The sequence below is a fragment of the Flavobacterium sp. GW821-FHT12A05 genome (assembly GCF_058807735.1).
In genome coordinates, this window is record NZ_JBXAQY010000004.1 from 1 (window position 1) to 57671 (window position 57671).

52 protein-coding genes are annotated in these 57671 nt (G+C 32.8%); 26 read left to right on the forward strand and 26 right to left on the reverse strand.

The genetic code is table 11. The features are described from left to right. Positions 1 to 235: 235 nt before the first annotated feature. Together AC1RRQ_RS09640 and AC1RRQ_RS09645 are read left to right on the forward strand one after the other, a co-directional pair. Positions 236 to 688 carry a DUF1569 domain-containing protein gene (locus AC1RRQ_RS09640; protein WP_493022811.1) on the forward strand — a complete coding sequence of 151 codons (453 nt, stop codon included), beginning with the start codon at positions 236 to 238 and terminating at the stop codon, positions 686 to 688. Positions 689 to 700: 12 nt separating this feature from the next. After that, on the forward strand, positions 701 to 1135 hold the full coding sequence (locus tag AC1RRQ_RS09645; protein ID WP_493022812.1) for a nuclear transport factor 2 family protein: 435 nt from the start codon (positions 701 to 703) through the stop codon (positions 1133 to 1135). A gap of 1 nt (position 1136) precedes the next feature. Here AC1RRQ_RS09645 and AC1RRQ_RS09650 read toward each other — a convergent pair whose 3' ends face one another. Together AC1RRQ_RS09650 and AC1RRQ_RS09655 are read right to left on the reverse strand one after the other, a co-directional pair. Next, positions 1137 to 1787, reverse strand: coding sequence for an endonuclease III domain-containing protein (locus AC1RRQ_RS09650; RefSeq protein ID WP_493022813.1), 651 nt, complete (start codon positions 1785 to 1787; stop codon positions 1137 to 1139). 47 nt (positions 1788 to 1834) lie between these two features. Continuing rightward, entirely contained in the window at positions 1835 to 2701 is an 867-nt protein-coding gene (locus tag AC1RRQ_RS09655; protein ID WP_493022814.1) for an alpha/beta hydrolase, read from the reverse strand. A gap of 115 nt (positions 2702 to 2816) precedes the next feature. Between AC1RRQ_RS09655 and AC1RRQ_RS09660 the strand changes: the two genes are divergently transcribed. From AC1RRQ_RS09660 to AC1RRQ_RS09685, 6 genes are all read left to right on the forward strand, one after another. Next, positions 2817 to 4244, forward strand: a complete 1428-nt coding sequence (locus tag AC1RRQ_RS09660; protein WP_493022815.1) for a glycogen synthase — start codon at positions 2817 to 2819, stop codon at positions 4242 to 4244. After that, positions 4234 to 5514 (forward strand): glucose-1-phosphate adenylyltransferase, encoded by a 1281-nt coding sequence (locus AC1RRQ_RS09665; protein ID WP_493022816.1) that lies wholly within the window; start codon positions 4234 to 4236, stop codon positions 5512 to 5514. The genes AC1RRQ_RS09660 and AC1RRQ_RS09665 overlap by 11 nt, the downstream gene beginning before the upstream one ends. Positions 5515 to 5560: 46 nt before the next feature. Next, positions 5561 to 7465 (forward strand): 1,4-alpha-glucan branching protein GlgB, encoded by a 1905-nt coding sequence (glgB, locus tag AC1RRQ_RS09670; protein WP_493022817.1) that lies wholly within the window; start codon positions 5561 to 5563, stop codon positions 7463 to 7465. A 206-nt stretch (positions 7466 to 7671) separates the two neighbouring features. Continuing rightward, the gene (locus AC1RRQ_RS09675) at positions 7672 to 10071 is read left to right on the forward strand and encodes a glycoside hydrolase family 31 protein (RefSeq protein ID WP_493022818.1); all 2400 of its coding nucleotides are present in this window, start codon (positions 7672 to 7674) and stop codon (positions 10069 to 10071) included. An 83-nt stretch (positions 10072 to 10154) separates the two neighbouring features. Continuing rightward, the gene (locus tag AC1RRQ_RS09680; RefSeq protein WP_493022819.1) at positions 10155 to 10964 is read left to right on the forward strand and encodes a M48 family metallopeptidase; all 810 of its coding nucleotides are present in this window, start codon (positions 10155 to 10157) and stop codon (positions 10962 to 10964) included. A gap of 496 nt (positions 10965 to 11460) precedes the next feature. After that, positions 11461 to 12786: an MFS transporter gene (locus AC1RRQ_RS09685; protein ID WP_493022820.1), complete on the forward strand. Its 1326-nt coding sequence runs from the start codon at positions 11461 to 11463 to the stop codon at positions 12784 to 12786. Positions 12787 to 12876: 90 nt separating this feature from the next. Here AC1RRQ_RS09685 and AC1RRQ_RS09690 read toward each other — a convergent pair whose 3' ends face one another. From AC1RRQ_RS09690 to AC1RRQ_RS09705, 4 genes are read right to left on the reverse strand one after another with little or no spacing between them, the layout of a single operon-like run. Continuing rightward, positions 12877 to 13602, reverse strand: coding sequence for a head GIN domain-containing protein (locus AC1RRQ_RS09690; protein ID WP_493022821.1), 726 nt, complete (start codon positions 13600 to 13602; stop codon positions 12877 to 12879). A 22-nt stretch (positions 13603 to 13624) separates the two neighbouring features. After that, positions 13625 to 14683, reverse strand: a complete 1059-nt coding sequence (locus tag AC1RRQ_RS09695; RefSeq protein WP_493022822.1) for a DUF4097 family beta strand repeat-containing protein — start codon at positions 14681 to 14683, stop codon at positions 13625 to 13627. Continuing rightward, the gene (locus AC1RRQ_RS09700) at positions 14667 to 15206 is read right to left on the reverse strand and encodes an anti-sigma factor (RefSeq protein WP_493022823.1); all 540 of its coding nucleotides are present in this window, start codon (positions 15204 to 15206) and stop codon (positions 14667 to 14669) included. The genes AC1RRQ_RS09695 and AC1RRQ_RS09700 overlap by 17 nt, the downstream gene beginning before the upstream one ends. Next, on the reverse strand, positions 15203 to 15757 hold the full coding sequence (locus AC1RRQ_RS09705) for an RNA polymerase sigma factor (RefSeq protein WP_493022824.1): 555 nt from the start codon (positions 15755 to 15757) through the stop codon (positions 15203 to 15205). The genes AC1RRQ_RS09700 and AC1RRQ_RS09705 overlap by 4 nt, the downstream gene beginning before the upstream one ends. Positions 15758 to 15918: 161 nt before the next feature. Here AC1RRQ_RS09705 and AC1RRQ_RS09710 point away from each other — a divergent pair, with 161 nt between their 5' ends. From AC1RRQ_RS09710 to AC1RRQ_RS09740, 7 genes are all read left to right on the forward strand, one after another. After that, the gene (locus AC1RRQ_RS09710; RefSeq protein ID WP_493022825.1) at positions 15919 to 16611 is read left to right on the forward strand and encodes a hypothetical protein; all 693 of its coding nucleotides are present in this window, start codon (positions 15919 to 15921) and stop codon (positions 16609 to 16611) included. 239 nt (positions 16612 to 16850) lie between these two features. Next, entirely contained in the window at positions 16851 to 19304 is a 2454-nt protein-coding gene (gene lon / locus AC1RRQ_RS09715; RefSeq protein WP_493022826.1) for an endopeptidase La, read from the forward strand. Between the two features lie 176 nt (positions 19305 to 19480). Further along, complete coding sequence (gene porQ, locus AC1RRQ_RS09720; protein ID WP_493022827.1) at positions 19481 to 20500, forward strand: type IX secretion system protein PorQ; 1020 nt, start codon at positions 19481 to 19483, stop codon at positions 20498 to 20500. A gap of 5 nt (positions 20501 to 20505) precedes the next feature. Continuing rightward, entirely contained in the window at positions 20506 to 21105 is a 600-nt protein-coding gene (locus AC1RRQ_RS09725; RefSeq protein WP_493022828.1) for a murein L,D-transpeptidase catalytic domain-containing protein, read from the forward strand. Between the two features lie 106 nt (positions 21106 to 21211). Continuing rightward, positions 21212 to 21811, forward strand: coding sequence for a murein L,D-transpeptidase catalytic domain-containing protein (locus tag AC1RRQ_RS09730; protein ID WP_493022829.1), 600 nt, complete (start codon positions 21212 to 21214; stop codon positions 21809 to 21811). Positions 21812 to 21843: 32 nt separating this feature from the next. Beyond that, positions 21844 to 22536 carry a (d)CMP kinase gene (gene cmk, locus AC1RRQ_RS09735; protein ID WP_493022830.1) on the forward strand — a complete coding sequence of 231 codons (693 nt, stop codon included), beginning with the start codon at positions 21844 to 21846 and terminating at the stop codon, positions 22534 to 22536. Positions 22537 to 22605: 69 nt separating this feature from the next. Continuing rightward, a complete protein-coding gene (locus AC1RRQ_RS09740; RefSeq protein ID WP_493022831.1) occupies positions 22606 to 23982 on the forward strand; it encodes a nucleoside permease in 1377 nt (458 codons plus the stop codon). A 62-nt stretch (positions 23983 to 24044) separates the two neighbouring features. On the opposite strand, the gene AC1RRQ_RS09745 is transcribed toward AC1RRQ_RS09740, so the two are convergent. Then, positions 24045 to 24566, reverse strand: a complete 522-nt coding sequence (locus AC1RRQ_RS09745; RefSeq protein WP_493022832.1) for a hypothetical protein — start codon at positions 24564 to 24566, stop codon at positions 24045 to 24047. A 119-nt stretch (positions 24567 to 24685) separates the two neighbouring features. Between AC1RRQ_RS09745 and AC1RRQ_RS09750 the strand changes: the two genes are divergently transcribed. The 3 genes from AC1RRQ_RS09750 (at position 24686) to AC1RRQ_RS09760 (ending at position 31227) form a co-directional block, all read left to right on the forward strand. Then, on the forward strand, positions 24686 to 25228 hold the full coding sequence (locus tag AC1RRQ_RS09750; protein ID WP_493022833.1) for a hypothetical protein: 543 nt from the start codon (positions 24686 to 24688) through the stop codon (positions 25226 to 25228). 382 nt (positions 25229 to 25610) lie between these two features. After that, complete coding sequence (gene rpsA / locus AC1RRQ_RS09755) at positions 25611 to 27389, forward strand: 30S ribosomal protein S1 (RefSeq protein WP_068840655.1); 1779 nt, start codon at positions 25611 to 25613, stop codon at positions 27387 to 27389. Between the two features lie 145 nt (positions 27390 to 27534). Continuing rightward, complete coding sequence (locus AC1RRQ_RS09760) at positions 27535 to 31227, forward strand: DUF7619 domain-containing protein (RefSeq protein WP_493022834.1); 3693 nt, start codon at positions 27535 to 27537, stop codon at positions 31225 to 31227. 180 nt (positions 31228 to 31407) lie between these two features. Here AC1RRQ_RS09760 and AC1RRQ_RS09765 read toward each other — a convergent pair whose 3' ends face one another. Next, positions 31408 to 31947, reverse strand: a complete 540-nt coding sequence (locus AC1RRQ_RS09765) for an ExbD/TolR family protein (RefSeq protein ID WP_493022835.1) — start codon at positions 31945 to 31947, stop codon at positions 31408 to 31410. Positions 31948 to 32188: 241 nt separating this feature from the next. Here AC1RRQ_RS09765 and AC1RRQ_RS09770 point away from each other — a divergent pair, with 241 nt between their 5' ends. Beyond that, positions 32189 to 32743 (forward strand): fasciclin domain-containing protein, encoded by a 555-nt coding sequence (locus AC1RRQ_RS09770; protein WP_493022836.1) that lies wholly within the window; start codon positions 32189 to 32191, stop codon positions 32741 to 32743. A 63-nt stretch (positions 32744 to 32806) separates the two neighbouring features. On the opposite strand, the gene AC1RRQ_RS09775 is transcribed toward AC1RRQ_RS09770, so the two are convergent. The 7 genes from AC1RRQ_RS09775 to AC1RRQ_RS09805 form a co-directional block, all read right to left on the reverse strand. Next, the gene (locus AC1RRQ_RS09775; RefSeq protein ID WP_493022837.1) at positions 32807 to 33652 is read right to left on the reverse strand and encodes an EamA family transporter; all 846 of its coding nucleotides are present in this window, start codon (positions 33650 to 33652) and stop codon (positions 32807 to 32809) included. 66 nt (positions 33653 to 33718) lie between these two features. After that, on the reverse strand, positions 33719 to 33859 hold the full coding sequence (locus AC1RRQ_RS09780; RefSeq protein WP_056209078.1) for a hypothetical protein: 141 nt from the start codon (positions 33857 to 33859) through the stop codon (positions 33719 to 33721). A 104-nt stretch (positions 33860 to 33963) separates the two neighbouring features. Beyond that, positions 33964 to 35787, reverse strand: coding sequence for a M56 family metallopeptidase (locus AC1RRQ_RS09785; RefSeq protein WP_493022838.1), 1824 nt, complete (start codon positions 35785 to 35787; stop codon positions 33964 to 33966). A 5-nt stretch (positions 35788 to 35792) separates the two neighbouring features. Then, positions 35793 to 36161, reverse strand: coding sequence for a BlaI/MecI/CopY family transcriptional regulator (locus AC1RRQ_RS09790; RefSeq protein WP_493022839.1), 369 nt, complete (start codon positions 36159 to 36161; stop codon positions 35793 to 35795). A gap of 33 nt (positions 36162 to 36194) precedes the next feature. Next, the gene (locus AC1RRQ_RS09795) at positions 36195 to 37781 is read right to left on the reverse strand and encodes a M56 family metallopeptidase (RefSeq protein ID WP_493022840.1); all 1587 of its coding nucleotides are present in this window, start codon (positions 37779 to 37781) and stop codon (positions 36195 to 36197) included. 5 nt (positions 37782 to 37786) lie between these two features. Further along, the gene (locus AC1RRQ_RS09800; protein WP_493022841.1) at positions 37787 to 38155 is read right to left on the reverse strand and encodes a BlaI/MecI/CopY family transcriptional regulator; all 369 of its coding nucleotides are present in this window, start codon (positions 38153 to 38155) and stop codon (positions 37787 to 37789) included. Between the two features lie 167 nt (positions 38156 to 38322). Further along, positions 38323 to 39540 (reverse strand): MDR family MFS transporter, encoded by a 1218-nt coding sequence (locus AC1RRQ_RS09805; RefSeq protein WP_493023339.1) that lies wholly within the window; start codon positions 39538 to 39540, stop codon positions 38323 to 38325. A 97-nt stretch (positions 39541 to 39637) separates the two neighbouring features. Between AC1RRQ_RS09805 and AC1RRQ_RS09810 the strand changes: the two genes are divergently transcribed. From AC1RRQ_RS09810 to AC1RRQ_RS09840, 7 genes are all read left to right on the forward strand, one after another. Continuing rightward, the gene (locus tag AC1RRQ_RS09810) at positions 39638 to 40237 is read left to right on the forward strand and encodes a DUF1684 domain-containing protein (protein ID WP_493022842.1); all 600 of its coding nucleotides are present in this window, start codon (positions 39638 to 39640) and stop codon (positions 40235 to 40237) included. Next, positions 40237 to 40890: a TatD family hydrolase gene (locus tag AC1RRQ_RS09815; protein ID WP_493022843.1), complete on the forward strand. Its 654-nt coding sequence runs from the start codon at positions 40237 to 40239 to the stop codon at positions 40888 to 40890. Before AC1RRQ_RS09810 ends, AC1RRQ_RS09815 begins: the two co-directional genes overlap by 1 nt. Before the next feature lie 231 nt (positions 40891 to 41121). Further along, on the forward strand, positions 41122 to 41841 hold the full coding sequence (locus tag AC1RRQ_RS09820) for a tRNA threonylcarbamoyladenosine dehydratase (protein ID WP_493022844.1): 720 nt from the start codon (positions 41122 to 41124) through the stop codon (positions 41839 to 41841). Positions 41842 to 42066: 225 nt separating this feature from the next. Next, positions 42067 to 42729: an HAD family hydrolase gene (locus AC1RRQ_RS09825; RefSeq protein WP_493022845.1), complete on the forward strand. Its 663-nt coding sequence runs from the start codon at positions 42067 to 42069 to the stop codon at positions 42727 to 42729. Between the two features lie 70 nt (positions 42730 to 42799). After that, the gene (locus AC1RRQ_RS09830) at positions 42800 to 43642 is read left to right on the forward strand and encodes a DUF2911 domain-containing protein (RefSeq protein WP_493022846.1); all 843 of its coding nucleotides are present in this window, start codon (positions 42800 to 42802) and stop codon (positions 43640 to 43642) included. A 135-nt stretch (positions 43643 to 43777) separates the two neighbouring features. Then, complete coding sequence (locus AC1RRQ_RS09835) at positions 43778 to 44305, forward strand: TetR/AcrR family transcriptional regulator (RefSeq protein WP_493022847.1); 528 nt, start codon at positions 43778 to 43780, stop codon at positions 44303 to 44305. Then, positions 44305 to 44718: a DUF1348 family protein gene (locus AC1RRQ_RS09840; RefSeq protein ID WP_493022848.1), complete on the forward strand. Its 414-nt coding sequence runs from the start codon at positions 44305 to 44307 to the stop codon at positions 44716 to 44718. Before AC1RRQ_RS09835 ends, AC1RRQ_RS09840 begins: the two co-directional genes overlap by 1 nt. An 8-nt stretch (positions 44719 to 44726) precedes the next feature. Here the strand turns inward: AC1RRQ_RS09840 and AC1RRQ_RS09845 are convergent, their stop codons facing one another. The 11 genes from AC1RRQ_RS09845 to AC1RRQ_RS09895 form a co-directional block, all read right to left on the reverse strand. Next, positions 44727 to 45356: an MCP four helix bundle domain-containing protein gene (locus AC1RRQ_RS09845; RefSeq protein ID WP_493022849.1), complete on the reverse strand. Its 630-nt coding sequence runs from the start codon at positions 45354 to 45356 to the stop codon at positions 44727 to 44729. 319 nt (positions 45357 to 45675) lie between these two features. Further along, complete coding sequence (locus tag AC1RRQ_RS09850; protein ID WP_493022851.1) at positions 45676 to 47403, reverse strand: sodium:solute symporter family protein; 1728 nt, start codon at positions 47401 to 47403, stop codon at positions 45676 to 45678. 121 nt (positions 47404 to 47524) lie between these two features. Beyond that, entirely contained in the window at positions 47525 to 50056 is a 2532-nt protein-coding gene (locus tag AC1RRQ_RS09855; protein ID WP_493022852.1) for a PIG-L family deacetylase, read from the reverse strand. 159 nt (positions 50057 to 50215) lie between these two features. Further along, entirely contained in the window at positions 50216 to 50731 is a 516-nt protein-coding gene (locus AC1RRQ_RS09860) for a hypothetical protein (protein WP_493022853.1), read from the reverse strand. A 195-nt stretch (positions 50732 to 50926) separates the two neighbouring features. Then, positions 50927 to 52756 carry a hypothetical protein gene (locus AC1RRQ_RS09865; RefSeq protein WP_493022854.1) on the reverse strand — a complete coding sequence of 610 codons (1830 nt, stop codon included), beginning with the start codon at positions 52754 to 52756 and terminating at the stop codon, positions 50927 to 50929. Between the two features lie 88 nt (positions 52757 to 52844). Next, positions 52845 to 53945, reverse strand: a complete 1101-nt coding sequence (locus tag AC1RRQ_RS09870; protein WP_493022855.1) for an AI-2E family transporter — start codon at positions 53943 to 53945, stop codon at positions 52845 to 52847. Between the two features lie 110 nt (positions 53946 to 54055). After that, positions 54056 to 54586: a mechanosensitive ion channel domain-containing protein gene (locus AC1RRQ_RS09875; protein WP_493022856.1), complete on the reverse strand. Its 531-nt coding sequence runs from the start codon at positions 54584 to 54586 to the stop codon at positions 54056 to 54058. Positions 54587 to 54597: 11 nt separating this feature from the next. Next, positions 54598 to 55182 (reverse strand): Maf-like protein, encoded by a 585-nt coding sequence (locus tag AC1RRQ_RS09880; RefSeq protein WP_493022857.1) that lies wholly within the window; start codon positions 55180 to 55182, stop codon positions 54598 to 54600. Continuing rightward, on the reverse strand, positions 55175 to 56101 hold the full coding sequence (locus AC1RRQ_RS09885) for a geranylgeranylglycerol-phosphate geranylgeranyltransferase (RefSeq protein ID WP_493022858.1): 927 nt from the start codon (positions 56099 to 56101) through the stop codon (positions 55175 to 55177). Before AC1RRQ_RS09885 ends, AC1RRQ_RS09880 begins: the two co-directional genes overlap by 8 nt. 128 nt (positions 56102 to 56229) lie before the next feature. Continuing rightward, positions 56230 to 56757, reverse strand: a complete 528-nt coding sequence (locus tag AC1RRQ_RS09890) for a KdsC family phosphatase (protein WP_493022859.1) — start codon at positions 56755 to 56757, stop codon at positions 56230 to 56232. Next, positions 56741 to 57502: a Rossmann-like and DUF2520 domain-containing protein gene (locus AC1RRQ_RS09895; RefSeq protein ID WP_493022860.1), complete on the reverse strand. Its 762-nt coding sequence runs from the start codon at positions 57500 to 57502 to the stop codon at positions 56741 to 56743. The genes AC1RRQ_RS09890 and AC1RRQ_RS09895 overlap by 17 nt, the downstream gene beginning before the upstream one ends. Positions 57503 to 57671: the final 169 nt, after the last annotated feature.

The following is a 57671-nucleotide window of genomic DNA, read 5'->3' on the forward strand; positions in this document are numbered from 1 at the left end:
ATTGGTAGACACGCTGGACTTAAAATCCAGTGAACAGCAATGTTCGTGCGGGTTCAAGTCCCGCTCTGAGTACTAAAAACTTCAATTGGCTTTGCTAATTGAAGTTTTTTTTTGATCTAAACTGAAATTGTTTATCTCTTTATCAATATGCTAAAATATTAGACTTCAAAAGCTCTTTTAATCAGAAATTTTATATTTTTACTCCTCTATTTAATCTTAAATATCATTTTTGGCTATGCAAAACGTTTTTCTTAAAGAAGATTGTGATCAATTTATTACTAGAATTAATGAGCTTAAAACAGATACGCAGCCACTTTGGGGTAAAATGTCTGTTGATCAAATGCTGGCTCACTGCAATGTTACGTATGAAATGGTTTATGATAATATTCACTCCAAACCAAATGCTTTCGTGAAACTTCTGTTGAAGTTATTGGCTAAAAATAAAGTTGTAAGCGAAACACCTTATCCAAGAAATCTTAGTACAGCCCCACAATTTATTATTAAAGGTGATTGTAATTTTGAACTGGAAAAAAGCAGACTGATTTCTTATATTCAAAAAACACAAGAATTAGGAGAAAATGAGTTTGAAGGCAAAGAATCTCTTTCTTTTGGAAAACTAACTTCTAAAGAATGGAATAATATGTTTGCAAAACATTTAGATCATCATTTTAGACAATTTGGCGTTTAATTAAACATTGGTATGAAAATTTATTTTATTCTGTTTTTTCTGTGTTTAGGATTAACTTCTAATGCACAAAAGCGAGAAGTTCAAAAGACTATCGAAATTTTCTTTGAAGGTTTTCATCAAAGAGATTCGGTAAAAATAAAATCAGTTTGCGCAGATAAAATGATTTTACAGTCAATAAGTGAAAGCGCATTAAAAGGAAATAAACTAAATAATGAGAGTGCAAATGCATTCTACAAATCTATTACATCAATTCCTTCAAATATGAAGTTTGAAGAAAAAATATTGAGTTGTAATATTCAGGTTGATGGTGTAATGGCTCACGTTTGGGCTTCTTATGAGTTTTATATCAATGAGAAATTAAGTCATACTGGAGTAAATACTTTTACTTTGTTTAAAGAAAAAGATTCCTGGAAAATTATTTATTTAATCGATACCAGAAGAAAATAGTTTAATTTCTTTGAATTTCAGTATTGTAATACAGACAAATATCAGTCAAAAGGCATTCTTCACATTTTGGTTTAGGTCTGCATGTTTCTCTTCCTAAAAATGAAATAGCCATTCCTATTTCTGACCAGATATTTTTTGGTAAAGCCTGCATTAAATCTTTTTCGACTTTTGTACCGTCTTTACTTTCTTTTATAATTCCAATTCTCGGAGCTACTCTTATAACGTGTAAATCGGCAATAATTCCTTCTGCTGGTTTATTTGTTTCTCTTAATATGACGTTGGCAGATTTTCTTCCAATACCTTTTAAAGCAGTTAAACCGGACATTGTTAAAGGAATATCATTATCGTTTTGAATGGTTTGTGCAATTTCTAAGAGCCATTGCGCTTTAGTAGGATAGTTACGTACTTTACTTATATAAGGAATAAAGGTTTCAATATCTGTTTTAGAAAGACTTTTTAAAGTTGGATATTTTTCAAATAAAGCTGGAGCAATCTTATTAATATTGGCATCAGAATCTTGTGCAGAGAGCACAACCATAACCAATAACTGATAGGTATTTTGATAATCCAGAGGATGCCTTTTGCCTTTGTATTTTTTTAAAATGGGTTTTAGTTTAGTTTCCCAATCTGATGTTTCTCCAAATAAATCCATTTTTAGTTTCTTTGATATTGATATTTAAATAGTTAACTATTATAAAGTTAATCGTTTTTAATGAATTCTAAAGTTTTTTTGATCACATTTTGATTTCCCAGAATTTTTCTGTGTCCAAGTCCTTCGGTTAAAAATAAACTGCCATTTTTTAAATTCTCATGAATATGAATTCCAGCTTTAACCAAAACTTCAGGATCGTCTTGATCGTGTATGACTAAAACTGGAATTTCAATTTTTTGTGCTGCACGATAAGCCGAAAAATCGTCCATTTTGACCTGATACTTATCTTCAAAAAAATCTCTTAGATGATTGCTGATCTCTTTCTTCAATCCTAATTTAAAAATAAATTCATCTAAAATATCCTGTACAATATCTCCGCTTCCAATTATTACAGCCTTATTTACTTTTAGTCCGTCTTTGATTGCATTTAAAACAGACATTCCGCCTAAAGAATGTCCAATTGCAAATTCAAAAGGTCCAAATTGTTTTTCAATTTCCAGAATTGAGGCAATAAATTCAGACATTATAGTTGTTTTTTCTTCAGATTTTCCGTGTGCGGGTGCATCAAAACTAATCGTAGAATAACCGTTTAACAAAAGTTCATCGGCTATTTTAAATAGTTGTGTTCCTCGGCCAGACCATCCGTGAACTAATAATATTTTACGATTGCTGGTGCCATATTCGTAGGTTACAACACTTTTATCAATTTCAGGAACGTACACATTTTTTTGTATGCTTTTACGGTCCATTTCAAATTCGCGTTTTGGAACTTTATGTTTTATAGGGCTTGTAAATAATCTTGCAGCAAATTTTGTAACCAGCTTTGTGGAGATAAAAGCGCAAATTTTGGCAGATATAATAATTATCTGTGGTATTTTTAATGATTTAGTAGGATTAATTGCCTTTTTTGCCATTTCAATAAAACTTATTTTGAAGCAGAACTTTGCTTATTTTTTGCTAAATTTAAAAAACATAAAAATAGCATATTAATGATTGTTTCTTAGAAAATAATCACAAATAAATTTCTGAATGGAAATATTTCATATTAGTGCAGAATGTTATCCAATGGCAAAAGTTGGCGGTCTGGCCGATGTAGTTGGCGCTTTGCCAAAATACCAAAATAATGTAGGACATAAAGTTAGAGTGGTAGTTCCGGCTTATGATACAAAATTTAAAAAAGAGAATAATTTTGATTGTGTTCATTGGGGTACGGTGAAGTTGGGCAATTTCAATTTTCCTTTTAGTGTTTTAAAAGAAAGTACAGATAAGTTAGGTTACGAATTGTATCTTATAGAAATAAATGAATTATTTAATCGCCCGAATATATATGGCTATGAAGATGATATTGAGCGATTTTTATCTTTTCAGATTGCAGCTTTAGATTGGATTATGGCCAGAACTGAAGTTCCGGATATAATTAACTGTCACGATCATCATACCGGATTAATTCCGTTTCTAACGCAGTTTGCTTATAAATACCAAATTTTAAAGGATTTAAAAACCGTCATAACCATTCATAATGGCTTGTATCAGGGCTGGTTTGGATTTGATAAATTATATTATCTGCCAGAATTTGATTTAAAACATGTAGGATTTTTAGAGTGGAATAATTCAATTAATTCTTTGGCTGTTGGTATAAAATGCGCTCAGGCGGTTACTACAGTTTCTCCAAGTTATTTAAACGAAATTAATTATAATGCGAACGGATTAGAATCTCTATTTAATTCTGTTCGGAATAAATCGAAAGGAATTTTAAACGGAATCGACATTGAAGTTTGGAATCCGTTGAAAGATCAAATGATTGCAGAGAATTATTCGATAGAGAACTTTGAAATTGGAAAACAGAGAAATAAAGAAAAATTGTGCGAACAGTTTGAACTTGATCCTTCAAAACCTTTGTTTAGTTTTATTGGACGCTTGTTTGAAGAAAAAGGAGGGGATTTACTGCCTCAGGCTTCTGCTTTAGCATTATCAGAGCATTTTGAAGATATTAATATTTTGATTCTAGGTTCGGGAAATTCAGAAATTGAATCGCAGTTAACTCAATTGCGTAATGATTATAAAGGAAATTACAATGTATTTATTGGTTATAATGAAGAATTAGCGCATTTGATTTATGCAGGATCAGATTATATTTTAATGCCGTCACGAGTAGAACCCTGCGGTTTAAATCAAATGTATGCCATGCGTTATGGAACAATTCCAATTGTTAGGAGAACTGGAGGCTTGCGAGATACTGTAATTGATTTTGGTGATGAAGGAAACGGAATCTGCCACGATCAGGCTTCGGTTGGAGATATCTGTTATTCAATAAATCGTGCGGTTAAGCTGTACGCCGATAAAATAAATTTCAATAAAGTTTTAAAAAGAGGAATGGAAGCTGACCATTCCTGGGAAAGTGTTTGCCAAGAATATATCGAGATATACAACCTAATAATTGAGAAAAATGAAATTTAAGAAGAAAAACGTAGTTGCTATTATTTTAGGAGGAGGACAAGGATCACGTTTGTTTCCGTTAACAGAGACGAGATCAAAACCAGCTGTTCCAATTGGAGGAAAATATCGTTTGGTCGATATTCCAATTTCTAATTGTATCAATTCTGATATTTTTAAAATATTTGTTTTGACACAGTTTAACTCCGCATCCTTAAATGCACATATCAAAAACACTTTTAACTTTAGTATATTCAGTCAGTCTTTTGTTGATATTTTGGCTGCAGAACAAACTCCGGATAACCCAACATGGTTTCAGGGAACGGCAGATGCTGTTAGACAATGTATGTCGCACTTTTTAAAACACGATTTCGATCATGCTTTAATTCTTTCGGGCGATCAATTGTATCAGATGGATTTTAACGAAATGCTGGAAGCGCATATTGCCGCTGACGCCGAAATTTCGATTGCCACTTTACCTGTGAATGCCAAAGATGCACCAGAGTTTGGAATTCTTAAAACGGATCATGAAAATAATATTCACGCTTTTATAGAAAAACCTGATGCTTCATTACTGCCTGAATGGGAATCTGAAGTAAGTGAACAAATGCAGGAAAAGGGGAAAAAATACCTGGCTTCAATGGGAATCTATATTTTCAATAAATCATTATTGGAAGAATTAATGGCCAATCAGGAAACAAAAGATTTCGGAAAAGAAATCATTCCGCAAGCCGTTGGAAAACATAAAATTTTAAGTTACCAATACGAAGGATATTGGACAGATATTGGAAATATTGAATCGTTTTTTGAAGCTAATATTGGTTTAACTGCAGATATTCCGGAATTTAATTTGTTTGATGACGAGAATAAGATTTTTACAAGACCAAGATTACTGCCTCCATCCAAATTTAGAAATTCAGTTATCAATCAATCCTTGATTTCCGAAGGCTGTATTATTAATGCCAAAGAAATAAAAAGCTCAGTAATTGGTATTCGCTCCAGAATTGGCGTAGGTACAGTTTTAGAGAACTGTTATGTTATGGGTAACGATTTTTATCAGGATTTGGATGAACTAAATTACGAAAGCAGCATTAATAAAATTCATGTTGGTATTGGCGAAAATTGCTTCATACAAAATGCATTAGTAGATAAAAATGTTCGAATAGGAAACAATGTTCATATTAGCGGCGGTAAACACCTGGATAATTTTACCAATGAATTATACAGCATAAAAGACGGAATTGTGGTTATTAAAAAAGGAGTTACATTATCAGATAACTTTAGAATTGAATAAAATTTAAAAATTCCAAAAAATATAAATTCCAATTATAAAACCAAATATGACAAAAGTAATTACACATTCTCTATTTACTGATTTTGATATAGATTTATTCAAAGCCGGAAAACACTTCAAATTGTATGAAAAATTAGGAGCACATTTAATTGAAGTTGATGGAGTTAAAGGTGTTTATTTTGCCGTTTGGGCACCTACAGCACATTCTGTTTCGGTTGTGGGCGATTTTAATTATTGGACACAGGGAGAACATCTTTTGAATGTCCGCTGGGATTCTTCAGGAATTTGGGAAGGCTTTATTCCTGATATTTCAAGAGGTGAACTTTATAAATATAAAATTCAATCGAATATTGATGGTATTATAACCGAAAAAGCAGATCCTTTTGCTTTATATTGCGAAAAACCGCCTCATACAGCATCTGTAGTCTGGGATTTAGATTATAAATGGAAAGATGAAAACTGGATGCAGAACCGCCATCAGTTTAATGGCTTAGATAAGCCTTATTCTGTTTACGAAGTACATTTGGGTTCCTGGAAACGAGCTGAACATAACCGATTTCTAAGCTATTTAGAACTGGCCGATGATTTGGTTCAATACGTTAAAGAAACAGGTTTTACGCACGTAGAATTTATGCCGGTTATGGAATATCCTTATGATCCTTCGTGGGGATATCAGCTTACGGGATATTTTGCGCCGACATCACGTTTTGGGAAACCTCAGGATTTTATGGTTTTGGTCGACAGATTACATCAGGAAGGAATTGGCGTCATTTTAGACTGGGTTCCGTCACATTTTCCTGATGATGCACACGGTTTGGGGTATTTTGACGGCTCGCATTTATACGAACATCCGGATAGAAGAAAAGGCTACCATCCGGATTGGAAAAGTTTGGTTTTTAATTATGGAAGAAATGAAGTTCGTGCTTTTTTAATCAGTAATGCTGTTTTTTGGCTGCAACATTATCATATCGACGGATTACGAGTTGATGCAGTAGCTTCGATGTTATATCTTGATTATTCAAGAAAAGAAGGCGAGTGGGAAGCTAATATTTTTGGTGGAAGAGAAAATCTAGACAGTATAAGTTTTCTTAAAGAATTTAATGAAGTAATCTATGCTAATTTTGATGGAGTTCAAACTATTGCAGAAGAAAGCACTTCATTCCCTATGGTTTCAAGACCTACTTTTACAGGCGGTTTAGGTTTCGGAATGAAATGGATGATGGGCTGGATGCACGATACTTTAAAATACTTTCAAAAAGAAACGGTTTATAGAAAATACCATCAAAACGATTTGACTTTTTCGATGACGTATGCTTTTACCGAAAATTTCATGCTTCCGTTTTCTCATGATGAAGTAGTGTATGGCAAAAAATCTCTTATTTATAAAATGCCGGGCGATGAATGGCAGCGATTTGCTAATTTAAGATTGCTTTACGGATATATGTTTACGCATCCCGGAACAAAACTATTGTTTATGGGGGCTGAATTTGGTCAAACGAATGAATGGAATTTCGAACAAAGTTTAGACTGGCATTTACTACAATACGATTTTCATTCAGGCATAAAGAGATTAATTACAGATTTAAATCAGCTTTATAAAACACGTCCCGCCTTATATGAAAAGCAATTTACGGGAGATGGTTTTGAATGGATAAATTATTCCGATCATCAAAATGCGGTTTTATCTTATATCCGAAAAGGAAATAATGAAGATGAAAATCTAATTGTAGTTTGCAATTTTACACAAGTTGTGAGAGAAAAATATAGAATTGGGATTCCGAAAAAAGGAAAACTAGAAGAAATATTTAATAGCGATGCTGCGATTTACGGCGGAGGCGGAGTTGGAAACGGAAAATCAGTAAAGGTTGAAGCGGTACCTTATGACGGTCGCGATTTTTCGGTTGAATTAATTTTACCGCCTTTAAGTGTAACCGTATATTCTTTTAGTTAGAAAAAATCCTATACGCCATTTTTAAAGTGCTGTTTTGTCATTTTAAAGGTATTAAATTATTGATTTCTTGTTTTTTTGAGCTGTAATTAAAAACTCGTTCAGAAAAAACGTTTTCGTGAATAAACCTTTTATTCATAGGGCTTTACTAACTTTTTTCGTATGTTTGAAATAGAGATTAGCGTTATATAATTAATTCATTTAGCGATATGATTACAAACACATCATTAGAATACAAGGGCGATTTATATCCATCAAAAATTGTCTCTTATGAGCATGAAGGCGATTCGATTTTTTTTAATACAGATAACAAAGTAATCTTAAAAGTCACTATACTTCGAGACAGTTTAATTCGATTTCGTTTTACTACGAAGGGATATTTCAGCAATGATTTTTCGTATGCAATTGATAAAACCCAGCTTCACGGATATAATTTTTTGGAACTTACTGAAGAAGAAACTTTTTTCCAGATCAGAACCAGTAAAGTAAAATGTAAAATTCAGAAAGCCGATCTTCGTCTGGCCATTTACGATTTAAACGATTTTTTGATTCTCGAAGATGAACTTGGTTTTCATTGGGAGGAAAGCTACGAATATGGCGGGAACATCGTAAAAATGAGTAAATTTTCTAAAGATGGCGAATGTTATTACGGTCTTGGAGATAAAGCGACTCAAATGAACCTTAAAGGCAAGAGAGTCGAAAATTTTGCTACAGATCAATATGCTTATCAAAAAGAACAAGATCCTCTTTATAAAGTAGTTCCGTTTTACATTGGTTTACATAACAAACAATCTTATGGAATTTTCTTTGATAATACCTTTAGGACTTTTTTTGATTTTTGTCAGGAAAGACGAAATGTAACAAGTTTTTGGGCAGAAGGAGGAGAAATGAATTATTATTTCATTTACGGTCCGCAAATGCAGGATGTTGTCACTACTTATACTGATTTAACGGGAAAACCAGAATTACCGCCGCTTTGGGTTTTAGGATATCATCAATGTAAATGGAGTTATTATCCCGAAAGTAAGGTCAAAGAAATTACTTCAAAATTTAGAGAACTTAAAATTCCGTGTGATGCCATTTATCTGGATATTGATTATATGGAAGGATTTCGATGTTTTACATGGAATAAAAACTATTTTCCAGATCCAAAAAGAATGGTGGCTGAATTAGCGGAAGACGGTTTCAAAACTGTTGTAATCATCGATCCGGGAATTAAAATTGATAAAGATTACTGGGTTTATAAAGAAGCCTTAGAAAAAGATTATTTCTGCAAAAGAGCCGATGGGCCTTATATGAAGGGTAAAGTCTGGCCGGGAGAATGTAATTTTCCAGATTATACAAACCCTGCAGTTAGAGAATGGTGGGCTGGATTATTTAAAGAATTAGTTTCAGAAATAGGCGTAAAAGGAGTTTGGAATGATATGAACGAACCTGCCGTTATGGAGGTGCCCAATAAAACATTCCCAATGGATGTTCGTCACTTTTACGACGGAAATCCTTGCAGCCATAGAAAGGCGCATAATATTTACGGAACGCAAATGGCAAGGGCAACCTATCATGGGGTAAAAAGATTTGTTTACCCAAAACGTCCCTTTGTCATTACAAGATCTGCTTATTCAGGAGCACAGCGTTACACATCGTCGTGGACAGGCGATAACGTAGCAACTTGGGAACATTTATGGATTGCGAATATTCAGGTGCAAAGAATGTCGATTTCAGGAATGGGATTCACAGGTTCTGATATTGGCGGATTTGCTGAGCAGCCAACAGGCGAATTATATGCACGTTGGATTCAGCTGGGTGTTTTTCATCCGTTTTGCAGAACGCATTCTTCAGGAGATCATGGAAATCAGGAACCTTGGGCTTTTGACGAAGAAGTAATCAATATTACCAGAAAATTTGTCAGCCTTCGTTATCAGTTATTACCTTATTTATATACCATGTTCTGGCAGTATATTGAAGAAGGACTTCCTATGTTAAAACCTTTGGTTTATTACGATCAGGATGATACGCAAACGCATTATCGCAATGACGAATTTATCTTTGGAAATCAAATTTTAGTATGCCCAATCCTTGAACCTAATGCTGTAGGTAGACGTATGTATATTCCAAGAGGTGAGTGGTATAACTACTGGACAAATGATTTATTTGTTGGTGGCAGGGAAATTTGGGTTGACACTAAATTTGATGAAATTCCGGTTTTTGTAAAAGCAGGTGCTATTATACCAAAATATCCCGTGCAGCAATATGTTGGCGAATTAGAATTTGATGAATTAATGCTTGATGTTTACTTTAAAAACGGAAAAGAAAAATCTGTTGTTTATGAAGATGCTCAGGATGGTTACGATTATAAAAAAGGACGTTACAGCTTTTTATCTTTCAGAACAATTGGTAAAGAAAAAGAACTTATTATTCAGCTTCATAAAGAAGGGAAATACGATACACCATATAGCAAATACAAAATTAATTTAATTGGATTACCGTTTAAAGTAACTGAAATTGAAATCGACAATGAAAAAATCGAATTTGATAAGACGGCCTTCGAATTGAATAATTTCTTAATCGTTGATAAAGAGTTTAATGAACTTCATATTGTTGGGGAATAAGTATAATTCTGATATTTTTTTGACGTATTGTGTAAAATATTAATTTTTAATAATTGTATTTTTGTTTGAAAATAGCGTGAATTATGAAAAAATATTTGTTTTTAGGAATTTTTGGTGCACTTGTAGTGGCTTGTGCGACAAATCCAATTACTGGGAAACAAAGTTTAAATTTTGTTTCTAACAGTGAATTATTTCCATCTTCTTTCCAGCAGTATAGTCAGTTTTTGTCTGAAAATAAAGTGATTACAGGAACAGCAGATGCAAAACGTGTAGAAACTGTTGGATTAAAAATAAAAGCTGCAGCCGAAAAATATTTAACTTATTTAGGACAGTCACAATATCTAAAAGATTATCGCTGGGAATATAAATTAGTTGATAATAAAGAGGTTAATGCGTGGTGTATGCCAGGAGGAAAAATTGTAGTGTATTCTGGAATTTTGCCTATAACGCAGGATGAAGCAGGTTTAGCGACTGTGATGGGGCACGAAGTTTCGCACGCATTGGCCAATCATGGTGCACAAAGAATGTCGGCGGCACAATTACAGCAAATTGGAGGTGCGGCTTTAGGAGCGGCAACAAGCGGAAAATCTGAAGCAACACAGCAAATTTTTGCACAAGCTTACGGAATAGGCTCAGAAGTAGGAGTAATGCTGCCATTTAGCCGAAGCAACGAAAGCGAAGCAGATAAAATAGGTTTGACTTTAATGGCTATTGCAGGATATAATCCGGATGATGCCATTGCATTCTGGACTAGAATGTCGGCTAAATCAGGAGGAGCATCTCAACCAGAGTTTATGAGTACGCACCCGTCCGACGCTACGAGAATTGCAAATATTCGATCTTTAATTCCGTCAGCAAAAGCAACAGCATTAAAAGTTGGTGTTATTAAATAAGAAATCATTTTTAAAATATTAAAAAAGCTATTCGGATTACGATTAGCTTTTTTTTTGCGAATAAAATTCAACAGGTAAAAGTTCGCAGGAACAATATATATTGCAGCAGCATCCTGAGGCTTCGGGATTAATCCGTTGGGAAATTATACGTTATATCCTCGAGTTCCGTAGGAACATTACATATTGTAGCAACGGATTTTAATCCGTTGAAAAATTATGCGATATATATTAGAGTTTCGTAGGAACGATTCATATACCAATTGATTTTGGTGTTGGAAGATTGTGCTTTTTATAACTTTGTAAAATGAGCCGAACCTACGGTTCTTTTTTTTCTTTTGCCTGAACTGGATTGAAATCCAGTCCTACAATACAGATCGAGCCTGACGGCTCTTTTTTTTTCAAACCTTTATAATTTAATAATATATGAATTAGTAAAATTCTATTTGATTATCATAAAAATTGAATAAATTCGTACCGCATTAACAAAATCATTTCAATGAAAAACCTACAAAAAGGAGATAAAAAACTATTAAACGCCTGGGCATTTTACGATTGGGCAAATTCAGTTTATACTCTTACCATAGCCTCTGCCGTATTTCCAATTTTTTACGAAGCATTATTCTCAGACCGTGATCATTACATTGATGTATTTGGGCTTCACTTAAAAAACTCTGCTTTAATAAGTTTTATTACTGCTGCGGCTTTCTTGGTGGTTTCTTTTATTTCACCTTTTTTATCCGGGATTGCAGATTATGTTGGGAATAAAAAGGCTTTTATGAAATTTTTCTGCTATTTGGGAGCTTTATCCTGTATGGGATTATACTGGTTTGATCTGGATAATATTTATGTTGGATTATTGTTTTATTTCTTGGGATTATTAGGATATTGGGGAAGTTTGGTTTTCTACAACTCTTATCTTCCGGATATTGCTTTTGAGGAACAGCAGGATAAAATAAGTGCAAAAGGATATTCTTTAGGATATATTGGAAGTGTTATTCTGCTTATTATCAATCTGGCGATGATCATGAAACCAAAACTTTTTGGAATTACAGGAACAGATGGCGAAGCGGCGATGAAAGCGATGCGTTACTCTTTTATAATGGTGGGAGTTTGGTGGATATTATTCAGCCAGTACACTTATTATTACCTGCCAAAAGGGAGTAAGGAAAAAGGAGAGAAACTAACACGATCAGTCGTTTTTAATGGTTTTAAAGAATTGAAGAAGGTTTGGGCTTTATTGAAAGATAATGTTCCATTGCGACGGTATTTAGGTGGATTTTTTGTTTCAAGTATGGCAGTGCAAACCGTAATGCTTGTTGCTACTTATTTTGGAGCACAGGAAATTCAATGGTCATCTAAAGAAGAAAGTACGATTGGTCTAATAATCTGTATTTTAATTATACAATTAGTTGCTGTTGTTGGAGCGGTTTTAACTTCAAGAGCTTCTGCTAAATGGGGAAATGTTCCAACTTTAATCTTCATTAACGGTATCTGGGCTGTTTTTTGTGCTTTGGCTTATTTTATAACATTGCCAATGCATTTTTACGTGATGGCAACCGTTGCAGGATTTGTAATGGGAGGAATCCAGGCACTTTCGCGCTCTACATACTCAAAATTATTACCAGAAACTGAAGATACAGCTTCATTTTTCAGCTTTTATGATGTGGCAGAAAAAGTAGGGATTGTAATAGGAATGTGTGTTTATGGTATTATAGATCAGATTACAGGAAGTCCGCGTGCGGCAATTGTAATTTTAGCTGTTTTCTTTGTTACTTCTATTTTCCTTTTAAGAAGAGTACATAAAAAAGACGTTTCAAATTAATGAAACGTCTCTCTTAATAGTATCACGAATTGCAGGTTATTGTTTTGATTGATGATAATTTTGAAATTCGTGATATTTCTTTTTATAATATTATGCTTTTGTAATATTTCCTGATCCAGAAACTTTTACATCTCGTTTTTCAGGATTTCCTCCGTATTTAATATTTCCTGAACCTGCCACTCTTGCCGTTAAACTTCCGTTACAGTTTACTTTACTGTTTCCGGAACCCGAAACATTTGCCGTAACATTTTTAGATTTCAAATTAGTGGCATCAATATCTCCAGAACCTGCTAATTTTACTGTAAAATTATCTGCTGTTCCTTTCAAATGTGCATTTCCAGAACCACTTAAACTAAGTTCAAAATCGTTTGAATCAACAGCTAGGTTAAAGTTTCCAGAACCTGATAAATTGGCTGAAAATTTATCACTTTTAATGGCATCTTTAGTTTCAACAGATCCTGAACCAGCCAGACTTACTTCAGAAATTTTTTCAAAAGGAACTGTAATTTGGATACCTTTTCCTGCACTCGGGCGAATATTCGTGTTTCTTTCTACATAAATTTTCAGTGTATTTTCTTCAACTTCAACTTTAATTACAGCCAAAAGGTTTTCTTCTCCTTTGATAGTAATTTTTCCTTCTTTTCCTGCAACTAAGTCAACATCAAAAGAACCTCCAATTTTAATACCGTCATAGTCTCCAGTTGTACGGGTTTGAGTGACAACATTTCCATTTCCATTTATTTTATTCGATTGGGCGCTGCTGGTAAAACTTGCTAAAAAAACGGTGCAGACTAACAATAAGATTGATTTTTTCATTTTTTATGGTTTTTTAAGATTATTAATTTTTTAATAGCGATACGTTTCCGTAATTAGTGTTAATATTTACTTTGTTTTGCCCTTTTTTCTTGTAAAAGCCGCTTATTCTTTTTGTGTTGCTTTTACTTTCTGAAACTGAAATGTCTAATGCATTGTCATGTTTGATATTGGCATATCTGGCTGAGATATCAAAATCAAAGGCATAATTTGTTTCATATCCAATAGAAATATCTGTATATCCAGAGTTTATGCTTATGTTTCCGGCTTTTTCATTCATAGATCCAATGCTTATTTTGCTGTAGTTTGTATCTACGCTAAAGCTGCCTGAGACTTCTGCAATTGAAACCGTTAAATAATTACCAGATCCGGTTAAGGAGTTTATTTTATTAAATTTTAAATTCCCATAATTAGAGTCGTATTTAATATTTTGTCCGTCATTAAGCGTTACATCTGTATAACTGGCATCAAGATTTAAGTTTCCTGAATCATTGATTTTTAAACCAGAATAGCGTGCTTCAATGTTTGCGTTTTTGATATACTCAATAGTTGAGTTTTGGCAGTAGGCAATATCAACTTTATTGCTTGAACCGTTTAATTTGCCCAGATTCACTTTTCCGTATCGGCAGCTTATATCTGTTGTCGATTCCAGATTAAGCGTTGAAATATTTCCATATTTGTTGACCAGTTTTACCGAACCGTTTTTAGGAATTTTAATAACATAATTAATTTCGAAACTGTTATTGCTTCCTCTGCTTTTAAAAGACGAATTTCCAATTGAAGTTACAGCGGTAACTAAGCTTTTAAGTGCCGTAATTTGCACATCAATACTATTTAATCTCTCATTTACCCAATTTTCGTTGGCACCGTTTACTTTAATGGTAATATCGAGATCAATTTTATCTTCATCCCAGGTAGATACAGTGATGTTTCCGTATTTATTATCAATGTCAATTCCGGCGTTAGAATTTACGATGTATGTTTTTTTAATTGTTTTTTGTTTAGTGATGTAAGTATCATCGTTTGAAAATCCCAATAAAGGAATCAAAAGAAATAAGATTAGTATGTTATAATGTTTTTTCATGAGTTGTTGTGTTGTTTAGTTTTTCGTTTTCTTCAATTCGCTTTAAAACCGTCTGCAAAAAAGAAATTCTAGTTTGCAGATTGCTTATCATCGCGTAAATAATTTGCTTGTTTTCGCCGTTTTTCTGAACCTCTTTAATGATTTTTTCATAATCGGCATCAAAGACTTTCATTTGCTTTAGTGCATCATTTATAATCTGTTCGTTTTCCGGAGTACTTTTTTCTTTTAATTTAACTAGCTCATTCTCAATCAAAATATTAAAGATAGAATCCGTACGTTTGGTTTCCTGCGAAGCAAATTTGAATTCATTAGGTTTCTCGGTATTATTATAAAATACAGATATTCCTAAAAGCACCGCTATAGATGCAGCAATGGCCCAGCCGGCATAATTTTTCTTTTTAGGTGTTTTTTTATTTAATTTATTTAGAAAATCAACCTGATGATCCGGATCCATTTCATGAATATCCCATTGATTTTCAAACTTGTTAAATAACTGATCTAATTCGTCATTTTCCTTTTTCATATATCCTCTAATTTTTTACGTAAACTTTCTTTAGCTCTGCTCAGCGTTGTTCTGCAATTGGCATAGCTGATGTTTAATATTTCGCAGATTTCTTCCTGATCATAACCTTCAATGTAAAACAGTGTTAAAACCATTCTGTAATTATCTTTTAAGCCCGAAATGGTATCTAAAACCTGTTTCACTTTAAGTGAATTCAAATCGATGCTGTCAGATAAAATAGAATCATTTTCTTCCATTTTATAAAGCGTTTTATTTAGGTCTTCCATCTGGAAAGCATTGTTTTTCTTATAGAAATCGATGCTGTAATTAATAACGATTCGTTTAAGCCAGGCACCAAACGCGACTTCCTGCTTGTAATCGTTGATCTTTGTAAAAGCTTTCAAAAAACCTTCCTGCATGACGTCTTGTGCAAAATGCTCGTCTTTTACAATTCTGTAAGCCACGTTGTACATAGCTTTACAATAGCGATTGTAAACTTCGAATTGTGCCTTTTGATTATTGTTTTTACAAAGCGCGATTAATTCTTCGATATTTTGATTTGTTATACTCAAGTAATGGTTGCTAGTTTTATATAATGACTTTGTCTTTTTTAATATGTTACAGTTTTTATATTTTTTTTCTCTTTTACGTAAAGTCGTAAGGAAAAATAAAATGGTCGGTTTATTTTTGGTCAGAAATTTACCTAAAATATACCATTAAAAAATCTAAAACTATGAAAAAACTAAAGAGCCTGGCGCTAATGACATTATTTGTGTCAGCATCATTATTTACATCATGTTCAAGCGATTCTGGAAACGATGATCAATCCTCTGGAGATTTACAAGGAGATTATTGGCCTACAGCAGTTGGAAATCAGTGGGTTTTGAACCAAGGCGGTGCTGAAACTACCATGAAAATTTTAAGTGCAGAAAATATAAAAGGGGAAACTTATTTTAAATTTGATAAGTTTCTTATATCATCTTCCAGCCCTGTTGCAGGTTCAGCTTCGGCATATATTAAAAAAGTAAAAGGAGATTATTTTATTAAACTGGATGATATTAACATTACTGCTAATGGTTTCGGTGGAAAAATCAGTGGTTATGAGTTTGTTTTCTTTAAAGATTATTTAGATGCAAATAAAACCTGGACAGGAACTTATGTACAAGAAACTACCTATACAGGTTTAGGATCTATTAAAACAACTACAAAATATACAGGAACTATTGTAGAAAAAGGCTTAACTGTTACTGTAAAAGGGGTAAGTCATAAAGATGTAATCCGATTTAAATTAAAACTGGAAACTTCGCTTGAAGGCCAATCTGCTGGTTCAACAGAGGCAGAGTACTGGATTGCTAAAGGTGTAGGTATTATTAAGTTTGGATTTGAAGGCACATCTTCTGAATTGGTTTCTTATAAACTGAATTAAAATAGTTATTAGATAAAATTTAAAAGCCGAAATTAGTTTCGGCTTTTTTTATGCACTGTAATTTTTAAAAAGAAATTAAAAATCTAAATTTCAAAGCTGACTATTTTGTATTTGGCATAATGATTGTCTATTTTTATGGCCTGTCTTGTAAACTAAACACTTATTAGAAACTATAGCTTTTAAGGAACGATTTGCAGATAGTATAAAACTTTTAATGACAAAACGACTTATATATTATTATGTCAAATCATAAAATACTCACTATTGACAATCTGTCACTTCAAGAATTTGATTCGGAAGCAGAATTAATTCCATTATTAACTCCGGAGGACGAAGAGGAAATGAACAATGAAGAACTTCCTATTTCTCTGCCAATTTTGCCTTTAAGAAATACGGTTTTATTTCCGGGAGTTGTAATTCCAATTTCTGCGGGAAGAGATAAATCAATCAAATTAATTAATGATGCCAATGCCGGCGGAAAAATTATTGGTGTAGTTTCTCAAATTAATGAAGAAGATGAAGATCCGTCAAAAGATGACATTCATAAAATAGGTACTGTAGCACGTATTTTGCGTGTTTTAAAGATGCCTGACGGAAATGTAACCGTTATTTTACAAGGAAAAAAACGTTTTGAAATAGACGAAGTAGTTTCAGAAGACCCTTATATGACAGCCACTATCAAAGAGGTATCAGAAGAGCGTCCAGATGAAAACGATACTGAATTTACGGCTATTTTAGATTCTGTTAAAGAATTGGCTATTCAAATCATTAAAGAAAGTCCAAACATTCCATCTGAAGCAACTTTTGCTATTAAAAACATTGAAAGTCAATCGTTTTTAATCAATTTTGTTTCTTCAAACATGAATTTATCTGTAAAAGAAAAACAAGGACTTTTATCGATAAATGGTTTAAAAGACCGCGCTTTAGAAACGTTACGTTATATGAATGTTGAACTTCAAAAATTAGAATTGAAGAATGACATTCAGTCAAAAGTACGTTTTGATTTAGATCAGCAGCAAAGAGAATATTTTCTTCACCAGCAAATGAAAACCATTCAGGAAGAATTGGGAGGCGTTTCGCAGGAAGAAGAAATGGACGAAATGGGATTGAAAGCGAAAACTAAAAAATGGGACGAAAAAACGCAGAAACATTTCGAGAAAGAATTATCTAAAATGCGTCGTATGAATCCGCAGTCACCAGATTTTGGAATTCAGCGTAACTATTTAGAGTTATTTTTAGAATTGCCTTGGGGCGAATATTCTAAGGATAAATTCGATTTAAAACATGCTCAAAAAATATTAGATAAAGATCATTTTGGTCTTGATGAAGTAAAGAAAAGAATGATTGAACATTTGGCAGTTTTAAAATTGCGAAATGACATGAAATCTCCTATTATATGTTTAACAGGACCTCCGGGAGTTGGTAAAACTTCAATTGGTCGTTCTGTTGCCGAGGCTTTGGGGCGCGAATATGTGCGTATTTCATTAGGTGGTTTGCGTGATGAAGCAGAAATTCGCGGACACAGAAAAACGTATATTGGAGCTATGCCGGGAAGAATCATTCAAAGTTTAAAGAAAGCAGGAACCTCAAATCCGGTTTTTATTTTAGATGAGATTGATAAATTGTCAAACGGAAACAGCGGCGATCCTTCTTCTGCTTTGTTAGAGGTTTTAGATCCGGAGCAAAACAATGCTTTTTATGATAACTTCCTTGAAATGGGGTACGATTTATCTAAAGTAATGTTTATTGCGACTTCAAATAATATGGCAGCAATTCAGCCTGCTTTACGTGACAGAATGGAAGTAATCAAGATGTCAGGTTATACTATTGAAGAAAAAGTAGAAATTGCAAAAAGACATTTGTTTCCAAAACAATTAGAAGCACACGGATTAACATCTAAAGACCTGACAATTGGTAAAAAACAATTAGAAAAAATTGTTGAAGGATATACAAGAGAATCCGGAGTTCGTAATTTAGAAACTAAAATAGCTCAGGTTATTCGTAATGCTGCAAAAGCCGTTGCGATGGAAGAGGAGTACAATAAAAAAGTAACTGACGAAGATATCGTAAAAGTTCTGGGAGTTCCGAGATTAGAGCGTGATAAATACGAAAATAACGATGTAGCCGGAGTTGTAACAGGTTTAGCCTGGACAAGTGTTGGCGGCGATATTTTATTTATCGAATCGTTAATTTCTGAAGGAAAAGGAGCGTTGACGATTACCGGAAACCTTGGAAATGTAATGAAAGAATCGGCTACGATTGCTCTTGAGTACATTAAAGCCAATGCTAAGAAACTAGGATTAGGTATCGAATTGTTTCAAAAATACAACATTCACCTGCACGTACCGGAAGGAGCTACTCCAAAAGACGGACCAAGTGCCGGTATTGCAATGCTTACTTCTTTAGTTTCTTTATTGACACAAAAGAAAGTAAAGAAAAGTCTTGCTATGACAGGAGAGATTACTTTACGTGGGAAAGTTTTACCTGTTGGCGGGATTAAGGAAAAAATTCTGGCTGCAAAAAGAGCAGGAATAAAAGAAATCATTTTATGTCACGAAAACAAAAGTGATATTGATGAAATTAAACCTGAATACTTAGAAGGACTTTCTTTTCATTATGTAAAAGAAATGAGTGAAGTTTTAGCTCTGGCTTTGACGGATCAAAATGTAAAAAATGCTAAAACATTGAAATAAACTTAAGGTTTAAATTCCAATTTTTTAAAATCCAAATTCCAAGTTTCAAACTTTTATAAAGGTTTGGGATTTGGAATTTTTTATTGGAATTTATTTAAAATTTAATTTTATTTTTGGTGTTATATAATTTTATCTTTGTATTTGCGTTATTCCCATATAGGATTCGCCCCAAAAGCATGTTGAAACGATTCGTTTTACTTTTAATGATACTAATTTGTTCGGTTTCCTTCGGGCAAGTTGGCGGGCGCTACACCTATCAATTTCTAAATTTAACAACATCTCCGCGTCAGGCAGCATTGGGCGGAAAAACGATTACGATTTATGATGAAGATGTTAACCAGGCCATGTCTAACCCAGCAGCTTTAAACGGAGATATGGATAACCATTTAGCCTTGAATTATGGAAATTATTACGGAGAAGCTTCTTACGGAACGGCTTCGTACGCTTATACTTACGATCGTCACGTACAAACTTTTTATGCCGGAGTTAATTATGTAAACTACGGATCTTTTGAAGGTTACGATGAGAACGGTCAGAAAACATCAGATTTTACAGGGAGTGAAGGCGCATTATCATTGGGATATGCATACAATGTTCCTTTTACAGATTTACATATTGGGGCAAATGCCAAGCTAATAACTTCGACTTTAGAAAGTTATAATTCAATTGGCGGTGCAATTGATGTGGGAATTATGTATCAAATTGAAAAAAATAATGTAAATTTGGCTCTGGTATTTCGAAATATTGGTACGCAGTTTACTACGTATTCAGGAATAAAAGAAAATTTGCCCTTTGAAATCACTGCTGGAGCTTCGCAAGAACTGGAACATATTCCGCTTCGCTGGCATCTTACTTTAGAGAATTTGCAGCAATGGAATATTTCTTTTTCGAACCCCGTTCGCGGAGAAACCAATATTGATGGATCAACAAGTAGTGAAAAAGTTTCGTTTGTTAATAACGCTTTGAGACATGTTATATTTGGCGTGGAGCTTTTCCCGCAAAGAGCATTCAATCTGCATTTAGGATATAATTTTAGGAGAGGGGAAGAGTTACGAGTTGAAGAAAAACGTAATTTTTCAGGAATTTCATTAGGATTTGGATTAAAGATGAATAAATTAAAATTTAACTATTCTTATTCCAGATACACATTGGCAGCAAATACAAGTCTTTTTGGTCTAATTTTAAATTTACAGTAATTTATATGAAATTAATCAGCTTATTTTTGGTTATGACTGTAGGGTTTTTTACGGGTTCAAAACACTACTTCGAAGAAGAAACCATTACCACTGTAGAGATGGAAAGAATCAACAGCAGGTTGGGCGACATTAGAAACATGATTAATATCGATCACAAATACAATCAAAAGATTGCATTTTTAGTTGATATGAAAGTACCTTCAGGTAAAAATCGTTTTTTTGTTTACGATTTAGAAAAAAATGAAATTATAGATCAAGGTCTTGTGGCGCACGGATCCGGTTCTGAAACCGGAATTAAAGGAATGCTTAAATTTAGCAATGAGCCTAATTCTAAATGTACTTCTCTTGGCAGATATGTAATAGGCAAAACCTACAAAGGAATTTTTGGAAAAGCATACAGATTAGCTGGTTTAGAAGAAACCAATAACAATGCTTTAAAAAGAGCTATTGTGCTGCACTGTTATTCTGCAGTCCCTGCCGAAGAACAGGATTACTATATTAGCCACAGTCAAGGCTGTCCAATGGTAAGCGAACAATTTTTTAAAAGAATAGAGAAGATAATTGATAGTTCTAAGTCGAACATCATCTTAGATATATATTATTAATATTTCATTCGGAACAATTCGGGAATATTAAAAATTTCAAACCTTTTATGGTCAAAAAGCAATCTTGTTTTTAGATTATAAAAGGTTTTTTTCTGCCAAAAATTTTATGAAAAAAACAGCCTTTATTTTACTTTTTATTCTAATAGCTTTTATTGCCTATAAAGCCATTTGGAGAACAGAAAGTGTCAATCATGAAACTATTTCCCGAATCGATTCTCAAGCTGATAAGGTAAAAAAGGTAATTAAAAACGATTCCAGGTTCAATAAGGATATTGCTTTTTTGGTAGATATGAAAATTCCTTCCGGAAAAAACAGGTTCTTTATTTATGATTTAAAGAATAATAAAATTATTGATAAAGGGATAGTTGCACATGGTTCAGGATCAGAAACAGGTGTTAAAGGAAAACTTAAATTCAGTAATGTACCAAACTCGCTAAGTACTTCGTTAGGTAATTATTACATTGGTAATTCGTATTATGGGAAATTCGGAAAAGCCTATAGAATGTATGGTTTAGATGAAACAAACAGTAATGCGTTTAAACGAGATATTGTCTTTCATTACTATTATGATGTTCCATATGAGGAGAAAGATGGTTACATTTGCAACAGCTTTGGCTGCCCAATGGTCAGCAAAAGGTATTTTGAAAAAATAGCTAAAATAATAGACAATTCGAAATCGAATATTTTGTTGAGCATTTATTATTAAGGTTTGAAGAATAAAAATTAAAAAATAAGAAATTGAAAAAAATTACTATTGCTATCGACGGATTTTCATCAACAGGAAAAAGCACTTTGGCAAAACAACTGGCAAAAGAACTGGAATATGTATATGTTGATACTGGCGCAATGTATCGTGCAGTAACTTATTTTGCTATGCAGCATGACTTTATAGGAGCTGACTTTTTTAATAAAGAAGTTTTGATTGAAGCTTTGCCTAAAATTCAATTAGAATTTAAATTTAATGCTGATTTGGGTTTTGCCGAGATGTACTTAAATAATGAAAATGTCGAAAAACAAATTAGAACAATTGAGGTTTCTAACTTTGTGAGTAAAGTAGCCGAAGTTTCTGAAGTGCGTGCAAAATTAGTGGAACAGCAGCAGGAAATGGGAAAGAATAAAGCAATAGTGATGGATGGGCGAGACATTGGAACCGTAGTTTTCCCCAATGCCGAACTTAAAATATTCATGACAGCCAGTCCGGAAACCCGTGCACAAAGACGTTTTGACGAATTACAGCAAAAAGGGGATAATGTTTCTTATGAAGATGTTTTAAAAAATGTTGTCGAAAGAGATTATATCGACACACACCGCGAAGATTCTCCTTTGGTAATTGCAGATGATGCTGTCGAGATCGATAATTCGTACTTAAATAGAGAGGAACAATTTGCTGCTGTTTTAGAATTGGTAAATGATGTTGTTAAAATAGATTAATTTTTTGTAGATATTATTTTTAATGGTAGTTTTACCGCTTCATTTTTACTAAAAAGACAATTTCATTATATGGGAATTAAAAACAGGTTAATCGTGATGAGCTTTCTTCAGTTTTTTGTTTGGGGAGCTTGGCTTATTACAATTGGAAATTATTGGTTTGGAACCAAAAATTGGGAAGGAACACAATTTGGTTTAGTATTTGGAACCATGGGAATTGCTTCTTTATTTATGCCTACATTAACCGGAATTATTGCCGATAGATGGGTAAACGCTGAAAAGCTTTATGGAATTTTGCATATTCTTTATGCGGCCGTTTTATTTGGAATTGCGCATGTTACTACTCCGGATAATTTTATTTATGTTATGCTTTTGGCAATGTGCTGTTATATGCCAACAATTGCTTTAAGTAATTCGATATCCTATACTTCGTTAAAATTAAACAATAAAAATATCGTTAAGGATTTCCCGCCAATTCGTGTTTGGGGGACAATTGGTTTTATTGTTGCGATGTGGATTACCAATTTAACCGGAAGTAAAGCAACAGAATATCAGTTTTATATTGCTGGAGCCGGCGCTTTAATTTTAGGTATTTATGCCTTTACATTACCAAAATGTGAACCGCAGCGTTTAATTAAAGAAAAAGCTTCGTGGGTAGAAACTTTTGGTTTAGAAGCTTTTAAATTATTTGGTAATTACAAAATGGCTTTGTTTTTTGTTTTCTCTATGTTTTTGGGAGGAGCGCTTCAGTTAACAAATGCTTATGGTGATGTTTTCTTAGATGAATTCAAACATTTTCCAAAATATGCTGATTCTTTTGTAATTCAGTATTCTACTATTATTATGTCAATTTCTCAGGTTTCTGAAACTTTGTTTATTTTGGCAATTCCGTTTTTCTTAAGACGTTTTGGTATCAAACAAGTAATGCTTATTAGTATGCTGGCTTGGGTATTGCGTTTTGGATTATTTGCTTTTGGAGATCCTGTAAATGGTCTTTGGATGATTATTATGTCTTGTATTGTTTACGGAATGGCATTTGACTTCTTTAATATTTCAGGTTCATTATTCGTAGAAAGTAATACCGATTCTAAGATACGTTCATCAGCACAAGGATTATTTATGATGATGACAAACGGAGTAGGAGCAGTTTTAGGAAGTTTAACTTCTGGATGGGCAATTGATCGTTTCTTTACTAAATCTTTTAATTCTACTACAGAATTGGCAAGTTTTTTGCAAACTGATGCTTCTAATGAAAAAATGGCCGAGTTTGTAAAAAGCCAGGGGAATTCAATTTCTGCTGATGGTGTTTTTACAAATCCTATTTTAATGAAAGACTGGCATACCATCTGGCTTTCGTTTGCAATTTATGCTTTGGTTATTGCAATTGCGTTTGCTGTGTTGTTTAAACATAAACATGATCCTAAGGATTTAGAAGGCTTGAATCATTAAGATATAAAAGTTTTACATAACACAAACCCGACAGTTTTTAAAAACCTGTCGGGTTTGTTGTTTTAAAGTTTACCTAATAAAGCAATTAAATCTTCAACTTGTTTTTTTTGCTGTGCATATTTTTGCTGCAGTTCAGATCCTTCGCCCATTCGGTTGTAATATTCTAAACCTTTATTAGCAAAGAATTTTTTGTGAAAATTAGAAATTTCAGGAACTTGCGGAAAAAGTTTGTTGAAGTTCATTTCGTAATAGGCTTGCCATTCGCGTTCGTTTTTGTCTATAACATACGGCTTTACTGTTTTCTGATTCACGTGAACCATTTCGTGTACAATAAGAATAAGCATCAATTCAAGCGGAAATTCGAATGTGTTTTCGGGAATACGGATAATTTGCGGTTCGCCAAAGTCGCCCTCGGTAGTCATTAATATAAAGTCGGGTTTGGCTTTTTCTCTAAATTCAAATCCTTTTAAGTTTTTGTTTTTGAGATTGTACTTTTTTAAAAGCCAATAAACGGCATTAATAACCTGTCCGTTTTTGTGAAACGTTTCTATTTTTTGTTTTATATCTTCGAATGCTATGGTCATAATGTAAAAATAGGGAATTAAAACTTTTTCTATTATTGCTTTGATTTTTAATTGAAACTTATGTTATAAATTCGCTTTGTTAGTTTGAGGAATGTAGAAATATAAATATTAAAATATTTATGAGAGATTTGAAGTTGTTTTTTCTGATTTTTTCGTTGCTTACTTTTGGTAGTATTTATGCTCACAAAGATAGAGGTGAGTACCCAAAAAGCATTAAATTTATTTTTGTCGATAAAGAGGTTCTGGTCTTAAGTTATGATGATTATAAATTAAAAAATATATGTGATGAAATAATTTCTGGGAAAAGGAAATTGACTGAAGTATATGTGACTTACAAAACGGGCGAAGTAATAAACGCTAAATTTAATGATGAAAATTGGACTTCAATTAGTATACTATATAAAAATAAAAGAGTATTTGTTGAAAAAAGCATCTTGAAGAAAATTAAAGAAATTCACTTTTCAACACTTACTTTATCTTGGTCATCAGATTATGATAGAGCTTTCTCTTCATCTTATTTTACAATAAGTTTTGATATGGGATCTGAACGTTTTTATGATAAGTTTCCTAATGTACAATTGTTTTTTAAAAAGCAAGTATTTTCAAATGCTGAAGTTTGGAAACAAATTAGTAAGGATGGTAAACAAGGGAGTAAATTATAATATTTTTATTGAGAAGATATTAAATAGCAAACCCGACAGGTTTTAAAAATGTGTCGGGTTTGCCGTAAAACGTTTTAAAAAACTTAAAAAGTTCTAATCTAGCCCCGATAGAGCGGTTATCCTTTTATGCTGGTGTTCGGCATAAAAGATAAGAGCGAAAGCGGGAGGGAAGGTCTTATAAAACAAGAATAGTTCTGCTTCTGAATAATGGATTGATAATCATTTGAAAATATTTTGTAAGTACAAATATTTGTAGTAATTTTGCAGACCTTTTGGCAAAGAAGAGTTTCCTTTAGGTATCAACCATTTATGTAAAACAACTTCTGTATTTTCTACTGCTTTATGAAACTCGAGAAAAACAGAATACAAATTTTTTATCAGCATGTCTGAACAATTAAAATCACAAGAAGAGTTTTTAGCAAATTTTAACTGGCATAACTTCCAAGAAGGAATTGATGCAGTTGATGAGAAAAACTTACAAGAGTTTGAAGAACTAGTATCAAAAACTTTCATCGCTACAGATCAAGAAGAAGTAGTTGAAGGAGTTGTTGTTAGAATTACAGATAGAGACGTTATCGTTGATATCAATGCTAAATCTGAAGGTGTTATTTCTTTAAACGAATTCCGTTACAACCCAAACTTAAAAGTAGGTGACAAAGTAGAAGTATTAATCGACATCCGTGAGGACAAAACAGGTCAATTAGTATTATCTCACAGAAAAGCACGTACTATCAAATCTTGGGATAGAGTTATTGCAGCTAATGAAACTGGAGAAATCGTTAACGGTTTTGTTAAATGTAGAACTAAAGGAGGTATGATCGTTGACGTATTCGGTATCGAGGCGTTCTTACCAGGATCTCAAATTGACGTTAAGCCAATTAGAGACTACGATGTATATGTAAACAAAATGATGGAATTCAAAGTGGTAAAAATTAACCACGAATTCAAAAACGTTGTTGTATCTCACAAAGCTCTTATCGAGGCTGATATTGAAGTACAGAAAAAAGAAATCATCGGTCAATTACAAAAAGGACAAGTATTAGAAGGTGTTGTTAAAAACATTACTTCTTATGGTGTGTTCATTGACTTAGGTGGTGTTGACGGATTAATTCACATTACTGACCTTTCTTGGAGCAGAATCAATCACCCAAGTGAAGTTCTTGAATTAGACCAAAAATTAAACGTTGTAATCCTTGATTTCGATGATGAGAAAACAAGAATTCAATTAGGATTGAAACAATTAAATGCTCACCCATGGGATGCTTTAGATGCTAATTTAACAATTGGTGATAAAGTTAAAGGTAAAGTAGTTGTAATCGCTGATTACGGTGCATTTATCGAAGTTGCAGAAGGTGTTGAAGGTTTAATCCACGTTTCTGAAATGTCATGGTCAACTCATTTACGTTCTGCACAAGATTTCGTAAAAGTTGGAGATGTTGTTGAAGCTGTTATCTTAACTTTAGATAGAGATGACCGTAAGATGTCATTAGGTATCAAACAATTAACTCAAGATCCATGGACTGATATTACTTCTAAATACCCAGTAGGTTCTAAACATACAGGTATCGTTAGAAACTTTACAAACTTTGGTATTTTCGTAGAATTAGAAGAAGGAATTGATGGATTAATCTACATTTCTGACCTTTCTTGGACTAAGAAAATCAAACACCCATCTGAATTTGTAAATGTTGGTGAAAAACTTGATGTAGTTGTATTAGAATTAGATGTTGAAGGACGTAAATTATCTTTAGGTCACAAACAAACTACTGCTAATCCTTGGGATCAATACGAAGATTCTTTCGCTGTAGGAACTATCCACAATGGTGAAATTTCTGAAATCGTTGACAAAGGAGCTACTGTAGAATTCGGAGATGATATCGTTGCTTTCATTCCTACTCGTCACCTTGAAAAAGAAGACGGAAAGAAATTGAAAAAAGGTGATACTGCTGATTTCAAAGTAATCGAATTTAACAAAGAATTCAAAAGAGTAGTTGCTTCTCACACTGCTATCTTCCGTGAAGAAGAAGAGAAAAACGTGAAAGCTGCAACTGAAAATACTTCATCTAACTCTACTACTAATGCACCAGCTGCAACTTTAGGAGATAACAATGATGTATTAGCTGCATTAAAAGCTAAAATGGAAAAAACTGAGAAAAAATAATTCTTAGTAGAGACGCACAGCAGTGCGTCTTTACATCCATATAAAGGTCCCACAGCAATGTGGGACTTTTTTTTGCTTTACACTTTTTGTTTTAAGATATTTTAACAAATAAAGTTGTGTTATTCTGTTAAAAAGTTATTTTTGTATGAAAATATCACATATGAAGAAACTTTACTTTTTAGTTACAGCTTTATGCTTTTTTAACGGTTTGAGTGCGCAGGTTATTAATTTTCCTGATGCAGTTTTAAAAAATATTTTGATTTCTACAAATTGTGTCGACAAAGATAATGATGGTATAGCCGATAGCGATGCTGATACAAATAATGATAATGAGATTGATTATAATGAAGCTAGTGTAATTAACAATCTATATTTGGATGGAAATATTAGCTCTTTAGAAGGTTTTGATTCTAATATTTTTTCAGGATTGAAAAACTTGAGTATTAAAAATACTTCTTTAAATAAAATAAGCCTTTCCTATTTTGGTTCATTAAAGATTTTAAAAATAAATAATAATTCACAATTAAAATCTCTGCTTTTAACTTATCTGACTTCTTTGTCAACTCTTGATTGCTCTAATAATCAATTGAATTATATTAAAAGAGATTATACCAATAATATCGCTAACGTTAATTGTAGTTATAATAATTTGACTACACTATATTTTTCAGACACAAACGCATTAACTAATTTAAACTGTTCAAATAATAACATTTCAACTTTATTTTTAAATCGTCTATATAACGTTTTTAGTTCTCTAGAGTTTAATAATAATTTAAATTTAAACTCTATTTGTGCATATCAAAGTGATATTTCATTAATTCAAAATAAATTAGCAGAATATGGAATTTCTAATGTTACAGTAGTAAATTCTTGCGCTTTACCTCCATGTGCAGCAGGAACCATCTGTTTTGATGATGAAAATTTTAAAAATTCTATTTTAAATAATACAACTATTGATTTAAACTTTGATGGTGAAATTCAATTTTCTGAAGCATTACAAGTAACTAAAATGAACATAACTTCAAATGTGAAGTCAATTAATACAATTAAGTATTTTACCAACTTAAAAAGTTTAACTATTGTTAGCACTCAAATTGGAGGAACAGTAGATTTAACTAGTTTGGTTAATTTAGAAGATTTGACTGTACAATGGAACAGTATTTTTTCGACATTAAAAATTGACAATTTAGCTAACTTACAGACTTTAAATATTAATAATAATGATAATTTGTCCAGTTTGTATGCAAATGGACTTACAAATCTTAGCAGTGTTAAATGTAATATTAATCGATACTTATCTGTTTTTCAAATGAAAAACGCCTCTAGTTTAGTAAATATAGATTGTTCAAATAATGCTATTACATCTTTAGATTTATCAAACGGTACAAACATAAAATCCATTAAATGCAGTAATAATAATATAACTTATTTAAACACTGGATCTACAACAAATTTAATTGATTTAAATTTTTCCGGAAATAAAATTACCTCTTTTACTTTTTTACCATTTGTAAATTTGCAAACGCTTAATTTTTCTGCAAATCCAATATCAATTTTTGATTTAACAGGGCTAAATAATTTGCAAAAACTTGAATGCCAAAGTGCAAAGCTTTCAAAATTAGATGTTTCTTATTTACCTAATTTAAAAGAATTAAATTGTGGATATAATAATATTTTAACTGATATTTTTATTAAAAATAATAATCCTAATCAGGATTTGATAAAATTAGACATAAGTGGAAATTTAAATCTTAAACATATTTGTGCAGATATTATAGATTTTAATGTTATTCAAAAAAGTATAGATTTAAGTGGTTTAAATAATGTTTTATTAGATTCTAGTTGTAGCTGTGTAGGTGCTTGCAGTGATGCAATTATTAATTTCCCAGATCCAATTTTTAAAGCAAAATTATTATCTGCAACTAATCAAAATTATGTGGCAAGGAATTTATCTGGTTCTTATTTTAAAATTGATGCAAATAATGATAAAGAAATACAAATAAGCGAAGCGTTTAATGTTTATTCTTTGACTTTAAATGAAAGCAACATTTCTTCTTTGCTTGGAATTGAGTATTTTGTAAATGTGGGAGTATTAGATTGTTATCTTAATAAGATTAAATCGCTTAATGTTAGTAATTTATCCAAATTAGCTTATTTTCAATGCCACCTCAATGGTTTAACTTCATTAAATATAAGTGGTTTAACAAAAATTCAAGAGCTTAGTTGTTCTTCAAATAATTTAACATCTTTGGATCTTAGCAATTTAACCGAACTAACGCATCTTAACTGCTCAGCAAACCAATTGTCATCATTAATAATAAAAAATGGAATAAATGAAGATAGACTTTATCTCACTCCCAATCCTAATTTAAAATATATTTGTGCTGACGAATCTCAAATTCCAGCTATACAGGCACAACTTTTAGCAGCAAATATTAAAGATTGTAATGTCAATTCGTATTGTACATTTAAACCAGGAGGTAAGTTTTATGCAATTAAAGGGAATAATAGATTAGATTTAAATAATAATGGATGCGACAATGGAGATATTAAATTTCAAAATATGAAAGTTAATATTGTAAATCAAACTATAACAAACAGTTCTGCATCTGATGAAAATGGTGATTACAATTATTATGTTAAATCGGGATCTTATGATGTTACCCCAATACTAGAAAACCCAGCGTATTTTAATGTTTATCCAACAACAGTTAAAGTTACTTTTCCAACAGAATCCAGTCCATTTACTCAAGATTTTTGTATTACTGCAAACGGTGTTCATCCAGATTTAGAAGTTGTTTTATTACCATTAGAACCTGCGAGACCGGGTTTTAATGCTACATATAAAATTATTTACAAAAATAAAGGAAATACTACGCAATCTGGTTCAGTAAATTTAAGTTTTGATGATGCTGTCTTAGATTTCGTTACAGCAAAACCTATACCGGTGACTAATTCCTTTAATAATTTATCTTGGAATTTTGTTAATTTATTGCCATATGAAACTCGCGAAATTAAATTTACTGTAAATGCAAATTCTCCAATAGAAAAACCAGCATTAAATATTGGGGATATATTAAAATTTAAAACAACAATAGCAGGCGCTGTAACAGACGAAACTCCACTTGATAATACATTTGTTTTAAACCAAACTGTTGTTGGTTCTTATGATCCAAACGATAAAACCTGCTTAGAAGGAACAGTTGTTACACCAAGTTTAATTGGTGAATATGTACATTACATGATCCGCTTTGAGAATACAGGAACCTATGCTGCACAAAACATCGTTGTAAAAGACATGATTGATTTATCTAAATTTGATATTTCAAGTTTAATTCCAACCAGTTCAAGCCATTCCTTTGTAATTAAAATATCAGAAACTAACAAAGTAGAGTTTATTTTTGAGGGCATCAATCTTCCTTTTGATGATGCAAATAATGATGGTTATATTGCTTTTAAAATCAAAACAAAATCTACGTTGCAAGTTGGAGATACATTTACTAATGAAGCCAATATTTACTTCGATTACAATTTTCCAATCTTAACCAATAAAGCAGCTTCAACATTTACAACACTGGGAACCAAAGATTTTGAGTTTTCTAATTATGTTACTTTATATCCAAATCCGGCGAATAATGTATTGAATATCAATTCTAGGGAAAGTATAGAAATACAGTCAATAGCAATTTATGATATTTTAGGACAATTGGTTATTGCGGTTCCAAATGCAAAAGCCGTTTCAAATATCGATGTTTCGAAATTGAATCCGGGTAATTACTTTATAAAAGTAAAATCAGATAAAGGAAGTTCAAGTATGAAGTTTCTCAAAAATTAAAATACTTTTTTAAAGCAAAAAGCCCCGCAATTATTGCGGGGCTTTTGTTTGACTGAAGTAGAAGACTTTTTAAATTTAAGGAGCTATTCCTGCTCTCCGCTGTATCTTTTCCTGGCTAAAGAAGCCAGAAAAAGGATGCCGCTTCGATCAGGGCTAGGGCCATCGTTTTTAAAAGATCTTTTATTTCATTGCTAATAAATTTGATTCTTCTGGAGTATATTGTGGTACAATTGCATAAGTTTCAATTCCTATAATTGCCATTTCATCTAAAATATCAACTAGATTTTTAAAATTCGATTTTTTGCTTGGTTTTATGATTACAATTGGGCCATATTTGGTTTTCCCAATTGACGCTGCATATTCCAGAATTTTTTTCCTTTGATTAAAAAGTTCCTGGCGAATTCCATTTTTACCATAATCTAATTTCTTAGGTTTTTCTGTTGGAGCAAACAAAAGACCAGAATAAGTAATTATCTTGTCATTTTCATCTAATAAAACAGTAATTGTACGATTATCTGCCCCTAAACCACATTGTATAACGTGTCCCCATTTCTCATCACAATATCTCTCAGGCAGACTCAAATCTATAACTTTAGGCTTTGATAACTCTCCAACAAGCATAAAAAATATAATCAGCAAAAACGAAACGCTGACCATTGCGGTTAAATCAACTCGTGAATTTAACTTTTTACTTCTGATTTTTTTAGGCAGATTTTCCATAGAAGATGATTTTTTTTACTAAAGTTAACAATAAAATTAACATATCAACAAAGTCAAATTTAAAAATAATTAAAAATAATTAAAAATAATTAAAAATAATTAAAAATAATTTTAAGTATTAAGTCCTTGTTTTACAGTCTTATTTGAAGATTTTTTAATGTTTATTAACCTTTTTTGAAAATTTAATAAAACCAAAACAAATATATCCCCGTAAATGAGCTTATAACTTAAAACATTTATTATGAAAACTAGAAATTTTTTAGCAACAGCAATTTTAGCTTTGACATTCGGATTTACTTCTTACGCTCAGAAATCAGTTATGGTTGGTGGAGCAGCCATGTATCCAAATAAAAATATTATTGAAAATGCCGTAAATTCAAAAGATCACACAACACTTGTTGCAGCTGTAAAAGCGGCGGGATTAGTTGAAACGTTGCAAGGTCCTGGACCATTTACAGTTTTTGCCCCAACAAATGCTGCTTTTGATAAATTACCAAAAGGTACTGTTGAGTCATTACTAAAACCTGAAAACAAAAAAATGCTTCAAACGATCTTAACCTATCATGTGGTTGCAGGTAAAATGAATGCGTCTGACATTGCAAAAGCAATAAAAGCAGGAAAAGGGAAAGCTACTCTAAAAACAGTTAGCGGCGGCACTCTTACAGCTTGGATGAAAGGAAAAGATTTATACATTACTGATGAAAATGGTAATAAATCTAAGGTAACGATCGCAGATGTTAACCAGTCAAATGGTGTGATTCATGTTGTGGATGCTGTTTTGTTACCAAAAAAATAATTAAGATCTCCAAAAACAGAATGCCTACAATGAAGAAGCCTTGCTGAAGATGCGAGGCTTTTTTTATTTCTTAGCGGTTAAAGTACTTCCAGCCGAAGCGATTACAACACATATTACAGCCAAAACTTCATATAAACTAAGATTCTCTTGCAGAAATATAAAAGCACAAACAGAAGCTGCTGCAGGCTCTAAACTCATTAAAATGCTAAAGGTGCGAGGAGGAAGCTGACCCAGCGCTTTCATTTCTAACGTAAACGGAATCGCACTTGATAAAAGCGCCAACGCAACACCCATTCCGAATAGTTTTGGAGTTAAATTAGTAAGTCCGTTTTCGAAAAACCCGAATGGAAGGATCAAGATTGCAGCAAATAACATTCCGGTTGATACGGCCTGACCTCCGTTCATTATTTTGGATATTTTGCCACCCAAAACAATATAAGCAGCCCATAAAGCACCAGCCAAAAGAGCAAATATAACTCCCAGAATATCCAAGCGGTCATTTGTCCACGGCGCGATTAAAATAATTCCCAATGCTGCAAGTAAAACCCAGCAATAATCAATTAAACGCTTTGATCCAATAATGGCAACCAGTAGCGGGCCTATAAATTCTAAAGTAACGGCTAAACCAATATGAATTCTTTCGATAGCCAGATAAAAAATTAAATTCATTGCTCCTAAAGCCATTCCGTATGGAATTACAATTTTCCATTGGTCTGCTGTGATAGCTCTTAAATTGGGTCTGTAGGCTAATAATAAAATGAGTGCCGAAACACCAATACGCATTGATGCTGTTCCTGCTGCTCCAATTGCAGGGAAAAGTGTTTTAGCTATTGCAGCACCGCATTGTACACTTATTATAGCTAATAATACTGCTGGAACAGGAGGGAGGTTGATTTCTTTGTTTTTCATAAAAATAATATTGCAGAAAATAAAAGAATATCTTCTGCTGTATCAAACAAAATGTACTTTAATTGATTATCCTAAAGCGCGTTTAGTAACATAAGCACGATAACCAATGATTGCCATTTGCCATTTTTTTGCTTTCGAAATGTCTAAGCCTTGTTTCGTAAAACTTGGCAGAAGAATTTTATTTAGTTTGGCTAAAATTTTATACATGGCAGATTTGTTTTTTCAAAGATATAAAAAAAGACTTTGCGAGTGGCAAAGTCTTTTCTGATGTCGATTGTGTAGTAATAAAGAAAACTATTTGGTGTTTTTATCTAAGATTTCCTAGATTCTTTTTCCATTCTCTTCATGTCTTTTTCATGTTCTTTTATGTCTTTGGCATGTTGTTTCATGTCTTTGGCATGCTGCTTCATATCTATTTCATGCTGTCTCATGTCGATTTCATGTTGTTTCATGTCATTTTCATATTCCTTCATGCTGTTTTCATATTCTTTTGAATCTTTGCCAAATTTAAGTTCAATATTTTGACCGAATTTTTCCATATCAATATTGAATTTTTGCATTGCAACCTGATACTTTTCCATTTCTTTTTCAAAAATGGCTTCTCTTTGAGACATAATAGCATCAACTTGTTTTCCGTAAGCTTCAAATTCCGGTTCCATAGCTTTCATTTTCTTTTCAAACTCAGCCATATCTTTTTCGAATTTGCCCCACGCCGCTTTATCGTTTATGTCTTTTGGAGCCTTAGGCGCTTTTGGCATTTTAGCCATAGCGGGTGCCGGAGGTAATGGTCCTGCTGGAAAAGGAGGAGCAACCGGTGGTGCAGGAGGAGCAGGAACAACATCATCGTTATCGTCATCATCTGAGCCATTATAGTTTTTTATTGCAACATCTCTTTTAATTACAATAGGGTGTTCAACTTGGTCAGCAGCAACTAATGTAACGCTTTTAGAACCATTATCATCTATATTAATTACAACAGAACAGTCTTTTAAAGCTTCAGTGCTGTTCATATCAATAATTTGTACTTTACCGTTTTCTTTTACAACCTTGATTGTAATGCTTGTAAGTTCGTTATTCTTGTTTCTTTTAACATTCGAAATTTCAAGATCAATATTATGCTCCGCTTTCAGTTTTGCAGTTAATTCTTTAAGTTCTTGATCTGTAGTCGATTTTGTGATTTTTAAAACCTCTGTTCCTTGAGTTTTAGAAATAAAAGCGGTTTTCCCTTTATGGATTTTCTTTTCTTGCGAAATGGTTTTAATCTGAAATGACAATACAAATAATGCAAGAGCTGGCAGCACGGCATAGTATTTCCAGTAATTCCATTTTTTTGATTGATTTTTGTTTAACATGACAATTCGTTTTTTGATTAATGATTGATAAAAATGATTGGTGATTGCAACACAAGTTTCATGTGTTGTGATTTTTAAAAGCGTGTATTGATACACTTTTTTGTCTGATATTTTTTTAGCAGCTTCACTATCGGCGATGAACTCCAGATTTTGAAGAATTGCTTTTTTATACAGCCAGATTAACGGATTGAACCAGAATAAAATACAGAAGATCCTTGAAACAATTACATCAATAGTATGATATTGATCACTGTGCACTTTTTCGTGTTCTAAAATGCTTTCTAACTCTTTCTCGCTGAACATTGATGAGTTGTACACGATATAATCGAAATAAGAAAATGGCGCAATGTTTTCGTTTACATCTACAAATTTGAAATCAGCCTGCTGTTCTACTTTTTTTCCTTTTAAAACAGAATTTAAACTGTAAAAATCGATTCCGAATTTTATCATAAAAGCAGCAAAACCAATAGCATAAACACCAAGAGAAACCAAGTACCAGTTTATTTCAAAAGATTCTTCGGGCGCTGTAACATGCTGACTGTAATTTGGCACATAATGATAATTTGCGACAGGACTATAATCAACTGGAGCGGGTATAGGATCAATCCAGACTACCTTGGTATAAACAACCAAAGGCAGTATAATTGAGGTCGCCAGACCCGCCAGTAAAAACCATCTGCTGCTATTGAAGAACGTTTCTTTTCGCAGTAAAAAAAAGTAAGCAAAATAAAACAAAGCAATTAAGCTGCTTGATTTAACAATAAAAATGAAAAGTGCTTCCATAACCATTATTTCTCTTCTTTTGGATTTTCGATCATAGCCAGGATTTCGCGTAATTCGGCCGCAGAGATTTTTTCCTCTTTGGCAAAAAACGAAACCATGTTTTTATAAGAGCTGTTGAAATAATTATCAATTGCCGTATGCATATACTTTTTGCTGTAAGCTTCCTGCGTTACAGCCGGATAGTATTGATGTGTGTTTCCAAAAGCGTTATGCGAGACAAAACCTTTTTCTTCCAAATTTCTAACAATTGTAGAAAGTGTGTTATAATGCGGCTGGTCTTCAGTGATTTCTGCCTGAATTTCTTTTACGAATGCTTTTTTAAGCCTCCATAAAATGTGCATTATCTCTTCTTCTTTATTGGTTAGTTTTTGCATTTTTTTGGTTTTTTGAGTTAAATGTGAAGTCGTTTACTTGCGAGTTTCGATTTCAATAACACCTTTTTCTCCACGTTCACCATATTTAGTAAGTGCATCAGCTCCTTTATAAATATTTACACTTTTAATGTCTTTAGGATCAATATCTTCAACATCAAATGAACTTGGCATTTCAGTACCATCAACAATTATAAGCTGAGATCCTGCTTTTACTTTAGTTTTACTTGATTTTAAGATTGTAACGCCATTTTTAGTAACTGTTTTATCGTCGGTGCTTACCGTTACAGAAGTGCTAATATTTGTGTCACTATTAGTATTAGTTTTTGTACTAACGTTAGAATTAGTGTTGTCATCGTTATTTACTTTATTTTTTAGTTTAGTGCTGGTTACGATTTTTGTATTCTTTTCTTTTTTAGTATTATTTTTTTCGTCAGAAGTCTGGATACCAATTTTCTTAGTGCCATCTTTTTCTGTTGTAACAATTACGCCAAAATCTTTAATAGCCTTATCGCTTGCAGTTTGAATAGATTGTGCTTGTTGTTTTCCGTTTTTAATATCAATTTTGATTGATGTTAAAACGTTATCAGAATTTCTTTTTACATCAGAGATTTCGAAATCAATATTATGCTCTTTTTTCAAGCTTTCTTTGATTTTATTTAACTCTGCATCTGTAGAGTTTTTATTGATTTTGTAAACATGTACAGATTCAATTTCTCCAGAATTTACTTTTACTTTTGTTACCTGCTGTTTCTCTTTTGCAATAACTTCAACTTGAAATAATAATACAAACGCCGCTAGTACCGGAACTACAACACAATACTTTACTAAATTTCTCTTTTTTGATTGATTTTTGTTTAACATAATAATTCGTTTTTTGATTAATGATTGATAAAAATGATTAGTAATGGCAACACAGCTTTCATGTGTTGTTATTTTTAAAAGCGTGTATTGATACGCTTTTTTGTCGGATAATTTTTTGGCGGCTTCTTTATCTGCAATAAATTCTAAGTTTTGAGCAATCGCTTTTTTATAAAGCCAGACAATCGGATTGAACCAAAAAAGCATACAAAAAGCACGAGAAATTAATACATCAATTGTATGGTTCTGGTCGCTGTGTACTTTTTCATGCTCTATAATATTTTCTAATTCCGTTTCAGTAAACATCGATGAATTGTATACGATATATTCGAAATAGGAGAAAGGAGCAATGTTTTCGTTTATATCAATAAACTTAAAATCGGCTTGCTGGTGAATCTTTTTACCTTTTAAAATGGAATTTAGATTATAATAATCCATTGCAAATTTTATCAGAAGAACCAAAAGTCCAATAGAATAAACAAAAAGAGTTACATATATCCAGTTGATTTCTAATAGATTATTTTCTGTGTTTTGATTAAGAACGACATTTGGTAAATCTAAGTTTGTAACAGGATCAGGATTTACCCAGATTACTTTGGTATACACTACAAGCGGCAATACAACCGAAGTAATTAAACCTGTTAATAAGAACCATCGATTACTAGTAAAGAAGGTTTCTTTTCGAAGTAAAAAATAATAAGCACAATAAAATAAAAGAATTAAACCGGTCGATTTTGCGATATAAATAAAAAGTGCTTCCATAACTATTATTTTTCTTCTTTAGGATTCTCGATCATGTCCAGGATTTCGCGTAATTCAGCCGCAGAGATTTTTTCCTCTTTGGCAAAAAACGAAACCATATTTTTATAAGAGCTGTTGAAATAATTATCAATGGCCGTTTTCATGTATTTTTTGCTGTAGGCTTCAAGAGTTACAATTGGATAATATTGATGTGTATTTCCAAATGCATTGTGCGCTGCAAAACCTTTTTCTTCCAGATTGCGAACAATAGTCGAAAGTGTATTATAATGCGGCTGGTCTTCAGTAATTTCTGCCTGAATTTCTTTTACGAATGCTTTTTTAAGTTTCCATAAAATCTGCATTATCTCTTCTTCTTTGTTGGTTAACTTTTGCATGTTTTCTAATTTTAATTCAAACCTACAACTATTTTTTTAGTTACGCAACTATAAAAATAGTTATTTAACTAAATTTTTAGTTTTTAGGTAAGTTTACAGCATAGAAAATCGATTCAGAATCAAAGTTAATGATTTGAATTATAATGTTTTATATAAAAAAAAGAGTTTTATTTAATTTTTTCCTGAAGCAAGGCTTTTTTAATCCACACACAGCAGAGTGTAGCAAAGATTCCGATACTGGCCATAAACAACCAGTTGATTTGATAACCAAAATCAGAGATAATTTCGAAACCAACTTTTGAGCTTACAATATGAGCCAGACTAAAACTCATGGTATATAAAGCCATATAACGACCTTCCTGGCCGCGTGGCGCACGACTCAGCGCAAAAGCATTCGAAAAAGGGAATGTCAGGATTTCGCCAATCGAAATACAAATCATAGCAATGACAAGTATTCCTGCCCAAATATTAATTAATAATAAAAGGAAACTCGTTGCCATAACAAGTGATCCTAGTATAATGATTCTGATTTTAGGAAATGCTTTTCGTTCCATAAAACCAACGGTTGGCATTTCTAAAGCAAAAATCAAAAGCCCATTTAAAGTCATTAAAAGCCCAGTTTGTAATTCACTTAATCCGTATTTCTCATTATGATATAAAGGTAAAGTGGTAAATAACTGGAAAAAAATCATAGCCGTAATAAAACTCACGAACAAGAAAACCCAGAATATTTTATCATGAAATACTGATTTTGTATCAGATGCACTTTCTGATTTATCGTCATGTTCGACTTTTTTCTTCTCCTTAACCAAAAGTGCGAAGATAGAAATCGAAAGAATGCAGGAAGCACCATCAACCCAAAATAAACCTGAATAGCCAATTCCCATAATAATTATACCGCCAAGAGCAGGGCCTGCAGCAAAACCTAAATTTACAGCAAGACGAACAAGGGTTAAGGCGCGTGTTCTGTTTTCGGGTTTAGCATAAGCGCCTAGAGACACAAACATCGCGGGACGAAACATATCGGCAATGGTCATTAAAACAAACATACCAATACATAATCCCCAAAAAGTGGTGATATATTGCACCAAAAACATGGAGATTCCAGTAGTAAACAAGCTGAAAATCATGATTTTGTAGAATCCTATTTTATCAGAAAGTTTGCCGCCCAGCCAAGAACCCAGCATAGAGCCCAAACCAAATGCAACCATGATCCATCCAACCTGGTTATAAGTAAACTGAAGATCTTCTTTTAAATATTTAGATAAAAAAGGCAGTACCATAGTACCTGCTCTGTTTATAAAAGTAATTAAAGTAAGTATCCAAATCTCTCTTGTAAATCCTTTAAAATTGTTAATGTAGTGGTGAAAAGCGGTTTTGAGCATTATAATTGTCGTATTTGCCACAAAGTTAGGAAACTTTGTCACGCAGAACCGTTGTTGCTTTGTTACTTTTAAACTATTTTTGCAGAAAATTTCTAAGATGAAAAACAGCGTTGTCCTAATTTTATTTTTAGCTTTCAATTTCGGCTTCAGCCAAAATAAATTCAGTCAGATTGAAGCTGAAAGGTTTCAAAAGCAGATTAATTCAGAATATGCTGATGCTAAGACAAGTCCGTTAATGGAAGAAGATTTAAAAACGTTTAAAAGTTTAGATTTTTATCCAATTAATGGAAAATACTTTGTTAATGCAAAATTTGAAAAGGCAAAGAATGAAAAGGTTTTCGAAATGAAAACTACAGGAACCAGAACTCCAAAATATATAAAATACGGCACTATATTTTTTACTTTAGATGGCGTAGAAATGCAGTTGAATGTTTACAGAAACATCGAGCTTTCTAAACAAAAAGAATATAAAGACCATTTGTTCCTTCCTTTCTCTGATTTAACATGCGGAAAAGAAAGTTACATTGGCGGCAGGTATATCGATCTAAAAGTTCCAAAAGGCGATACAATGGCAATCGATTTTAATCAGGCTTATAATCCGTATTGTGCTTATAACCATAAATATTCTTGTCCGCTTGTGCCTTTGGAGAATGATTTAAAAGTAGAAATCAAAGCTGGAGTGAAAACGTTTCATTAATGGAATTCTTTAATTTTCATACCCATCAATTTACAAATCAATCTAATATATTAGAATTGGTAAATCAATATCCGCAGGAATTTGAGGAATCTATTCCGTTTTATTCCATAGGAATTCATCCGTGGCATATTAAAGAAGATCAAATTGATTTAGAACTGAAAATTATGGAAGGCAAACTGCAAACTGAAAATTGTCTTGCCATTGGCGAATGTGGTTTAGATAAACGAATCGAAATTCCGCTAGAGCAGCAAATCACAGTTTTTGAAAAACAATTGGTTTTGGCCGAAAAATATCGAAAACCCGTTGTAATTCATTGCGTTGCCGCTTTTCAGGAAATTACAGCAATTAAAAAGAAATTAAAAGTTTCTGTTCCGATGATTATTCATGGTTTTGCAAAAAACAAACAACTTGCGGAACAATTAATTAAAGAAGGATTTTATCTTTCGTTTGGGAAATATCTATTGAAAAATCCGGATTTAAAAACCGTTTTTCAGTATATTCCAAACGATCGTTTCTTTCTCGAAACCGATACAATTGAAGAAAATATTAAGCAGGTTTATCAAATCGCATCAGAATATAAAGAAATAACAATTAAAGACTTACAGGATATTATTTCAAGTAATTATAGAAATGTGTTTGAAGTGAATTATTAATGGTTAATTATTAATGGTTAATTGTTAATGGTTAATTGTTAATGGTTAATTGTTAATTGTTAATTGTTAATGGTTAATGGTTAATTGTGAGATTTTAGACGTTGTCACCCTGAGCGAAGTCGAAGGGCGCTCCAATTGGACGTGGGCTTCGACTTCGCTCAGCCTGACAGACGGTAAAACCTGAAACATGAAACAAAAAAAATAAAAACTAAAAAAAACAAAGAATACTATATGGCAGAGTGGACAGAAAGAGCCGAGCTTTTATTTACAAAAGAAGGATTAGAAAACTTGCGTAATGCAAATGTTTTAGTGGTAGGTTTAGGCGGCGTTGGCTCGTTTGCTGCTGAATTTTTAGCAAGAGCAGGAGTAGGAAATATGACTATTGTAGATGGTGATGTCGTAGATATTACCAATATTAACAGACAATTACCCGCTTTGCATTCTACGGTTGGAGAACCAAAAATTAAAATTGTAGGCGATCGTTTACTGGATATTAATCCGGAATTGAAACTGACTCGTGTTCAGGAATTTTTATCGCCGGAAAGGGCTTTTGAAATCGTTTCGCCGGAGTTTGATTATGTTTTAGATTGCATTGACAGCATTACACCAAAACTGAATTTAATTATTGCTGCAAAACGCAAAAGAGTTAAAATCATCAGCAGTATGGGAGCAGGAGGAAAGATGCTGGCTTCTAAAGTTAAAGTGGCCGATATTTCTAAAACAATCAATTGTTATTTCTCTAAAGCAATCCGTAAGAGATTAAAAGCTGTAAAAATTAATAAATTGAAGGTGGTTTTTTCATCAGAAATTCAAAATGAAAACAGCTTAAAATTAACCGACGGGAAAAACTTCAAAAAATCGTTCTACGGAACAAACAGCTATATGCCGGGATTATTTGGACTTCACGCTGCAGAAACGGTTATTCGATATTTATTAAAGAAAGAAGAATAGTCTCAGTTTACAGTTACAGTTTTCAGAGAAAAACCTTTGAAGCTTTGAATAAAGCGGCTAAGATGCTAAGGTGCTGAGTGGCTAAGATTTTATCTGAAATATTTTAGCAGACTCAAAGCAGCTTTGTCAAAGTTTAGAACTTTGACAAAGTTATCTCAAAGAAAACCAAAGCAGAAAAACTTGGTCCCTCAGTACCTTAGAGCCTCAGAACCTTAAAAAGAAAAAATGATAAAAACAGTAATTTTTGATATGGACGGCGTAATTGTCGATACAGAACCCGTTCATCGTTATGCTTATTACAAACAATTTTCAGAATTAAACATTGAAGTTTCGGAGGAAATGTACACTTCCTTTACCGGATTTTCGACTCGAAATACATTTCAGTCTTTAAAAGGATTTTTCCCAACAATCGAGCATGAAGTAGAAGATTTGATTCAGAGAAAAAGAAATATTTTTAATGATGCCTTCGATACTAAAGAAGATTTGTATTTACTGGACGGCGTTGAAGATTTGATAAAAGATTTATACGCAAACGGAATTCAGTTAATTTTGGCTTCATCGGCTTCAAAAGTTACGATCGAGCGTGTGTTTACAAGATTTAATCTGCATCAATATTTTACGCATACGGTAAGCGGTGAAGATTTTCCGCAGTCAAAACCAAATCCTGCTATATTTATTCATGCGGCTTCATTGTCAATTGCTCCAAAAGAGGAATGCATTATCATTGAAGACAGCACGAATGGGGTAAAAGCAGCAAAGGCAGCAGGCATCTATTGCGTAGGCTACAAGAGCGATCATTCGTACCTGCAGGATCTTAGTGATGCCGATATTATCATCAACCATTTCAACGAATTAAGTGCCGAAAAAATATCACAGCTTAAAGCTTGAATTATATAAAATTTAACATTTGTTCGGTAATTGAATTTGTAAATTTGAATAAAACAAATAAACTCACATAATGAAAAAACTACTTATTGCATTAGCCATTATTTTGGCTCCTTTTGCTGTTGAAGCACAGGTAAAAACGCCGCAAGCGAGTCCAAAAGCATATATTAAACAAACAGTTGGTTTAACTGACGTTGAAGTTACCTATTCTAGACCAGGCGCCAGAGGAAGAGCTGTTTTTGGAAATTTAGTTCCGTTTGGTAAACTTTGGAGAACCGGGGCTAACGAAAATACAGTTATTAATTTTAGCGACGATGTAGTAATCGATGGTAAAACTTTGAAAAAAGGAAAATATGCTATTTATACTATTCCTAAAATCGAGAGCTGGGAAGTTATTTTTTATCTTTCTACAGACAACTGGGGATTACCTGAAAACTGGAATGAGTCGTATGTTGTGTTAAAAACAACAGTTAAAGAAAATGCATTGCCAACTCCAGTTGAAAGTTTTACAATTGGAATCAATGGTTTGGATCCTAATTTTGCATATTTAGAAATGGCTTGGGAAAACTCTCATGTAGCTTTAAAATTTGAAGTTCCAACAGCTAAAACAGCAACAGCAAGTATCGAAAAAACTTTAGCCGGACCAACTTGGAACGACTATTTTGCATCTGCCCAATATTTATTTTCTTCAAACGGAAATATCGAAACAGCAAGAGTTTATGTAGATAAAGCTCTAGATATGAGCACAGATAAACCTTATTTTGTTTCTAGGTTAAAATCGTTAATCCAGGCAAAACAAGGTGACAAAAAAGGAGCGATCGAAACAGCAAAAGCTTCATTAGCTGCTGCCGAAGCTGCAAACAACCAAGATTACGTTAAAATGAATAAAGACAGTATCTCTGAGTGGAGTAGATAATTTCTCTTAAATTCAAATTAAAAATACAAATTCCAAAGCTTTATAAGTTTTGGAATTTTTTTTTGATTCAAATACAGACAGACTTGTCTGTATATTGAAATAATTATTACATTTGTACAAATAATACATTTGAGAATGCAGCCTAAAGAACGAATTTTAGAAAAGACTTTTACTTTATTTCATAAGCAAGGGTATAATGCTACGGGAATAAATCAGATTATTGAAGAAGCCAAGGTGGCAAAGGCCAGCTTTTATCAGCATTTTAAATCGAAAGAAGATTTGTGTGTCGCTTTTTTAGAACAGCGTCATTCATTTTGGTTCAATGAATTGCTGAAATTTACTGCAAATACCGAAGATTCAAATGTAAAGGTTCTCGCATCTTTTGACTTTTTGATTTTTATGAATAAAAAAGAAAATTTTAGAGGTTGCAGCTTCTTAAATATACTTTCAGAGATTCCGTCTGATAATACTAAGATACTCAGTGTAATTCAGAGTCATAAAAGGGATTTAAGGACTTATTTTGAGGAGATTCTAAAAGATGATTTGCTGTCAGATCACATCTATTTATTATTTGAAAGCTGTATAGTTGAAAGTCAGTTATTTAAATCAAACCAGTTAATCGAACAATCAAAAAAAATAATTCAAACTTTAATTTTAAAATAATGGAACAGAAATTACCATTGCCTCCTTTCACTTTAGAAACGGCAATAGAGAAAATTCAATTGGCAGAAGATGCGTGGAATAGTCAAGATCCGGAAAGAGTTTCAAAAGCTTATACCGCAAACAGCGAATGGAGAAACAGGGATAAATTTGTAAACGGACGTGATGAAATTATTCTTTTTTTGACCGAAAAATGGAAAAAAGAGAAAAACTACAAATTAAAAAAGGAATATTGGGCGCATACCGAAAACAGAATCGCGGTACGATTTGAATATGAATATCAAGACATTAACGGAAACTGGTTTCGAGCTTACGGAAACGAAAACTGGGAATTTGATGCAAATGGTTTAATGCAGAAAAGATTTGCCAGTATAAACGACCTTCAAATTTCAGAAGAAGACAGGAAATTTAAATAAAAACAGAATTAATTCATGCTTGGCGGCTCCGGAATTTTAATTTTTCGCTTGATTTTCTTTACAATCAAAAGATAAAAAGTAATACCGCCTAAAATGATCAATAAAGCAATTTGAAACTGTCCTAAACTATTGTTTTTGCTGTACAAGGCATTGGCACTCGCTAATTTCGATTTTCCTTCCTGAATTTGAATTTGCGAAAGTGATTCTAACGTTTTTAAAGCTTGACCACTTGAAATTGCGATTTTATTCCAGTTTTTATTCTCGACTTGTTTGTTGATTTCTTTACACGAAAGCAAAAAGTTATCAAAATACTGTTTCTCTTTATTCGTCAAAACAGTTTTAGCGTACAAATCATCTATATTATGAATGATATTCAAAGTATGGATGATTTCGTCTTTTTTGATATTATCGCTTAGATCCAGTTTTTCAGCTTCGGCTTTTATAAAATGAAGCTGTTTCGAATATTGAAAAATATAATGCGCCACAACCAATCTGTCTTTATAAATAGCATTGATGTTTTCGTTTACATTTTTAGAATTTAGCAGTGTATTAAAGTTTCCCAATAAAATAATAAGCATTACAATAAGCAGTATAAAAGCGGCTTTGGTTTTGTTGCTGTATTTTTTTTGGTCTTTCATATTGCTTTTTTTAAGAAGTAACTTTTCTCAAAGATAGAGATTTGTTTAAACTTAACAGCAATCGCGCACATAAATGCACGAGCAGAGTAACCAATCTTTGGTTAGATGCACTGCAGTGCATCTCTACATTAAAATTGTTATTGATTTATAGATGATCTAAATCGTAGAGACGCACTGCAGTGCGTCTACGCAAAGAGAGTCGTCAATCTTTACCGATATGTTTGTACAATTTACTTCGTCTGTTCGCTATCGCTCGAGTTTCCTTTCAGCCTAAATTACAAACGGTGTTTGCATTTATGATATACAAATTGGAATCATTTTATTCTTCTACAATCAACTCATTATCATTAGGTTTTCCTCTGAAAAACAAAAACTGCATAACTAATGACAATACAATAGTTAAAATCGCTCCAATGAAATTCAGCCATAAATAACCTAATTTTTCCTGACTATAAATCATATAATAGTAGATTACAAAAATCGTTAACTGACTTATGATAGCGCTGATAAACATTGGCTTTGCCTGAACTCTTTTAAGATAAAAACCAACAAGGAAAATTCCTAAAACGGTTCCGTAAAAGATCGAACCAATAATATTGACAAGCTGAATTAAATTTTCAAACAAAGTTCCTACGCATGCAAAAAGTATCGCTACAATTCCCCAAAACAAGGTGAAAAATTTAGTCGCATTAAGATAATGTTTCTCTGATTTTTCGGTTTTGAGATTACGTTTGTAAATATCAATAGCGGTTGTCGAGGCCAAAGCAGTTAATCCGGAAGCTGTTGACGACATAGCAGCTGAAAGAATAACAGCAAGCAATAATCCTATTAAACCTTTTGGCAGATAATGCAGAATGAAATGGAAAAAGACATAATCTTTATCATTGGTCTCGCTGTTGCTGTCGGCTTTTGAAATGATTTCTTTAGCGCGGTCTCGTAAATCTTTTTCTTTATTCGATAAATTCACTAATTCTTTGCGCAGAATCGGATTATCATAATCTTGATTTAACTGATCGATATACAATAAATTGATTACTTTTTTGTCTTCGGATAATTTGTCGAGCTTTTTTTCTAAAGTATGATATTCTTCTTTATAAGCCGATTTTTCGATTACAATTTTATTATTTGGATTAAAATTTAACGGAACTGGATTGAATTGAAAAAAGACAAAAACCATAACTCCTGTTAACAGAATAAAGAACTGCATGGGTACTTTTAAAAGTCCGTTCATGATTAAGCCCATCTGACTTTCTTTAACCGATTTTCCGGATAAATATCTTCCAACCTGCGATTGATCTGTTCCAAAATAGGCAAGGGCCAGGAAAAAACCTCCTGTAATACCACTCCAAAAAGTATATTTTTCTTCAGGATCAAATGAAAAATCTACAATGTTCATTTTATCATTGGCACCAGCAATATGTAGTGCGCTTGTAAAGGTCATATCGTTTGGCAGGTAATGCAAAATCAGGAAAAATGTAATCAGCATCCCTGACATGATTACAAACATTTGCTGTTTCTGCGTTACGTTTACGGCTTTTGTTCCTCCTGAAAAGGTATAAATAATGACCAAAACACCAATTATGATATTCATACCTGTAAGGTTCCATCCTAAAAGTGCTGATAAAATAATCGCTGGAGCATAAATGGTAAGTCCGGTTCCTAAACCTCTTTGAACCAAAAACAAAATGGCGGCAAGAGAACGTGTTTTTACATCGAATCGTTTTTCGAGAAATTCGTAAGCGGTAAAAACTTTATTTTTATGATAAAGCGGAATAAAGGTCAAACAAATCACAATCATGGCAATAGGCAGTCCAAAATAGAACTGCACAAAACCCATTCCGTCATGGTAAGCCTGCCCGGGTGTAGACAAGAAGGTAATAGCGCTGGCCTGTGTTGCCATAACCGAAAGGCCAACGGTATACCAAGGTGTTTCGTTGTTTCCTAAAATGAAATCTTCAACGTTTTTACTTCCTTTGGTTTTCCATGAACCATATCCAACAATGAATAAAAGTGTTACAATAAGTACGATCCAGTCAAATAGCTGCATAGGTTAAGAATAAAATTGCATGATTAAGAAAAAAATCAGAATGTAAATAGCGTTAGCCACCAAAACATAGGTGTAGCTTTTTTTCCATCTTTTTGTTTTTTTAGCTTCCATTTTTTAAAATTTATTGCTTTATATCTTGTTTAGGAGCTTCTATAGGCTGCTTTAGCGAAATGATATTCGACAACAGTCTGTATGCACCAGCAACTCCTTCTGGTAATTCTCTAAAGAAGCTTAAACCGGTGTAAATATAGTATCCTTTTCCGTACGGAGCGACTAATAAAGCACCATTCTTAGGCGATTCTCCTTTGTCATGAGATGAAATGATAGGAGTGAAGGCAGGGTCGTATTCGTCTGGATAATACAAGCCTTGTTCTTGTGTCCAGCCTTCAAAATCCTTAGCTGAGATTTTATTTGGCGTATTTAAAACAGGATGATTTGGTGCCAGAAAAGTAATTTTTGCATTTTCTTCAGTTACACGATCATTTGATAATTTTAAAGGATAAGGAGCAATTTTGTCGGTTACTAATTTTCCGTATGTATTGTATTGAACAATCATATTTTTACCGCTTTTTACAAAATTGAATAAAATATTCTGCTTATTTGCTAAAGCATTTACGGTATTATAAGCGCGGATTCCTGTTATAACAGTACTGAAAGAATCCAGTTTTTCGGGCGTAATTTCTTCTGGTTTTAAAATAGAAACTTTGTATCCCATTTGAGCTAAACTTTCGGGAACTTCATCGCCGGCACCCATAATATAAGCAATAGCATCGCCGGAAGTTTTTAAATCTATTCTAATGCATTTTGATTCGGCTGGTTTTAAAACCATTTGTTTGGTAATATGATTGAAATCAATAATAGTCTGATCTCTGTCAAAACGTTTATTGTCGACAACCGCAATACTTTTTGCCACGACTTCTTCCGGATTTACCGGCGGTGTAACTTCAAAATAAAATATCTGTTCGTTTCCTTTTTTATCTAAAGAAAACGGAATTTGTTTGGGAGAAACACTCCAGCTTTTAGGAAGATCCAATTGCAGATTTCCGTTTACATCGTCTTTTCCAGCACGAACTTTTACCGGAATCATTTTGCTTTTTGTATCTCTAAAAACTAGTACTTTTTCCAGAATTGAAGTGGTAACTTCTGGAACTATATCCAGAAAATTATACATTTCGCCTTTTACGCCATCATTGTATTTGTATACAACTGTTCGATCAAAGGGAATTTCAACTCCATTGATTTTAACGTTGAAAACAACTTTTACTTCTCTGATAATATCCGGAATTCCAATATTTTCCTGATTAGAAACGGTATACATTCCAACAGTTGCTTTTTCCTTTAACCAATAGGGCTGTGTGTATTCGATATTGTTTGGAAGCTGCATTTGCAGATTAATCCTTTGATCGTTGTTGTCTTTTAAAATGCTGTTTTGATCCGTTGTTTTATTGTCTGGCAATGTGGTTACACTTGTCAATTGCATTTCAACAGCGCATCTGTTAATGGCTTCTAAGCTTAATTTGATAGTACTTCCGGGAGTTGCTTCCTGCTCGCTGGCAACGGCTTCAAGGTATAGACCAGAGCAAGATGCAATGATGTTTTTTACAGCTGCAGCTTTTACCGTTTTCCAATGTTCATCGTCTAAAGCTTCGATCATGGTATATACTTTTACCAGATCTGGAATACTTGCAGATGGTTTACTGAAATCGTATTTTGAAATAATGCTTGAAATTAAATCCCCAATTGGTTTTCCGTTTTTAACGCGGTTCCAGCTCGTGTCGATTCCATCAAATAAATCATCACGGTCTTTTGGCGTATCACCATTAATTAATTCTAAATATTCAGTTTCTAAACCACGAACGCCCGTGCTCCCAAATCCTTGAGATTGATGACGGCTTCGGCTTAAAGCAGCGATTTCCTGATTCGATTTTCCAATTCCGGTATAGTAAACTCCCGTTTCCAGTTTTGTAAATTTGGATTTATTGGCTGCATCGAATTTTTCCTGGCTTCCGTAAAACCACCAGGACGGATTAAAAAACTGGCGTTTTACCTGCCAAAGCGAAACGAATTTTAATTGTTCAGGATAAATTTTAGGATCGTTTGTAAGCTTAAAACTCTCAACACTCAGCATTGCCGATGAAGTATGATGACCGTGTGTTGTACCCGGCGAACGGTGATCAAATCGGTTAATAATAATGTCCGGCTGAAATTTTCTTATGGTCCAAACCACATCGGCAAGGACTTTATCTTTATCCCAGATTTCTAATGTCTCTGTTGGATTTTTGGAAAAACCAAAGTCATTTGCACGTGAGAAAAATTGTTCTCCACCATCAATTTTGCGGGCTTCAATTAATTCCTGAGTTCTAATTACACCCAGTAATTCGCGCAATTGAGGACCAATTAGGTTTTGACCCCCATCGCCTCGCGTTAACGACAAATAACCGGTTCTGGCGTTCATTTCATTAGCTAAATAGGATATCATTCGGGTATTTTCGTCATCCGGATGCGCAGCAACATACAATACAGACCCCAGAAAGTTTAATTTCTTGATTTGATTGTAAATTTCGATTGTGTTTGGTTTTTGCGGCTGTTGCGCAAATGAGATTTGAAAACCTATAAAAAATAAAAGAAGTATTTGAACCTGTATTTTTTGCATGGTGTAGTTAGATGGTTTTGTAATAGCTTCAAAAATACTAATAAAATTATGAAACAGTATTTAAATGAAATGTTAATGGTGATTTTTGAATGCTGTTTGGGTTAGTTTTAAAATAGAAAAAGAGCGTATTTACTAATACGCTCTCGTTGTTTTTGTTTGTTATCTTCTTCCGTGACCATGTCCGTGATCATCATCATGGTCATGTCTGTCATGTTTATCGTGGTGTTTATCATGTTTGTCGTAATGCTTGTAGTCTCTACGATCATAACGACGCTCGTTGTAACCATAAACCGGTCTTGGTTGGTAAGGTCTTTGAGCAGGCCCATGATATCCTCTGTAATATTTTACTCTATGACGATCAAAGTAAGTATAAGGAGTTCTTCCGTGGTAATCTGTTAATACTACTTTATATCCTCCGTATAAATCATAATTTCTGTATTGTCTTGGTAAATAAGTGGTTCTTACCCATCTTCCGCCTCCAAAATAGATGAATTGCGATGCACGTACATCATAATAAGCTTCAATATCTGGAAGATAGTAATATTCCATTTCGGTATATCCTGCAGGTCCCCAAGCTGGCGGATTTCCAATATTAACGTTAATTGATACCTGAGCTTGTGTGGCATTTGCAATCAAAAGAAATAATCCGGCGATTGCTATTTTTATTGTTTTCATCTTTTCTAAAGTTTTAATGTTAATTCTTGTTTAAGGAATTTCATATACCGTGCCAAAAATAAAAAGCAATTGCATTTCGTCGGATAAAATATGTAGTTTGACGAGTGAATTTTAGTTAGTTTTTCTGTAAAATATTGATTTTTAAAGCGTTTTATGAGTTTTAAATAATAAAAAAAATATGCAATTATTTTTCGATTATTTGTATTCAACAGTTCTTGGTTTTGCAAGTTCAAAACTTTGCAAACCATAATCAGTGGTTTCAAAAGTATTGGTTTTGTACACGTTATCTCCCTGAAGAGGAATACTTGGATAATAAGACAGTGACAGCTGAAAGGAACTAAAAACTAAATAGTCATTGCTGATTAATAAGCCTAAAGTAATTTTTGAATAAGGTTTGCTGTTGAACATCGCTCTATCCGGAGTTCCTAAATAGGCAACGGTATAATTAAAAAACGGATTTAAACGGAATCCCCAAAGCGCGTATGGCGAATAAGTCTGCGTTTGCAGCGACAGAACTGTTTTACTAGTTCCGTATAAAGCGCTGTTAAATCCGGCTAAACCATTTTGTTCGTTTATATTTAATTGATCTCCAATAATATCTTCATGATTAGCTCCAATAACGACTTTTGGGTTTACGAATTGACGCAGTTTCCAGCTTCCGAGATTGAATAATTTCGTGAAATAATTTGATTCGAATAAATAGGCTGTTTGATAGGTTTTGGATTGATGAAAATACGTTCCCGCTTCAAAATTCATACTTAAGAATCCTAAACGGTAATAATTTCCAAAAGAAAACTGTGCACCCGCATAAGGTCTCCAAATTTTATTTTTATATTGATATCCGAAAGTAATACCGTAAATTCTTCCTATTGGTACATCTTCCGTTTGTCCGTTTCTAAAAATATAGTTGTCTTTTATAAATTTACGTCTGTTAAGTCCAACTCCCATTAACATAAGTTTTTCATCCGAATAAAAATGTGTTGGATCGTATATAGAATCAGGCGTTTCGCTGTAATTGACATTTAAAAAGCGTGCAGAAGTAATTAAGTTCGTGATCGCTTCATTATCATCTTCATACACTTTAGTTGCTTTTCCTACCCATAAATCCTGAAAATTATTCTTAAACGGCTGGAACGAATACGATAAATCTGGAGCCTGTAAACTGTCTCTTCTAAAATTCTGTCCAACAAAAACACCACCGGCCCATTTGGTTAGAGGAGAGTAGAAATCTCTTTCGATATCGATGCTTTTGGTATAATTATGATCTAGATCTTTATTATAATGCAGTACCGTCGAAATATAAGTATTTTTGATATTAGGAACAGTGTAGGTTACATCATTACCATTACGGCCATCATCAAACCGATTGGTGAAACGATATTCAAGCTGCTGTCCTGTTCCAAAAAAATCTTTTTCTTTGAATCCTGCAGAAACTCTGCTGCTGGATATAGAAAACCTTGGAATTGTACTCCAGGAATCTAAAACCCTAATGGTAACATCAACAGAATCTGAAGCCGGACTGGCCAGTTCATTTGTGATCCTTACGGCTGTAACGTATCGCTGTGCACGAATTAAACGTTCACTCTCTTGTACTTTATAAGAGTCGTAAGGTGTGTTTCTTTTAAACAAAAGAAGATTGTAAATGGCAAACTTTTTTGTTTTTAAATGCAGTCTGTTTCCGGTTCGTTCTCCCCAATTTCTTGGTTTTACGGTTGTATCTGTAACAGAATGTCCAAACGGATCAAGGGTAACAATATTTATTTTTCGAATGATTTTTCCGTTGAAACTTTCATTATCAATTGGTTCGATAATTTCTCTCTTTTTAGGTCTTTTAGTTCTAAAAAGCAGTTTATGAAGGGTTTGCGTGAACTTGTTTTTTTTGGAGTAATTTTTAATTTTAGTATAAATCTCAGTACTGTCCTTTTTCGGAGTTTTCTCTTTTTTAGTATTATCTGTCTGAGCACTAATGCTTTGAAAACAAAGACACAAGATTATAAAAACAATTATTTTTTTATTTAGTAACATTCAGATAATTTTAAACTTATTTTAAAGGCTGATTATTCTATGAATTTAAGATAAATAACACAAATATTTTACAAATCAGCAGATTATTTTACTCTTGCACTTTTGCTCTGCGAACTCTCCAATTAAATTTTCTGGGCATGTGATTTCCCATTAAATAGCCCCACGGTTCGAGTGATTCAATTCTGTCAAAAATGATTTTTAGAATTGCCAGAAGCGGAATTGCGAGAAACATTCCTGCGATTCCAGCGGCAGCACCGCCTACAATAATTCCCATAATCGAAACAAAAGCATTGATTTCTACTTTTGAATTAATAATCAACGGTACAAGCAAATTATTGTCGATAAACTGAACAATTACATTGACAATTAAAATTCCTAAAAGCATAGAGGTTTCGGCAGAACCTGTTAAAGAAGCTAAAACAGTGATGATTCCGGCAACCAATATTCCGATATAAGGAACTAAGTTTAAAATTCCGGTAATCAGCCCTAATAAAATGAAATATTTAATACCAATAATCCACAATCCTAAACTTGTTAATACAGCTACAACAATCATTTCGATTATTAAACTCACAATATAATTGTTGATGGAAACTTTAATCTGCGAAAGGATATCTTTTAAAACCGCGTGGTTTTCTTTATTGATTAATTTGGCCAAAAACAGTTTGAAATGTTCCTTATAGATTAAGAACAAGAACGTATAAATTACAATAATAGTACTGTCTAAAAGAACATCGCTTATGGATATGATGGCCGAACCTAAAGTGGCATTTCCGTTTTTTACGGAATCTTTGGTAACCGTATCAATGTATTTTTTTTGTTCGCCAATACTAACTTGGAAGTTTTCTCTAATAAACTTATGAATTTCAATAATAAACGAATTGGCGTTTTTCTTTATAGTATCAAAATCGTTGGCCATATTGGTAACCTGAAAGGATATAAAGACCAAAATACCCACAATAAAGGATAGAAATATTAATATGCAGACAATTGCCGCAAGATGTCTGGGGAACTTAAATTTTGTTTTTAAAAAGGTAAAAACAGGAAGCAGTAAAACTGCAAATAGAAAAGCTAATAAAACAGGTGTTAAAATATCTTTGGTAACGCAGAATATATAAGCAAATGAAATTAAACTCACTAATATACAAGCAAGTTTTGCATAAAACGGCAACTTTAGAGGTTGAATCATTTTGGTTGAATTTTAGAAAATATACAATTAGTTAAGCAAATATTATAATATAATTAAATTATAACGTTCCAGCTTTTTGTATATACTTTATAAAATTCCCATTCAAAAAATTAATCAAAAAATTCTTTCTCTTCGTATTGTGCAGGCATAATCGAAATTCCTTTTTGTAAAAGAAGGTTATTGGGGAAAATGATTTTTTCGCCTTCTTTAGTTCTTAGGTTTACATGAAAGGCACTAATATCTTCTATTTCAGCTTCTATAGGGAAATCTTTATCATGTATTTTTATCGTATCTCCAATTCGAAAAGGGAATGAAAAGAATAAAATCATACCTGAGGTAATGTTACTCAAAATAGACCATTGCGCAAACATCGCCACGCCAATAACTGTTGCTATTGACGAAACGGTAATAAAAATATCCTGTGTTTCAACTCCCCAAATTATAATCAAACTAATGGTTACCAAAATATTCATTAAAATATGAATGTATTTGATTACCAAATTAGTTCGGTGTTCTAATAAGTGACTTGTTTTAGCATAACGACGAACTAATTGTGCAATAATAACTCTTAGCGCTGCTAATACTAAAAGGAGAATTATAGTAGTTAAAATTTCCTGGCTATATTCTTTAAAAGAAAACATAAATTTAATTTTTACACTAATGTAGTCAAATATTCGTAAACTTTGGCCGTTGGAAGTCCCATAACATTGGTATAAGAGCCTTCAACTTTTGTAACAGCCATAAAACCAAACCATTCCTGAATGCCATAAGCACCCGCTTTATCGTAAGGTTTATAGTTTTCGATATAATACAAAATACTTTCGTCTGATAAATCTTTGAAAGTAACTTTAGTAATATCATGCAAAAGGGTAGAAGCAGTATTGGTTTGAAAGCATACCGAAGTAATCACTTCGTGAGTATCGTTTGACATTGATTTGATCATTTCAAAAGCTTCTTGGGCATTTTTTGGTTTGCCTAATGCTTTGTTTTTATGCCATACAATGGTATCGCTTGTTATTAAGATCTCATTTTCTTTCAATTCGTCTTTAAAAGCATCAGCCTTTAATTGCGATAGAAAATCAGTTATTTCAACCGCTTTTAATTCTGGTGGATAGATTTCTTCTACATCTTTTAAACGTATTTCGAAATCAAGATCCAAATCCTTAAAAAACTGTTGTCTGCGAGGCGATCCCGACGCCAGGATGATTTTATATTTTTTTAATTTTTCTTTAAGCATTGTATTTGATGTTTAAGCTGATGACCAATATTGACAGGATTCCGAAGAATAAAATCAACTTTAAAATAGAACTTAAATGATGAAAATCTTTTTTGGTTTTGGCACTAAATATTTTTACAATAAAATATAATAAGGGAGCCAAAACAAAAATAAACGTATAAAACGTCACGATGAAAAGATTGTTTTCGAAGAAATATTTGTTGATGTACAGCAATGATAAAATAAACGGAATTACAGCAAATCCTAAAGCGATTTTTGCGGTTCTGCTTTTTCCAATTGCAATAGGCAGCGTATTCATTCCCTGATTGTAATCGCCGTCCATGTCTTCAATATCTTTTACAATTTCACGAATAAAATTGATCATAAAAGCAAACAATGCATAATCTGTTAAAATAGAAAAAAGACTTGCCATCTGTGCTTTATTCTCTATTGTAGTGGCCGGGAAAAGATCAAAAACACCAATTATCAAAACACTTATAGAAAGCAATGCTGCAACAACAAAATTTCCCACAATCATAATTGATTTTAATGTTGTGGCATAAAAATAAAGCAGCGATGCAATTAAAATAAAAAGTGAAGCAAATGTTGGACGCAAAATAATATTAGCCAAAACAAATCCGAGTGCAACTCCAGTAACGTTAAGCCCTATGTAAATATTAAAGGCAGCCGTTTCTGAAATTTTTTTACCCACTACAACATCCTGTGGTTTGTTAATCGTATCTGTGGCAACATCATATATATTATTGATAACATAACCTGCAGCAGCCAATAAAACAGTACTTAAAACCAAAAGTCCGTATTGCCAGTCGGCTAATGCCAGCGGAATATCCTGCTGTTTTAAAAAAGCATAACGAAACAAGAGCTGCATAAAAGCAAGCATGAGTAGATTTTTATATCGAATTAGTTTTAGGTATTTCATTTTTTTTAAGTTGCAAAGGTTCAAAGGGGCAGAGATGCAAAGGTTTTTTTTAAGGTTCTGAGTTGCTAAGTTGCTAAGGGACTGAGTTTTTTAATTAACAATTTATAATTAACAATTCACAATTAAATTTAATCATGTTGTCCATTAAAATGTTCCATCCATTTTCCTTGTACTTTCATAACTTGTTCGATAACGTCTCGTGCAGCGCCTTTTCCGCCTTTTACGTGTGAAATATAACGACAGATGTTTTTAATTTCTGGAACGGCATCCTGCGGAGAAGCTGGTAAACCTACTAATTTCATTACGTGGTAGTCTGGAATATCGTCTCCCATGTATAAAACCTGTTCTGGTTTAATATTGTTACTTTCTGTATACTCTTTAAATGTTTTAACTTTGTCAGGAGTTCCTAAATGAATATCGGAAATTCCTAAATTACGAAGTCTCACTCGAACGCCTTCGTTGCTGCCACCAGAAATAATGCAGACATTGTATCCGCTTTCTACAGCTGCTTTTAGTGCATAACCGTCACGAATATTCATCGTACGAAGAATTTCTCCTTCTGTGGTTACAAAAACCGAACTGTCTGTAAGTACGCCATCAACATCAAAAATAAATGTTGTAATGTCATTCATCATTTCTTTATAACTTTTTGCCATTATTCTGTATAGATTGTGTTAGTATTTTATAAATATTTTTTTGATTTTCGTTGGTAATAAAATCCAAATGGGCGTTTGTGGTAACCGAATCATGCCGTTTTGCCGGCCCCGTTTGCGCATCGATTGGATCTAATGTTTTTATTTTTTCGGCAGTTTCCTGAATTAAAGGCCTTAAAACTTCAAAAGGAACCTGATGCTCTTCGCATATTTCCTGGCCAATCTGGTATAAATGATTGGTAAAGTTGTTTACAAAAACGGCTGCAACGTGCAGCGCCTTTCTTTGCTCAGAACTTATAGCAAAAACAGCATTGGAAATACTTTTTGCTGTAGTTTCTAAAATCGCATAATCTTCCTGATTTTCAGTTTCTAAACAAATCGGTATTATAGAAAAATCTACGGCTTTACTTTTAGAAAAAGTTTGTAAAGGATAAAAAACGCCTTTTCTGTTTTTAGGATCTAAAACATCAATTGAAGTAGTTCCTGAAGTATGAACAACAAGTTGATTATCAAAAGGTAATTGACTTGAAACTTCGGAAATAGCATTATCTGAAACCGAAATAATATATAAATCTGCTTCTTTTAAAGCCGAAAATTCAGTTACAATTTTCTCTGGATCAAGAAGATGAATAAGAGCTTCTTTTTTTCTCGAAAACGCCTGTACAATTTCGACAAGAGAACTTGCAGAAAATGCTTTTATTAAATGCTGCGCGACATTTCCGGAACCAATTATTGTTATTCGAATCATAAGGACAAAATTAGTATTATTTTTTTTAAAGCAAGTGAAGTATCGAATTAGTTGATTTTGTTGATAATTTAAATTTTACTTTTTAATTAGTGAAATAGATCATTTTTGTAAAAAATAAGTTGTTAATATTTCACTTAAAATTATAGTTTTGTCAAAACTAATTTTAATA

Excerpts from the sequence above, each read along its gene's own strand:
- AC1RRQ_RS09640 (WP_493022811.1), top strand. The coding sequence starts at position 236 with ATGCAAAACGTTTTTCTTAAAGAAGATTGTGATCAATTTATTACTAGA.
- AC1RRQ_RS09645 (WP_493022812.1), top strand. The coding sequence starts at position 701 with ATGAAAATTTATTTTATTCTGTTTTTTCTGTGTTTAGGATTAACTTCT.
- AC1RRQ_RS09650 (WP_493022813.1), bottom strand. The coding sequence starts at position 1,787 with ATGGATTTATTTGGAGAAACATCAGATTGGGAAACTAAACTAAAACCC.
- AC1RRQ_RS09655 (WP_493022814.1), bottom strand. The coding sequence starts at position 2,701 with ATGGCAAAAAAGGCAATTAATCCTACTAAATCATTAAAAATACCACAG.
- AC1RRQ_RS09660 (WP_493022815.1), top strand. The coding sequence starts at position 2,817 with ATGGAAATATTTCATATTAGTGCAGAATGTTATCCAATGGCAAAAGTT.
- AC1RRQ_RS09665 (WP_493022816.1), top strand. The coding sequence starts at position 4,234 with ATGAAATTTAAGAAGAAAAACGTAGTTGCTATTATTTTAGGAGGAGGA.
- glgB (WP_493022817.1), top strand. The coding sequence starts at position 5,561 with ATGACAAAAGTAATTACACATTCTCTATTTACTGATTTTGATATAGAT.
- AC1RRQ_RS09675 (WP_493022818.1), top strand. The coding sequence starts at position 7,672 with ATGATTACAAACACATCATTAGAATACAAGGGCGATTTATATCCATCA.
- AC1RRQ_RS09680 (WP_493022819.1), top strand. The coding sequence starts at position 10,155 with ATGAAAAAATATTTGTTTTTAGGAATTTTTGGTGCACTTGTAGTGGCT.
- AC1RRQ_RS09685 (WP_493022820.1), top strand. The coding sequence starts at position 11,461 with ATGAAAAACCTACAAAAAGGAGATAAAAAACTATTAAACGCCTGGGCA.
- AC1RRQ_RS09690 (WP_493022821.1), bottom strand. The coding sequence starts at position 13,602 with ATGAAAAAATCAATCTTATTGTTAGTCTGCACCGTTTTTTTAGCAAGT.
- AC1RRQ_RS09695 (WP_493022822.1), bottom strand. The coding sequence starts at position 14,683 with ATGAAAAAACATTATAACATACTAATCTTATTTCTTTTGATTCCTTTA.
- AC1RRQ_RS09700 (WP_493022823.1), bottom strand. The coding sequence starts at position 15,206 with ATGAAAAAGGAAAATGACGAATTAGATCAGTTATTTAACAAGTTTGAA.
- AC1RRQ_RS09710 (WP_493022825.1), top strand. The coding sequence starts at position 15,919 with ATGAAAAAACTAAAGAGCCTGGCGCTAATGACATTATTTGTGTCAGCA.
- lon (WP_493022826.1), top strand. The coding sequence starts at position 16,851 with ATGTCAAATCATAAAATACTCACTATTGACAATCTGTCACTTCAAGAA.
- porQ (WP_493022827.1), top strand. The coding sequence starts at position 19,481 with ATGTTGAAACGATTCGTTTTACTTTTAATGATACTAATTTGTTCGGTT.
- AC1RRQ_RS09725 (WP_493022828.1), top strand. The coding sequence starts at position 20,506 with ATGAAATTAATCAGCTTATTTTTGGTTATGACTGTAGGGTTTTTTACG.
- AC1RRQ_RS09730 (WP_493022829.1), top strand. The coding sequence starts at position 21,212 with ATGAAAAAAACAGCCTTTATTTTACTTTTTATTCTAATAGCTTTTATT.
- AC1RRQ_RS09740 (WP_493022831.1), top strand. The coding sequence starts at position 22,606 with ATGGGAATTAAAAACAGGTTAATCGTGATGAGCTTTCTTCAGTTTTTT.
- AC1RRQ_RS09745 (WP_493022832.1), bottom strand. The coding sequence starts at position 24,566 with ATGACCATAGCATTCGAAGATATAAAACAAAAAATAGAAACGTTTCAC.
- AC1RRQ_RS09750 (WP_493022833.1), top strand. The coding sequence starts at position 24,686 with ATGAGAGATTTGAAGTTGTTTTTTCTGATTTTTTCGTTGCTTACTTTT.
- rpsA (WP_068840655.1), top strand. The coding sequence starts at position 25,611 with ATGTCTGAACAATTAAAATCACAAGAAGAGTTTTTAGCAAATTTTAAC.
- AC1RRQ_RS09760 (WP_493022834.1), top strand. The coding sequence starts at position 27,535 with ATGAAAATATCACATATGAAGAAACTTTACTTTTTAGTTACAGCTTTA.
- AC1RRQ_RS09765 (WP_493022835.1), bottom strand. The coding sequence starts at position 31,947 with ATGGAAAATCTGCCTAAAAAAATCAGAAGTAAAAAGTTAAATTCACGA.
- AC1RRQ_RS09770 (WP_493022836.1), top strand. The coding sequence starts at position 32,189 with ATGAAAACTAGAAATTTTTTAGCAACAGCAATTTTAGCTTTGACATTC.
- AC1RRQ_RS09775 (WP_493022837.1), bottom strand. The coding sequence starts at position 33,652 with ATGAAAAACAAAGAAATCAACCTCCCTCCTGTTCCAGCAGTATTATTA.
- AC1RRQ_RS09780 (WP_056209078.1), bottom strand. The coding sequence starts at position 33,859 with ATGTATAAAATTTTAGCCAAACTAAATAAAATTCTTCTGCCAAGTTTT.
- AC1RRQ_RS09785 (WP_493022838.1), bottom strand. The coding sequence starts at position 35,787 with ATGGAAGCACTTTTCATTTTTATTGTTAAATCAAGCAGCTTAATTGCT.
- AC1RRQ_RS09790 (WP_493022839.1), bottom strand. The coding sequence starts at position 36,161 with ATGCAAAAACTAACCAATAAAGAAGAAGAGATAATGCACATTTTATGG.
- AC1RRQ_RS09795 (WP_493022840.1), bottom strand. The coding sequence starts at position 37,781 with ATGGAAGCACTTTTTATTTATATCGCAAAATCGACCGGTTTAATTCTT.
- AC1RRQ_RS09800 (WP_493022841.1), bottom strand. The coding sequence starts at position 38,155 with ATGCAAAAGTTAACCAACAAAGAAGAAGAGATAATGCAGATTTTATGG.
- AC1RRQ_RS09805 (WP_493023339.1), bottom strand. The coding sequence starts at position 39,540 with ATGCTCAAAACCGCTTTTCACCACTACATTAACAATTTTAAAGGATTT.
- AC1RRQ_RS09810 (WP_493022842.1), top strand. The coding sequence starts at position 39,638 with ATGAAAAACAGCGTTGTCCTAATTTTATTTTTAGCTTTCAATTTCGGC.
- AC1RRQ_RS09815 (WP_493022843.1), top strand. The coding sequence starts at position 40,237 with ATGGAATTCTTTAATTTTCATACCCATCAATTTACAAATCAATCTAAT.
- AC1RRQ_RS09820 (WP_493022844.1), top strand. The coding sequence starts at position 41,122 with ATGGCAGAGTGGACAGAAAGAGCCGAGCTTTTATTTACAAAAGAAGGA.
- AC1RRQ_RS09825 (WP_493022845.1), top strand. The coding sequence starts at position 42,067 with ATGATAAAAACAGTAATTTTTGATATGGACGGCGTAATTGTCGATACA.
- AC1RRQ_RS09830 (WP_493022846.1), top strand. The coding sequence starts at position 42,800 with ATGAAAAAACTACTTATTGCATTAGCCATTATTTTGGCTCCTTTTGCT.
- AC1RRQ_RS09835 (WP_493022847.1), top strand. The coding sequence starts at position 43,778 with ATGCAGCCTAAAGAACGAATTTTAGAAAAGACTTTTACTTTATTTCAT.
- AC1RRQ_RS09840 (WP_493022848.1), top strand. The coding sequence starts at position 44,305 with ATGGAACAGAAATTACCATTGCCTCCTTTCACTTTAGAAACGGCAATA.
- AC1RRQ_RS09845 (WP_493022849.1), bottom strand. The coding sequence starts at position 45,356 with ATGAAAGACCAAAAAAAATACAGCAACAAAACCAAAGCCGCTTTTATA.
- AC1RRQ_RS09850 (WP_493022851.1), bottom strand. The coding sequence starts at position 47,403 with ATGCAGCTATTTGACTGGATCGTACTTATTGTAACACTTTTATTCATT.
- AC1RRQ_RS09855 (WP_493022852.1), bottom strand. The coding sequence starts at position 50,056 with ATGCAAAAAATACAGGTTCAAATACTTCTTTTATTTTTTATAGGTTTT.
- AC1RRQ_RS09860 (WP_493022853.1), bottom strand. The coding sequence starts at position 50,731 with ATGAAAACAATAAAAATAGCAATCGCCGGATTATTTCTTTTGATTGCA.
- AC1RRQ_RS09865 (WP_493022854.1), bottom strand. The coding sequence starts at position 52,756 with ATGTTACTAAATAAAAAAATAATTGTTTTTATAATCTTGTGTCTTTGT.
- AC1RRQ_RS09870 (WP_493022855.1), bottom strand. The coding sequence starts at position 53,945 with ATGATTCAACCTCTAAAGTTGCCGTTTTATGCAAAACTTGCTTGTATA.
- AC1RRQ_RS09875 (WP_493022856.1), bottom strand. The coding sequence starts at position 54,586 with ATGTTTTCTTTTAAAGAATATAGCCAGGAAATTTTAACTACTATAATT.
- AC1RRQ_RS09880 (WP_493022857.1), bottom strand. The coding sequence starts at position 55,182 with ATGCTTAAAGAAAAATTAAAAAAATATAAAATCATCCTGGCGTCGGGA.
- AC1RRQ_RS09885 (WP_493022858.1), bottom strand. The coding sequence starts at position 56,101 with ATGAAATACCTAAAACTAATTCGATATAAAAATCTACTCATGCTTGCT.
- AC1RRQ_RS09890 (WP_493022859.1), bottom strand. The coding sequence starts at position 56,757 with ATGGCAAAAAGTTATAAAGAAATGATGAATGACATTACAACATTTATT.
- AC1RRQ_RS09895 (WP_493022860.1), bottom strand. The coding sequence starts at position 57,502 with ATGATTCGAATAACAATAATTGGTTCCGGAAATGTCGCGCAGCATTTA.